Origin of the sequence: Methylobacterium sp. E-046 (genome assembly GCF_022829625.1) — a bacterium.
GTDB lineage: Bacteria > Pseudomonadota > Alphaproteobacteria > Rhizobiales > Beijerinckiaceae > Methylobacterium > Methylobacterium longum.
In genome coordinates this window covers 1-55960 of sequence record NZ_JAKSYP010000255.1, presented here as the reverse complement: position 1 = coordinate 55960, position 55960 = coordinate 1, and the positions used below count along the sequence as shown (strand labels likewise).

Sequence of the window (55960 nt, the reverse complement as noted above, 5' to 3'; positions counted from 1 at the left end):
CAGCAGCGCCTTGAGCTTGGAGAAGGCCATCTCGATCGGGTTGAAGTCCGGCGAGTAGGGCGGGAGGAACAGCAACTCCGCGCCGGTCGCTTCGATGGCCGCGCGCACGGCCGGTCCCTTGTGGCTACCGAGATTATCCATCACGACGATGTCGCCGGGGGTGAGTTCGGGCACGAGCACGCGCTCGACGTAGGTCTGGAAGACGTCGCGGTTGATCGGCCCGTCCAGCACGAACGGCGCGGCGATCCCGGACAGGCGCAGGCCCGCCACCAGGGTGGTGGTCTTCCAATGGCCGTGCGGCACGGGTGAGCGCAGCCGCTCGCCGCGCGGTGAGCGCCCGCGGGTGCGGGCCATGTTGGTGGCCGTCCAGGTCTCGTCGAGGAACACGAGGCGGCTGGGATCGAGATCGGGCTGGCCCTCAAACCACGCCTCACGGGCGACCTTCACGTCCGGGCGATCCTGCTCGGTCGCGTGGGCTGTCTTTTTTTGTACGTCAGGCCGCGCGCGTCGAGGAAACTCCACAGGGTTCCCAGCCCGACCGTGAGCGCGTGTTCCTCCCGCAGGCAGACCCGCATCTCCTCCAGGGTGATGTCGTCCCGCTCCGCGATCAGACCGCGCAGGAACGCCTCGTACGGATCGAGCTTGGAGCGGCGTGCCCGCCCTTGCGGTCGGGCCGCCACCGTCCCGGTCGTGGCCAGTGCCGTCATCCAGCGGACCGCCGTCGCAGCCCCCACCCCGAAGCGCTTGGCCGCTTGCCGACGCGACGTCACGCCTGCCGCGTCCACTACCCGCTCACGCAGATCCTGGCTGTAGGGTCGGCCCATGCCCTGCTCCTCATCTGGAGCGCGCACTGAATCAGCCCAACAGCCTCGCGTGAACCCCAACTGTCCGATTCAGCTCAAACCGAAAACGCTCTAGGGCTGCCGTAAGCATGATGGACAGGCCAAGTGGGTAAACCTCGGCCATAAATTCATGGCGGCTCCACGTTGCTCGCTCAAGGTTCTGTCCGATGATGCCGATCAGGAACTCGGCGCGATCACACCACTGGAAGCGATCGAGCAAGCCGGTAGTCCAGGCCTCAATCGGTACATCTCCCTCCAGGCCGGCGACGCGCGGGTAGGCTGGATCGCGCGGCTTCCGGAGCGGCATCTTGGGAATAGGATGGCCGCCGTAGTCCTCGAAGCGAGGCGCGTAGCCAAGGCGCGTGGCATCCTCCGCAAAGCGCTTGCGCTCGGCCTTGCTGTGGATGCCGGCAAAAATGGCCGTCCCATCCATGTCGAAAAGGAAGTGGTCCGGCTCACCGGCGGTGTCGCCGCCCGGGTGAAATGCAGGGATGGTGACGCCGTAGGGCGTGGGGAAGGTGCCGTAAGGGATAAGGGCGCTCATCTCAGCCCCCTCAAAATGCCGACGCAGAACGAAGCGGCTGGCGCTCACGGGTGGCCAACCAAGTGTCGATCTCGTTCTCCGGCCAGGCGATACGGCGCTCGCCGATCTTGATTGGGTCCGGAAATCGGCCCTTTCGGCGTAGGCGATGGAGAGTTGCGCTGGAGAGGCCGGTCTTCTGCTCAACCTCGCGCTGCGTGATGTATCGGGACGACAAGGCTACCTCCTGAGATGCAGGGCAGCCTTCTGAGTAGACACGCCCTGTCGGGACGTGACGGGGGTAAATCGTTTTTATTTTCGCGAGCGATTTACCCCTACCCGGCGAAGCCCATCGCCGCGGAAAGCATCCGGTATTCAGATATCTCGTCTCGGATGTCAGCGCTGTCGGAACTGCGGTACCAGTCTATGAACTGATCGACCATGTCAGAGGTAACGCGCTCGCCTGGACTAATGTACTCTGTCACAGCAGCGATCATCCGAACAAAATCGCCCTGTATACTACCGTCTTTATTCTTTGACGTTGCGGCCCTGCGCTCGGTCGCATCTTCGTAGATCAGTGCTAGCCGGCACCAAAAGCGCCGGCGAAAGTATACAGCTTCTTTTCCACTCTGGTCCGGCGCCTCCTCTAACGCCGCTTTCACCCTGTCGCGCAGAGCCCGAAGCGGCGAGGCTTCGCCCTGGATAATTGCCTCTATATCGACGCCATCCTGATCAATTATTTCTATATTGGCATCCAGCCAGTCTCGACTTTCCGCCACCTCATTCATGAGCTCATCACACAGTAATACGACCCGATTTATCTTCCTGGCGCGGGCTTTACTTTTGAAACCAACCCTCCGCTCGCGCCGGTATTTACTTATGGCTTGAACGATCTCGTCTCCATATTGATCAATCGCCGACTTGCCACCGAGAGCAAGACACAACGTCAGCCACAAAGAAGCTGCACGCTTAGTGCATGATGGCGGGACAGCCTCGACATTCATGGCTGCCTCCCTACGACTGAGGCGACATGCCGGTCCCAGGCTTCCAGGGCGGCGCGCTTCTCAGCGAGCCGCTCATAGAGGTCATAGTGCCGGCCGTGGACGTCGTCCTCAACGTGAGCGAGGACGGCTTTGCGGTCCTCTCTCACGACCTTCAGCCGCGCGAGCCCTGTGCCGACGGTCCGGCGGAAATCGTGCGGGGTAGGGGGTTTTTCTTGCAGGGATGCCACCGCATCGCCATCGCGCCCCTCGGGTTCAAGGTTGGCGATCAGACGGCGCATCGCCTGGCTGAGCGAGTGACGCGCCAAGGTATCCCGGGCGACGAAGCGGCTGGAGAACACACGCCGCCCGTCTCCATCCACCCGCCGCCGCTCTATGGCTTCACGGAGGATCTGGAGGGCACCAGGCGGCAGCGGCACCACATGGAGGCGCCGAGCCTTCATCCGTTCCGCGGGGATCTCCCAGCGCGCCTCATTGGGGTGTTCTAGGTCGCAGAGTTCCGACTGCAGGATACCGGCGACCTCACCCGGGCGCTGACCTGTCAGCAGCAGGAATCGAAGGGCATCGGCCACGTCGCGGGACATGCCTTCGCTTTGGGCAAGGGCGGTCCAGAGGACGCGGAGCTCTGGATCCGTCAGTACCCGGTCCTTCGCCGTCTCGACCGATCGCTTGCGGAGGCCAGCGATTGGATTGACCTCAAGGTGGCCTTCCTCGACGCTCCAATTGAAGAAGGTCACCAGAACGGTTTGCGTGCGGTTAGCACTGACCGGCGCAGCCTTCTTGATCCCGTCGAGGAAGGTGATCGCGTCCCGGCGGGTGACGCTGGCAGCCGCACGCTTGCCCCATGCGACGCAAGCTCTCCTCAGGTACCCCTCATCGTTCTTCCACGACGATTTCCGAGGCTTGGCGTATTCCTCGATGTATCGATCTGCCAACGCCTCGAAGATCAAGATGCTGTCGGCCGCTGACTTGCGCGCCTTCAGCTCCCTCTGCGGATCTCCACCGTCAGCGACCGTCACCCGGTGCCGGGCCGCTCGCTCGCGTGCATCGGCGAGGGTGAGATCGGCCAGCCGTCCCAGCGTCACCCGCTGGTACCCGCCGCCGACCTTCGGCCGGTACCGGAATGACCATGTTCCGGAGCCGTTCGTGCCGACCCGTAGACACAGGCCCGGGGTTTTTTGGTCCCAGACTTCCATGCGAGCCTCGGGCGGCTTCGCCGTGAGGCCGGTCACGTACGTGTGGGTCAAATTCACCACCGGCATCTCGTGCACTAGTCTCCGCAGAGCCCTGGGGTGCGGCTGGGGTTCAACGTTGCGAAACGTCGTGAACCCCAGCGCGAACGCCTGACGCGGAAAGATACGCTACGACAATGAGATGTGAAGCCCCATGAGACTTGTTGACTCCCCCTGAATGGCCGGTTTGTGAGGCTGGGGGACAGGGGGTCGTCGGTTCAAGTCCGGCCACTCCGACCATTTCACCACCGCGGCCCGGGCCGGAGCATCGGCGGGGCCGGTCCATGCGTGAGCCTGCTGCATATTATCGTGCCGGGTGATCGGTGTCGCCGGACGCTCCGTCTTCAGTGGCCAGCCGGCCGGGTGTCAGCGTTCGCCGGCACGGAGGCGTCTCGTCGTTCACGATCGCGCTGCCGAACGTGCCGGGGGCCGCCCCGATGCGCGCGGCCGCATGATACGCCCCACGCAGTTCCCATGCGCGAGACGGTGCCGGCATTCGCCGCCGTCTCCGCTCGAACCCTGCCGATACCGGCGCCCGCGCAGAGGCTCCGAAGGGTTGAGGTGGCGCGCGCCTGACGGGCGCCGTCAGGCATCTTGAAGTCAGCATCGCGCGGCGCACCGCGGTGACCGGAACCGGCATCGCGAACTCGGCGACAGGCGGGGTCACGACGCACCCGGACCGGACAGTAGCAAGCGGGCACGGCGGCTTCGGCGGGGCGGCGGCTGGCCAGCCGTGTCCCGGCGCGCCTCACGCAGCGGGCAGTTCCCGGCCCGAACGCGGAGCATCATGGAACCGGCATGATCGCCGCGCGGGACGATTACGGGCAGCGACAGCGCAACCATAGACTGCGCTCAGATGATCGAAGGAGCAGTTCAGGACATCATATTAAGTCCGCTTAAACTAAGAACCGAACCCGAATTATCGGAAGAGCACCGTTCGTCGAGTCTGGAATTCACTGCCTTTTAGCATTTCCCGTGCCTTGCTCACGCGCTGGAAACCGGAAACAAGACATGCCGAGCGAGACGTCGACCACCTGGGGACGCGGCGAACTGTACGAGACGCTGTGCCTGCTCGTCATCGGCGTCGGCATCTGGTTCGTGGGCGTCACCCTCGGGACATTCGACACCTTGCAGGGCTTCATCGTCAGCAACAGCCTCAACGATCTCCTGATGCTGGCCGCCTGCATGGGGTTGGCCCTGTGCGGCGCGAGCGTCCGCAAGTCGATCCTCCTCCGCCGGCTCATGCTGGAACGGAATGCCGCCGCCGCCCAGGCCGAGGCGATCGCCCGGCACGATGGCCTAACAGGACTGGCCAACCGGCGCCGCTTCATCGACGCGGTCGAGCGGTCGCTGATCGCGGTGAACACCGGCTCCTCGGCGGCGGTGCTGCTGATCGACCTCGACCGGTTCAAGCCGGTCAACGATCTCTACAGCCACGCGGCCGGCAACGCGGTTCTTTGTGCGGTCTCCGAGCGTCTCCAGCAGCTCCTTCCAGCCGGCGGCGTCGCGGCCCGGCTCGGCGGGGACGAGTTCGCCATGCTGGTTCCGATCGAGCACGGCAGCGAGGGCCTGATGCGCCTCGCGCAGGCTGTGATCGCCAGCATCTCCGAGCCGGTCTCGTGGAACCAGAACGATCTCAAGGTCGGCGCAACGGTCGGCGTGGCGGTCGTCTCGGCCGATCACGCGGACGCCGACGCGGTGCTGCACGCGGCGGACCTCGCCATGTATCAGGGCAAGAAGGACGGCCGCGGCAACTACCGGTTCTTCCGGAGCGCCATGGACGAAGAGCTGCGCGCCCGCGCGCGCTTGGAGACCGAACTGCGCGTCGCCATCGAGACCGGCGCCATCGAGCCCTATTATCAACCGGTGGTCGCGCTGCCCGGGCGGGAGATCATCGGCGTCGAGGTGCTGGCCCGCTGGCGCCATCCGACCCGCGGCCTCGTCAGTCCCTCGGACTTCATTCCGATCGCGGAAGAGACCGGCATGATCGCCGATCTCAGTTACAGCCTGATCCGCCGCGCCTGCCTCGACGCCCGGGCCTGGTCGCCCCACCTGATCCTGGCCGTGAACATCGCACCGCATCAGTTCCAGGATGCGTGGCTCGCCGAGCGCATCCTGGCGATCCTGACCGAAACCGGCTTCCCGCCGCAACGCCTCGAAGTGGAAATTACCGAGAGCGCGCTCATCCAGGATCTCGAGGCCACGCGCGCCACGCTCCTGTCGCTTCGGCAACTCGGCGTGCGGATCGCACTCGACGATTTCGGCACCGGCTATTCCAGCCTGTACCACCTGCGCGAGCTGAAGTTCGACAAGCTGAAGATAGATCGAAGCTACGTTGACGCGATCACCATGAGCGACGAGCGCGCCAAGCTGGTCGACGCCATCATCAAGCTCGGCACGAGCCTGGGCCTGTCGACCACGGCCGAGGGCATCGAGACGGATGCGAGCCTGGACTGGCTCTCCGACCAGGGCTGCCATTTCGGGCAGGGCTACCTGTTCGGTCGGGCCATGCCGAAGGCGGAGATCGATGACATCCTGGGCGTGGACGGCAGCGCCGGTCGCCGGCCGGCCCAGATCGAGGAGCTGGCCGAAGCGTCGTAGGGCCTGTCCGTCCGGACGTTCTTGTGACCGGTCGCGTGCCCAGCGTGACCTTCAGCGTGGCTCCTTGTAGGCAGAGCCGTCGGCGGCGTGCAGCGGCTTCTCCACGAAGCGTCCCTGCCGCGGAACCGCGACCCGGTCGAACTCCGCCGCGAGGGTGTTGAGCGCCCGGCGCATCGCCATCCCCTGCAGGGGCCGGCCGTGACCGGTGATCACCCGTTCCGGCTCGAGGGCGGACAGCGTCCGGACCGAGTTGCGCGCCGCGTCCCAATCGATCGTCAGGTACATCGGCGGTCCGTGCAGCTCCGGCTCCTGAACCGCCACCGCGTAGACCGATTCCTGCGCGGTCGTCACGAAGGCGTCGCCGACGATCAGCGTGCGGTCGGCCTCTCGCCAGAGCGAGACGTGGCCCGGTGCGTGGCCCGGGGTGTGGATCCAGCGCCAGCCCGCCATGGGCGGCACCGATCCATCCTCCGGCAATGTCCGCAGTCGGCCCGACACGTCGACCGGTTTCGTCGGGAAGAGCGGCGACAGGCGGCCGAGAAGCCCGCCCCCGACGCTCGGGTCGGCGGTCGGATAGGCGGCGCTGCCGTCGAGATAGGGACGCTCGAGGGCGTGCGCGTAGACGGGGACGTCCCACGCCTCGGCCAGATCCTCCAGCACGCCGACATGATCGAAGTGTCCGTGGGTCAGCACGATCGCGGCCGGGCGGGCATCCGCGCCGAAGCGAGCCTCCGCGGCAGTCCTGATCGCGCGCTTCGAGCCCATCACGCCCGCGTCGACGAGGACCCAGCCGCGGTCCCCCGCCCCGGGTGTTCCGACGAACACCACGTTGACGAGGACATGACGTTGATAGGCAACATCGTCGGTGATCGCGTGGGTCGCGTCGTCCCGCACGGCGTCGGCCCGCGGATCGTCCGCGCGGGCCCCGGGGTCGACGGGGATCTGCTGGGCCATCTGCGGCGTCTCCCGTGCCGGGTATCGAAGGGGTGAGGCGGCGCTCCCTACGGCGCGTCCCGCCCGTCGGCAGCCGCATCGGCTCGAGATGCCGGTCCGCCCGTCTTCGGCCAACCGGACTTGCCGGGGCGGGTTCCCCGGACGGCCCGGCATCGCACCGGCCGAGACGCACCCCATATTGCGGGCATCGACGCTCCGTCCCAGGTCACAGCAGCCTCGAATCACAGCATGGCACCGAGCCCGCTCGCCCTCATCGCCTCAGCCGCCCTGATCGCCGCGGTCGCCGCCGGCACAGGCGCGATCGTCGTGCAGCAGGGTTCGCAGTTCAGCCATCCGCGCCGAGTCGGCGGCCCCTTCACCATGTCGGATCTCGACGGCCGCCCGGTGAGCCGCGCCGATCTCCTCGGCAAGCCCACCGCCCTGTTCTTCGGGTTCACCCACTGCCCTGAGGTCTGTCCGACGACGCTGGCGACCCTGTCGGGGGCGCTCGGCCGGATGGGCCCCACCGGGGACCGCCTCAACGTGGTCTTCGTGACGCTCGATCCGGAGCGCGACACCCCCGAGACCCTGCGCGACTACCTGACCGCCTTCGATCCGCGCATCCGCGCCTTCGTGGGCACACCCGATCAGGTCGCCCGGATGGCGGATGCCTACCACGTCGCCTACAAGCGCGTGCCCACCCGGAACGGCGACTACACCCTGGAACACTCGGCCACCGTCGCGCTGTTCGACAAGACCGGCCGCATGGTGGGTGAGATCGGCTACGGTGAGGACGAGGCGCGGACCCAATCCAAGCTGATCACGCTGGCGCTGCCCGGCCAGTGCGCCCAAGGTGGCGGCGCCAACCTCTGGACGACCGACGGGAGTTCGGACGCCTGCGGCCCGCGGAGCTGAGACCCACGGGTGAGGGACGGCTGGGCCGGGACCCGACCGGCTGCGCCGCGGAGAGCAGTACTCAAAGCAGGCTTTACGGCGAAGCTCCGGTCACGGTTGGGGATTGGCCATACTCCCGACGCATTCCACCTGCTCACAACTCTGAATAGTCGAGCTTGTGCAACGTGCCGGCGACCGGCAGCGTCAGCTCGGCGCTCTGGTCGACAGGCGCGCGCCGGTGCGTCCGCCGGACGCCGCGGAACAGGGAAAGTCCGGGGACATGCGGATCGCAGGTTGCAACGCCGAAGCCGGCGCGAGGGACGGGGACGCGCGGGACGGACGGCCTTCGGCGCTCCTCAACCGCCGCTCATTCCTGGTCGGCTCGGCGTTCGGGGTCGGCGCCCTCGGGCTCGGGGGCTGCGGGACATCCGACAGCTTGATCCTCGCTGAAGCGGCGAAGATCTACGGTCCGATGCCGAATGAGAAATTTCCGATCCCCGCGGCTGATGTCAGCAAGGTCAACCCGAAATACTACCGCCGGACCGTAGCCTACGACACCAAGGAGGCGGCCGGCACGATCATCGTCGATCCCGCCAACTTCTATGTCTACCGGGTCGAGGGCGACGGATCCGCCACCCGCTACGGCGCCAATGTCGGCCGCCAGGGCTTCCTCTGGAACGGGGACGCCTATGTCGGCCGCAAGTCCGAATGGGCGACCTGGACGCCGCCGAAGGAGATGATCAAGCGCCAGCCCGAAGCGGCCAAATACGCCCGCGGTATGCCGGGCGGCCTCGAGAATCCGCTCGGCGCCCGGACCCTGCATCTCTACCAGAACGGCGCCTACACCCTCTACACGATCTACGCGAGCAGCGATGCCGAATCGATCGGGACCGGCATCACGAGCGGTTGCGTGGGGTTGCTCAGCCAGGACATGATCCACCTCTACGCCCGCACGCCGGTCAAGACGAAGGTGGTGGTGCTGCCCGCGTAGACGGCCCGTGCCGGGATCGCCGGCCGGTCCGGACGAACCGTTGGCTTGCCGCCGCAAGTCTGCTTAGAGGCCCCGCGGGTCACGGGACCCGTCCGTCACACCGGGGCTCCAGCTTGATCACGCGCCGTGTCCTGACCGCCCTCGGGCTCCTCGCCCTCGCGCCGCTCCCGGCGCCATCACGGGCGGCCTCGGGTGGGCCGCGCCTCGCGCCGCCCGAACCCATGGATCTCGAACGGCTCAAGGACCTCGCCCGAAGTCTGCGGGACCGGCCCCACGCGCCCCCCGCCGAGGCGCCGGCCGCGAAGGCCCTCGATGCCCTGACCTACGGGCCGCTGCAGGAAATCCGCTACCCGCCCGGCCACGCGCTGTTCGCCGACAGCCCGTATCCGGTGACGTTCTTCCATCTCGGCAATTTCTTCCGCCATCCCGTGAAGGTCTACGCCCTCGAAGGCGGGCAGGCCCGGGAGGTGCTGTACGCCCACGACCTGTTCACCTACCCGGCCGGCAACCCGGCCAAGGACGTTCCGGACGGCGCCGGCTTTGCGGGCTTCCGGTTCCAGAAGGTGCCGGCCGGCCAGCCCGGCGACGACGGCGACTGGCTGGCCTTCCTGGGCGCGTCCTATTTCCGCGCCGCGGGCGACGGCGAGCAGTACGGCGCTTCGGCCCGGGGCATCGCCATCGATACAGCACCGGGCCCGGGCAAAGCCGAGGAATTCCCGGTCTTCACGCGCTTCTACGTCAGCCCGGCGGAGAAGGGCGCCGTCACCGTCCTGGCCCTGCTGGAGGGGCCAAGCCTCACCGGTGCCTACCGGTTCGTCGCCCGCAAGGCACCGCACGTCGTCATCGACGTCGCCTGCACCCTTTACATGCGCAGAACCGTCGAGCGGTTCGGCGTCGCGCCGCTGACCTCGATGCTGTGGTACTCGGAGGGAACAAGCCGGTTCCTCGCCAGCGACTGGCGCACCGAGGTCCACGATTCCGACGGGCTGCTGATGCGGACCGGTGCGGGCGAGCTGATCTGGCGGCCCCTGAACAACCCGCCGCGCCTGAGCGTCAGCGCCTTCGCGGACCGTTCGCCCAAGGGCTTCGGCCTGCTCCAGCGCGACCGCACCTTCGATCACTACATCGACGAAGGTTTCGAGGAGAATCGACCCGACATCTGGGTCGAGCCGCAGGGAGACTGGGGCCAGGGCAGCGTTCAACTCGTGGAGATCCCGACCCATCAGGAGACCGACGACAACATCGTCGCCCTCTGGGCTCCGGCTGAGCCGCCGACAGCCGGGACCGATCGCAGCTACGCCTACCGCCTGCGCTGGACCGTCGCGGAGCCGGTCGCCACGGATCTCGCCCGCTGCGTGGCGACGCGCGCCACCAAGGGTTCCTGGCTCGCCGAAGCCGAGCGGCGGCCGGGGCGGGCCAATCTGGTGCGCCAGTTCGTGCTGGAATTCGAAGGCGCCGCCCTGTCGGGTCTCGACCCGGAGAAGGCTGAGGTCGCCCTGACGCTCTCGCGCGGGAGCGTCGAGGAGGTGGGCGCCACCTGGGCACCCTACGGCAGGCCAAGTCCCTGGCGGGTCTTCCTGAAGGTCTACGCCGAGGGTCCGGAGCCGGTGGAGATGCGCCTGCAGCTCAGGTCCGGCGGCCGTCTTCTCTCCGAGACCTGGGCCTACCGGTACGACCCGGAAGCCCCCGGAACGGTCCTGTGAGCGGCGGATTCGGCGCATTGCCGGGACTGTTCCGCGCCCGGTAGAAGCCTCGCCCCAGCCCCGTCGCGTCCGAGGCCGTCATGAACGGCGAACAACCATCCGGCCCGCAGCCTCCGAACCTGCCCGAAGTCCTGACGCGCCTGCTCACGGCGCCCAAGGGCGCGATCTGGCCGACGCCGGAGGATCGCCACCGCCCGCGGCCCGGCCCGCAGAGGCCGCGCCAGCCGAGCCGGGCGGTGCTGGGTGTGTGGCTGTGGGTGATTTTCTACAACCTCGTCGGTTTCGCGATACTGGCGACCCTATGGCAGACGATGCAGTAACCCGATGATTCGATTTCGCTTCCCACCCGCGCGTTCGGCCCGCGTGGCCTTCGCGGCGCTGCTCCTGTTGGGCGTCGCGGCCCCCGCGACCGGAGGGACGGCCGGCGACGCCCTCAACGCAGATGACGGGACGGGAGCCGTGAAGGTCTGCGCGCCGGTCGCGATGCCGCGCTGGCGATCGATGACCCCGGTGCCCAAGACCTGGACCTTCCTGGACTGCATGGGCTTCTCGGGCGAGATGGGCGCGAGCCATTTCCAGCTCGGCTGCTTGTTCACCAACGTCACGCCCCACGCGCAGAAATACGCCTGGGGGCCAGTGGTGCAGATCGAGAAGTCGGCCCTCGGCAAGTCCCAGGCGCCCATGCCGAATTGCGGCTGGTAGCCCGTGCCGGATCAGTCGCCCGCGACAGACCAGTCGAGATCGAGGGCGAGGCGGGCGCGGAAGACCACGCGCCCGGTCGCGTCCCGGACCTGCGCCTCCAGGCGCAGATCGGCAGGCGCGATGGCAGGCAGGTGCCGCGGTCGGACCCGGACAAGGTCGTGCGCGGCCTCCACCAGCGCTTCGGCGGCCGAGTGACACGCCTCCCGCTCGCCGACAAAGTCGAGCCCCTCGTCGTCGCGGGATAGACCCTGGCCGTCTATGAAATCGGTGAAGTAGCGCACGGCGCAGGACCTCACGGGCAGGTCAGGAGCGTGGGCCGCGGCCCGACGCCTGTCGCTAACCTGTGTAAAGGACTCGGCCGTGCAGTCAGGCCTGGGCGCAGCCCGTCCGACTCCGGGCAAGCTTGGCCTTGATGGGGCATGGCGGAACCGGCGCGTCTCCAGACTTTCGCTGAGAGATTGTCTAAAAGTGTACGATGCACAAGGGATGTTGTGAGCGGACACCCGGCACGCGCAGGGGCTGAGGCTAGGTTCGCCCACGACGCCGAAGGTTGCGACGGCGGTTCACTCGGTCGAAGCGTCGATGTTCACACGTCCCGCCGTCGGGCGTCGAAGGTGGCATCTCCGCCGCGTGCCGCCTGAAAGAACAGGCGTCCGCAGATCGTCTCGCCCGGGTCGAAGCAGTGGGGCGATGCCGGACCGGCGGTCGTCGACACGCCGACCTGATCGCGTCCCGCGGAGCGCGCAAGGGGCCGATCAGGCGCTCGTACTCGGCCTCTGCACGCCCGTAGTCTGACCGGCCGCCCACCCAGCTGCGCACGGCTGAGGAGCCGGATCCGCCCACACCGAGCCGGGACCAAGCGGGCCCCCTCCAGCGCGTGGATCGCCACCGTCGCCTGAGGCCTGCGCACGCCCACCCTGATCGACAGAAATTCATGGATGACGGAGATATCGTCCTCTTCCTTCCGATCGTGGTGCATCCGAAGCCAGCATGCGAGCCGTTCCTCGCCCGGTGCTCCCGCGCAGGCGACGGCCGTCTGCCCGATCTGCCTCAGGAAGGTCGGGGCGGCGCGCGGCAGGAGCATGTGCAACGATTCGCGGGTTTCGGCCGCCAGCAGGGCGGGCGCGGAAATCCGTCGGCCGTATCCGGTGACCCGCATGAAGATCTGATCGCGAACCGAGTCGGCGCCTCGCATCAGCGCGGGGACAGTCCTGCCGTTGCGGCCGAAGAGTTCGACCTCGATCCGACCGCCTGCCGCCAGAGCTCGAAACCAGCGAGCACAACGGGTTTGATGACGACGGCGTGCGGGTTGGTCTCGGCCGGTTTCACCGGCACCAGGCCAGGGGGAAGGTCGACTGGCTCGCAGTGCGGTTCGAGCCGTGCGCCGTCGGTCCGGAAAGGGCAGCACGAAGGCGGTTCTGATGGGCCATCGCGGTGCGGTGTGCGCAGCGGCGGACCCGCGCGTCGGCCCGGCCCCACGCTTCGAAGGCGTTCGCCGAGCCATGATCGGAACGTCAGGGGAATGCGAGCCTGTACTGCTCTCGCCTTCGGGAGCGTCTGGAATCAAACTGTTTCAGCCGCCTGAATGTGGCGGGCTCCCCAAGCAACACCGTCCACAAGTCGCGACCCTCGATCCAAAGCTTCGTTAAGTGCGTGCACCCATACCGTTCAACTGCAGCGTGGAGATGTGGCCCCGGCGCCACGTGAGCCCCCATTGCAGGGTTCGCTCTGTCCAGGGGCGCCGAGGTGCTTTGACGTGCGCCACCGATCGGTCTAGAGATCTGAATACACGACAAGCAAGAACCGTGCCGAGCGGGTGTGGTTTCTGCTGACAAACCGTGTCGGAAAGGCGATCGGGGCTTCGCATGAGTTTGGTGCAACGGCTGGAAGTGCGTCAGGGCCAAGCCCTGGTGATGACGCCGCAGCTCCTGCAAGCAATCAAGCTCCTGCAACTCTCACAGCTCGACCTTGCCGCTTATGTCGACGCCGAGCTGGAGCGGAATCCGCTGCTCGAGCGCGCCGAGGCCGAGCCCACGAACGCCTCCGAGGCTGCTGGAGATCACGGGGACGAGGCCGGCTCGGACGGCTTCGAGACGGCGGAGCCCGAAGCGTGGCTGTCCACCGACCTTAATCCCAGCCGGAGCGAGATCGAGAGCGATTTCGACACGCGGCTCGACAACGTCTTCCCCGACGAGTCGCCGGTTCAGGCGCGGGAGGCTGCCGGGGGCGACATGCTCTCGCTCACGCCGCCCCCGTACGGCAGCACCGGCGGGAGCTTCGACGCCGAGGCCCCGGATTTCGAGGCGACCCTCACGGCCGAGACCTCGCTGCGCGATCACCTGGCCGGCCAGCTCGACCTCGCGACGCGCGAGCCCATCGAACGGCTCGTCGGCGGCTTCCTGATCGACGCGGTCGACGAGGCCGGCTACCTGCGCGAGACCGTGGAGGGCGTGGCCGAGCGGCTCGGCGCCGATCCGGCACTCGTGGCCCGGATGCTCGGCGTCGTGCAGAGTTTCGACCCGCCCGGCGTCGCGGCCCGGGACCTTGCCGAATGCCTCGCGATCCAGTTGCGCGAGCGCGACCGGTTCGATCCGGCCATGCAGGCGCTGGTCTCGCGCCTCGATCTCGTGGCTAAGCGCGACTTCGCCGCGCTCCGGCGGCTCTGCGGCGTGGACGACGAGGATCTCGTCGACATGCTGGGCGAGATCCGCCGCCTCGATCCCAAGCCCGGCCGGGCCTTCGGGTCGAGCGCCGTCGAGGTGCTGATCCCCGACGTGTTCGTGCGGGCCGCGCCGGACGGATCCTGGCTGATCGAGCTGAACGGCGAGGCCCTGCCGCGGGTTCTGGTCAACCAGAGCTACTACGCCCGCGTCGTGCGCGGCGCCTCGGCCGAGGGCGACAAGGCCTTCCTGTCGGAGGCCCTGCAGAACGCCAACTGGCTCACCCGCTCCCTGGAGCAGCGAGCCCGCACGATCCTCAAGGTCGCCACCGAGATCGTGCGCCAGCAGGACGGCTTCTTCGTCCACGGCGTCACGCACCTGCGCCCGCTGAACCTCAAGACGGTGGCCGAGGCGATCGGAATGCACGAGTCGACCGTCTCGCGGGTCACCTCCAACAAGGCGATCGGTACGAGCCGCGGCACCCTGGAGATGAAGTACTTCTTCACCGCGGCGATCCCCGGGGCGGCGGGCGCGGCGGCCCATTCCTCCGAGGCGGTGCGCCACCGCATCAAGCAACTCGTCGATGGCGAGGCGCCCAACGACGTGCTCTCCGACGACGCGCTCGTGCAGAAGCTGCGCGGGGAGGGGGTCGACATCGCCCGCCGGACAGTGGCCAAGTACCGGGAGTCGCTGCGGATCCCGAGCTCGATCGAGCGCCGTCGCGAACACTTCGCCCACGTTCCCGCCCACCAGGCGGCCGTGGCTCTGCGCTGAGATCCCGGCCGGGCTTGCGCCGAAGGCCGGTCCGGCCCATCCGTGGCGCCGGATCACGACGCCTGGACCTGCGATGACACCGACCGGAACGCCCTCGCGCAGCCTCACCGCCATCGTGCTTGCGGCCGGGAAAGGCACGCGGATGCGCTCGGACCTGCCGAAGGTGCTGCACCGGATCGCCGGGCGCAGCATGCTCGGCCATGTCCTGGCCGCCGTGCAGGCGGCGGGCGCGGGCCGGATCGCCGTCGTGGCCGAGCCCGGCCGCGACGACGTCGCCGCCGAGATCGCGACGGCGGCTCCCGGCGCACGGGTCTTCCCGCAGGCCGAGCGGCTCGGCACCGCCCATGCCGTCCTGGCCGCGCGGGACGTGCTGGCCGATCCGGACGACGACGTGGTGATCGCCTTCGGCGACACGCCGCTGGTCACCGCCGAGACGTTCCTGCGCTTGCGCGCGCCCCTCGCCGACGGCGCGGCGGTCGCCGTGCTGGCCTTCGAGACCGCGACGCCAACGGGCTACGGCCGCGTGCTCACCGAGGGCGAGCGCGTCCTGGCAATCCGCGAGGAGAAGGACGCGAGCGCGGCCGAGCGCGCCGTGACCCTGTGCAACGCCGGCCTGATGGCCCTCGCCGGGCGGCACGCCCTGGCGCTGCTGACCCGCATCGGCAACGACAATGCCGCCGGCGAGTATTACCTTCCCGACGCGGTGGCGCTGGCGGCGGCCGACGGCCTAGCGGTCGCCGTGGTGCCGGTGGACGAGGCCGAGGCGCAGGGCGTCAATGACCGGGTGCAGCTCAGCGTCGCGGAAGCCGCGATCCAGGCGCAGCTGCGGCGCACCGCCATGCTGGGCGGGGCGACCCTGATCGCCCCCGAGACGGTGTTCCTCAGCCACGACACGCTGCTGGGGCGCGACGTGATCGTGGAGCCCAACGTCGTGTTCGGTCCCGGTGTGCGGGTGGCCGATGGCTGCACCGTGCGGTCCTTCGCGCATCTCACCGAGACCAGCCTGGAGGCGGGCGTCCGGATCGGACCGTTCGTGCGGCTGCGGGGCCACGCCGTGCTGGAGGCCGGCGTGGAACTCGGCAATTTCGTCGAGCTGAAGAACGCCCGGATGGGCGCGGGCGCGAAGGCCGCGCACCTGACCTATCTCGGCGACGCGGAGGTCGGCGCCAAGGCGAATATCGGCGCCGGCACGATCACCTGCAATTACGACGGCGTGCTCAAGCACCGGACCATGATCGGCGCGGGCGCCTTCATCGGCTCGAACACGGCGCTGGTCGCCCCGGTCACCGTGGGGGAGGGGGCCTACGTGGCCTCGGGCTCGGTGATCACCGACGACGTGCCGGCCGACGCCATGGCGGTCGCCCGCGGAAGGCAGGCGGTGAAGCCGGGCTGGGCCAGGGAGAAGCGCGCGGCTCTGCAGGCCGAGAAGGCGCGGCGCGCGAAGGGCTTGTGACGCCCGGCCGGCGGGCCTCGCACGGGGGCTGGCACTGCGCCACCCCGATCCGGTACAAGTCACGCTTGGGCCCGCGCTGAGCGGGACGGCCCGGACCTTGCGCAGCGCCCTCGCGCGGCCATCCGGGCGTCGAAGCGAGAGACAGTTTCATGTGCGGCATCGTCGGCATCGTCGGGCGCGACGCGGTGGCGGGGCAGGTGATCGAGGCCCTGCGCCGGCTCGAATATCGCGGCTACGATTCCGCCGGCATCGCCACCTTGGAGCATGGCCGATTGGCGCGTCGGCGCGCCTCCGGCAAGCTCGTCAACCTGGAGGCCAAGCTCGATCAGGAGCCGCTGACCGGCACGATCGGCATCGGCCACACCCGCTGGGCGACCCACGGCCGGCCCAACGAGACCAACGCCCACCCGCACGCGACCAAGCGGCTGGCCGTCGTCCATAACGGCATCATCGAGAATTTCCGCGAGCTGAAGCAGGAGCTCGAGGCCGACGGGGTCGTGTTCGAGACCGAGACCGACACCGAGGTCGTCGCCCAGCTCGTCAGCCGCAACATGGACCGGCAGATGGGGCCCGTGGAGGCGGTGGCCGCGGCCCTGCCGCGGCTGCGCGGTGCCTTCGCGCTGGGCTTCATCTTCGCGGGCGAGGAGAACCTGCTGATCGGCGCCCGCCACGGCGCGCCGCTGGCGATCGGCTTCGGCCAGGGCGAGACCTATCTCGGATCCGACGCCCTGGCCCTCGCCCCGTTCACCGACGCGATCACCTATCTCGACGAGGGCGACTGGGCGATCCTGTCGCGGAGCGGGTCCGAGATCCGGGACGCGTCGGGCGCCACGGTCGAGCGGCCGCGCCAGAAGATCGCCACGCAGGCCTACCGGATCGATAAGGGCGAGTACCGCCATTTCATGGCGAAGGAGATCCACGAGCAGCCCGAGGTGGTGGGCCGCACGCTCGCCCACTACGTCGATATGGCGCAGGGCCGGGTCATGCTGCCGGAGGCGCTGCCCTTCGACTTCGCCAAGCTCAGCCGCGTCTACATCACCGCCTGCGGCACGGCCTATTACGCGGGCCTCGTCGCCCGCTACTGGTTCGAGCAGGTGGCGCGCCTGCCCGTCGAGATCGACGTCGCCTCCGAGGCCCGGTACCGCGAGGCGCCCCTGGAGCGCGACGGGCTGACGCTGGTCATCTCGCAATCGGGCGAGACCGCCGACACCCTGGCCTCGCTGCGCTACGCCAAGAGCCAGGGCCAGCACACCCTGAGCGTGGTCAACGTGCCGACCTCGACCATCGCGCGGGAATCCTCCGTGGTGATGCCGACCCTGGCGGGGCCGGAGATCGGCGTGGCCTCGACCAAGGCGTTCTCGTGCCAGCTCACCGTGCTGCTGTGCCTCGCCATCGCGGCCGGCCGGGCGCGGGGCACGCTCGACGCGGCCGGCGAGCGGCGGCTGGTCGACGCGCTGATCAAGGCGCCGGGCCTGATGGCCGAGGCGCTGACCCACGAATCGGCGATCGAGGTGCTGGCCCGGGAGGTCGCGAAGGCGCGGGACGTCCTCTATCTCGGCCGCGGCACCAGCTATCCGATGGCGCTGGAGGGCGCGCTGAAGCTGAAGGAGATCAGCTACATCCACGCCGAGGGCTACGCGGCGGGCGAGCTGAAGCACGGGCCGATCGCGCTGATCGACGAGAGCGTGCCGGTGATCGTCATCGCGCCGCACGACGCGGTGTTCGAGAAGACGGTGTCGAACATGCAGGAGGTGGCCGCCCGCGGCGGGCGCATCGTACTGATCGGCGACGCGAAGGGCGCGGCCGAGCACGGGCTCGACACGCTCGCGACCTTCACCATGCCGGCGGTCAACGCCACCGTGGCGCCGATCGTGTACGCGGTGCCGATCCAGCTGCTCGCCTACCACACGGCGGTGTTCATGGGGAAAGACGTGGACCAGCCCAGGAACCTCGCCAAGTCGGTCACCGTGGAATAGGCCCACGGCGTCGTATGCCCGCGATCCGCTCCCTCACGGCGCCGTCCTCGCGAGTGGGATGCGCCCGACGTGCCCGCGACGAGGCCCCCCATGACCGCACGTGACGCCGACGTCCTCCACTGGCTCGACGGCCAGGAGGGGGCCATGCTGGCCCTCCTCGCGGAGCTGGTGAACATCGATTCCGGCTCCTACGACAAGCCGGGCGTCGACGCGGTCGGCGCCCGCATCGCGGCCTTCCTGGCCGAGCACGGCGTTCCGGTCACGACGGTCCCGGTCGAAGGCTACGGGGACGCGCTGAAGGCTCAGGTCGCCGGGTCCGGAGGCGGCAACCGGCCGGTCGTGCTGATGGGCCACCGCGATACGGTTTTTCCGAGGGGCGAGGTGGCGCATCGCCCGTTCCGCATCACGGAGGGCCGCGCCTACGGGCCGGGCGTCGCCGACATGAAGGCGGGCCTCGTGATGAACGCCTTCGTGCTGGCGGCCTTCCACCGGACCGGCGCGCCGGTGCCGCTCATCGGCCTGTTCACCAGCGACGAGGAGATCGGATCGCCGGCCTGCCGACCGATCATCGAGGAGACCGCGCGCGGCGCCCGGGCGGTGCTGAATTCCGAGCCGGGTCGGCCCACCGGCAACGTGGTGACCGGCCGCAAGGGCGGCGTGTTCATGCACCTCGAAATCGTGGGCAAGGCGGCCCATTCCGGCGGCAATTACGCGGACGGGCGCAGCGCGATCGGTGAGCTTGCCCACAAGACCATCGCGTTCCACGCGATCACCGATCTCGACCGCGGCACCACGGTGAATGTCGGGCTCGTCGCGGGCGGCCAGTCGGTGAACACCGTGGCGCCCCGGGCGACCTGCGAGATCGACCTGCGCTACGTCACGCCGCCCGATCGCGGGGCAGCCATGGGCCGGATCGCCGCGATCGTGGAGCGCTCCACGGTGCCCGGCACGACCGCGCGCCTGACCATCAAGGGCGAGTTCCTGCCGCTGGTGCAGGACGAGGCCTCGCGGACCCTGTTCGAGACCTACGCGCGCGTCAGCGCGCGGCACGGCACGCCGGTGGAGGGCGAGTTCGCCGGAGGCTGCGCGGATTCCGGCTTCACCGCCAGCGTCGGTTGCCCGACCCTCTGCGCCGTCGGACCCGTCGGCGGGAAGGCCCATTCGCCCGACGAGTACCTGGAGGTGGCAAGCCTCGTCCCCCGGGCCCGCGCGATGGCCGAGACGATCGCGGCTTTGGCGGCGGGCTGATGGCCCGGGACACGTGCAGGGGCTTCGGTCTCGCAGGGGCTTCAGTCTCGCAGGGGCTTCGGTCTCGCCCGCCCGTTTGAACCGCAGACCGCCGTAAATTTCGGATCCCGTCGGCCGATACAGGTCACCGATGACGGGGAGGGGTTCTTCCCCGGCTACTACCTGTACTCTCCGAGCCGGGCCGATGTGCCCTGTGTACCCGGGCCGTCACCGACCATGTCGGTGCCCCCCACCGCGGGCGGATCCGGCCGCGGTCGATCGGCGCCCTTAGTCCCGCAGGGCCGCCATCAACCGGAGCAAGAAGTCGTCGAGGGCGGCCTTGTCGATCCAGCGCAGGACCGCCACGAGGTCGCGCTCCGGATCGCACCAGATCACGTTGTTGCCCGCTCCGAGCGCGCTGAAGGCGGAGGCGGAAAGCTGCGGTTTGGCGGTCGCCCCGCGGTTCAGCCACCAGAGATAGCCGTAGCTGTCGAGGGTGGGGGAGGGGGTCAGCATGGCGCGGATCCAGCGCGCCGACAGGAGCTGCCGTCCGTCCCAGGCCCCGCCCCGGGCGATGAGCAGCCCGAACCGGGCGTGGTCGTCCGTCCCGATGAACAGGCCGCCGCCCCAATGGCCGCCACCCGGCACAGATTGCATCCGTACGCCGCCGGCCTCCACCCAGGCGGTGTCGTAGCCCTGCCAGGCCCAGTCCTGGGACGCGCCGATCGGGTCCATGATCCGGGCGCGCAGCACCTCCGGGAGCGCCCGGCCGAAGAGGCGCATCAGGCAGTAGGCCAGAAGGTTCACCCGCACGTCGTTGTACTCGTAGTAGGTGCCCGGCGGACGCAGGGCCCGCTTCTCCCCCTTGCGGCTGTTGTCGGCCCGGGGGCCGATCTGCCGGAAGTGGTCGACCTGATCGGATTTGCCGAACAACGTGCCCTGCCACTCGCTCGATTGCTGCAGCAGGTGGCGCCACGTGATCGCGCCGTTATGCGGCCCGTCGAGGAGCGGATCGGGCACGCTCGCCCGCACCGGCGCATCCACGTCGGGGATCAGCCCGTCGTCATGGGCGAGGCCGGCCAGCACCGCGAGGTAGCTCTTGGCGATCGAGAAGGTCATGTCCGGACGGCGCGTATCGCCCCAGGCGGCGACGCGGCGTCCGCCCTTCAGGATCACGCCGGCGGGTCCGCCCCGCGGGCGCACCGGACCGGCGATGTCGCTCCAGGGCCCGCGCTCGTTCCACTCGACGATTCCGACATAGCGCCCATCGGGATAGTAGAGGCTGCGCGGCCACGCGCTCTCGCTGGCCTCGGCGAAGGCGACCGCTCCGGCGAGCCGCTCGGCATCGAATCCCGCCGCATCCGGATCCTGCTCCGCCCAGACGTCCGTCGGCCAAGTCGCCTCGATTCCCTCGGTCACACGCGATCTCCTGACGGCCGTCCCCGTCGCCGCACATGCAGGGGCCGCGCCGTGGGGATCCGGGCAAGTAGGGCGAGGACCCCGGCCCGGCAGGGCCTCGGCGGCCGGCCGAACATCGTGATCGCCCATGCCGATCCCGAGGGGTTCGCCCGGCGACTCTACGGAGCCGGCGCCCGCCTCGTCCTCGACGGGCGCATCGGAGGGCTCTGCGGTCGCCCGTCGCAGAGCACGCATCTCACGTCAGGGCCCGGACCGGGTCTCGGTCGTCCCGCACCATGAACCATCTCGACGCGATCCGGCGCAACTTCGGGCGCTGCCTCATTCCGGCCCTGTGGGCTCATGTTCCTGCCGTTGCCGCCGCCGAAGCGCTCCTGGGCGGCGGGCTACCGCCCCTGGCACCGGTCGTCGCCGCGGCGATCCTCGCGGGAACCGTGACGCTCCTGTGGCTGAATGATCCGGTCGGGCCGGCCACCCAGATCGTCAGCGGGTTGGCCCTGATCGGCATGGCGGCAAGCCTTCTCACCGTCTTCACCGGTCATCGCTGGCAGATCGACTTGCACATGTCCTTCTTCGCCTGCCTGGCCGTGCTCGTCGGATGGTGCGACCGGCGCGTGATCCTCGCGGCGACCGCCGCCATCGCGATGCATCACCTGACCCTCGACGTGGCGATGCCCGTGCCGCGGTGGCCGTCGTGAACGGGATCGTGCGCACGGTCGCCGAGGCGGCGGCCGGCACCGTCGAGGCCACCGGGGCGACCGCCGGCAGCGTGCTGGCCTCGGCCTCGGCGCTGTCGAACCAGTTCGACCATCCGGGGGCCGAGGTCGAAAGTTTCCTGGCCTCCGTCCGCGCCGCCTGATCAGACCTTGCCGGTGAAGCGCGCGGCGCAGCCCGGATGGGCCGCGACGAGATCCGCGCCGCGCGCGCGCCCCAGGACCATGCAGGCGGTCGACAGCCCGTCGGCGAGCAGTCCCGTCGGCGCCGTCACCGTCACCGAGGCGAGGCCGGGCGGGGACCGGCCCGTCGCCGGGTCGAAGATGTGGTGGTCGGTGCGGTCGTCCGAGAAGCGCATGGCGTAGTCGCCCGAGGTCGCCGCAAAGCCGGCGAACGGGGCGATCACGGTGGCGACGACGGCGGGGTCGCGGGGATCGGCGAGTCCCAGGCGCCAGGGCGTGCCGTCCGGATGCGAGCCGGACGCGCCGAACTCACCGGTATCCACGAAGGCATCGCCGATGCCGCGCGCCCGGAGCGCCGCCATCACCTGGTCGGCGGCGTAGCCCTGGATCAGGGCGTTCAGGGTCAGCGCCGTTCCGGGCTCCAGCACGATGCGGTCCGTGCCGAGATGCACGCGCCGCCAGCCGACCTGCGCCAGGGCCGCGCGGAGGGCGCCAGCCCCCGGTTGCTCGCCCCGGGCGGCGGCGCCGGCCCAGACCGGCCAGAGCGGTTGCACGGTGGGGTCGAAGGCGCCACAGGTTTCGTCCGCGAGGGCCAGGGCGAAGCGCAGCAGGGCGACGAGGTGCGGATCGGGCGCCTCCAGGATGCCGTCCCGGTTGAGCCGCGCCAGGGCGCTGTCGGCCAGGAACAGGCTGGCGGCCGCCTCCACGGCGCGCATCGTCGCGAAGCCGTCGCTCAGCGCGTCCTCGACCGCGGAGCCGTCCGGCCCCGCGGCCGTGAGCGCCACGGTCGTGCCGAAGGCGAGGCCGGCGCGGGTTCGCAGCGTCAGCCCCCGCGACGCCGCGGAGGCGCAGAACGCCGCGATTCCGCCGAACCCGGCGAGTCCGGCAGCCCCGATGAGGACGTGGCGGCGCGCGGGGGTGAAACGAGCCGGCGCACTCATCCGACGGTCACCGGCCGGGGCGCGGCGCGGTGCGCCCGCTTGCGCGCCACCACCTGCGGCACGCATTGCTCGGGATCGTGGATGATCGTCACGCACTCCATGCACTGGAAGCACTCGGCGTAGTCGATCCGGCCGGAGGGCGCGATGGCACCGTAGCGGCAGCGGACCTTGCAGAGCTGGCACGGTGAGCCGCACTCCGCCCGGCGCGGGATCCAGTCGAGGATCCGGGCTCGACCCAGGAGGGCGAGGCCGGCGCCCAGAGGACACAGGTAGCGGCAAAACCCTTTGTAGACGAAGAGGTTGAGAACGAGCAGGCCGGCCGCGTAGGCGACGAACGGCCAGGATCGCACGAAGGAGAGGGTGATGGCCGTCTTGAACGGCTCGACCTCCGAAACGGTGTCCGCGAGGGGCGATCCGGCGGCGGCGGCACCGAGAATGCCGACGAGCACGACGTACTTCACCGGACGCAATGCCCGGTCGAGGCGCGCCGGCACCGCGAGCTGCCGGATGCGCAGCGGTCGCGCGAGCAGCGCCACGAATTCCTGCAGCGCGCCGAAGGGGCAGAGCCAGCCGCAGAAGGTGCCGCGTCCCCAGGCTACCAGCGCGGCCAGCGCGAAGACCCAGAGCACTAGCGAGGGCGGGTCATAGAGCAGGAAGGCGAGGTCGTGGCTGACGGTAGCGGCGCGGACGAGACCGACGAGGGTTACGATCGAGAGCTGCGCCTGCGCGTACCAGCCCACGAAGCCGAGCGTCAGCGCCAGGAAGCCCAGGCGGAAGAGGGCGAAGCGGCGACCATCGGCCACCAGCCCGCGCTGGCGGCTCAGGACCGGCACCAGCACCGCGAGCATCAGCCCGATCAGCCCGAGTTCGGGGCCCCGGGCCCGCCACGGGTCGGTCCAGTTCGGCCCGTCCTCCGGGCGGACGCGGGTGAACAGGTCGGCGGGGAGCTTCGTCTCGACCGGGAAGGCCCGGGCGATCTTCTCCGACAGGATCTGCCCGCGCTCGCGGACGATGGTCTCGGCCAGGACCCAGGCAGCGGACGGATCGAAGCCGGCGGCCTGATCGATCCGCAGGATGGTCCAGGGACCGGGCGGGAGACCCTCGGCGCGGCCGGCGTCGCGGCGCTCCACTGCCATGTCGCGGGCGTTTACGATCAGGCCGCCCTGGCCGACGGCCAGCCGTTCGGGCACCGCGCCCAGCACGAACCGGTCGCCGATCGGGTTCTCGGGCGCGTCCTCCGGCCCGGCGCTGATCACCATCACCGCGTGGTTGCCGGGGCCGAGCTCGCGCATCAGCGCGTCGTACCGGACCTCACCCAGCAGGTTGCGGCCGATCGTCGGCACGTTGAGATAAGCAACGATGAGGTCGGTCAGCACCGCGTCGGGGCGCCCTTCGGCCCGATCCTCCACGCCGGTTCCCTTGAAGGCCGACGCGGCGTGAGCGTTCGTCACCGTCAGCCGCCCGACCCAGCCCCGGGCCACGAGATCGGCCAGGGTGAGAGGCTCGTAGAGGTCAGCCCTGGCCTCGACCTTGAGGCCGACATTGGCGGCGCCGAAGCCGAGCTTCGCGCGCGCCACAGCGAGGGCGGAGGCCAGGATCGACTGGTTGATCACCCGGGTCGAGGCGGTGGCCATGGAGATGCCGTCGACGGTGGTCTGCGGCGCGGCACCGGCGGCCCGGGCGTTCGGTCGGCCGACCCGGATCGCCTGCCGGGCCGAGAGGCCGGCATATTGCTCCACGAAGGCGAAGAGCGGCTCGGAGCCGAGGCCCTCGAGGAAGACCGGCTCGTGATGCGCGATCACCTTCACGTCGCGGAAGGTGCCGTCGGGCGCCAGAGCGATCAGCAGGTCGGGGGGCGTGCCGCCGAAGCCGGGGATCGGCGCGAGATCGACCGATTCGAAGGCGTAGGCGAACACCTCGTAGGCGCCGGCCTGCTGCTTCAGGATCGGCCAGACCGGGAGCCGGTCGTCCTTCTCGCCGACCACCAGCGGGGGCGGGAAATACTTTTCGAGGGCCGCGCGATCGAGTTGGCCGGCCCGGGCCGAGAGGGTCGGCAGGAGCAGGACGAGCAGAAGCAGCGCGGCGCGCAGGAGCATAACCGGACCCCGGCCGCCGCCCACCGCGGTCCGGAGCGCGGGTGGGCTCGGAGGCGTTCCCCTCCGCATCGGCCGGACATCCTCCCGGCTTCCGCCGCCGGCTGGGGGGGGGCACACATCCCCGTCGAACACGGACGCTGACGGCGGAACGCGACGGGTCCCCTCTCCCGCATCGAAACGGGGCCCCGCGCTCCGTCCCGCCGCCTCGGCGCCAATGCCGATGGATGGATCGGATCGCCTCTGCGGAGGCGGGAGATGCCACCGTGCGGGACTGCGGAAGCCTCACGGCGCCGCACCGGCGGCGCGCCCGTCCGGTGCCTGCGCCGCCGTCATCGGCCGCGCCGCCGCGCCCCAGGGAAAGCGGCCGACCTTCACGGTCTTGATCGGCTTGAACGTCTCGGCGTCGATCACCGTCACGTCGCCCGAGACGCCGTTGGTGGTGAAGAGCCGCGTACCGGCGGCGTTGAGCGCGAGCTGCCAGACCCGGCGGCCGACCAGGATGTAGCTCTCGACCTGGAAGGTCGCGGTATCCACGACCGCGACTCGATCGGACGGACCGAGAGCCACGAAGGCGTGGCGACCGTCCTTCGACATCTGGATACCCACCGGCTGGATCCGGTCGGGCGCGATTCCCTTCACGGCGAACGCGATCGTCTCGGCGACCTTGCGGGTGGCGACATCGATCACCGAGACGGTTCCGCCGATCTCCGAGGAGGCCCAGAGGCGCGTCCCGTCCGCCGAGAACGCCGCGAAGCGCGGCCGCTGCCCGACCGGCGTGGCGTCCACCGCCTCCAGGCTCCTCGTGTCGATCCAGTGGACCATGTTGGTGGTTTCGGAGGTGGTCACGGCGGTGCGGCCGTCCGGGCTCACCGCCACACCCTCGGGCTCGATGCCGACGTCAATCTGCGCCAGGACCTTGCGGGTCTGCGCGTCCACCACGGTGGTGGTGGCGTTCTCCTCGTTGGCGATGAACAGCGTGCGCCCGTCCGGCGCCAGCGCGAACTGCTCCGGATCCTCGCCTGAGGGGAGGTTGTGCCGGACCTCGCCGGTATCCGGGTCGATCACCTGCACGGCGTCGGAATCGCTGGCGCAGACGTAGAGCGCCCGCCCGTCCTTCGAGAAGGTCAGCCCCCGGGGCCGCCGGCCGACCGGGAAGTTGCGCATCACCGCGAAGCTGTCGCCGTCGATCACCGAGACGGTGTTGTCGCGCTCGTTCGTGACGAAGATCTCCTCGGCCTGCGCCGGGGCCGATAGGCAGAGCAGGAGGGCGATGGGGGCGAGCCAGCTCATCCTGATGTCCCCGAGAACGCGCGGCAGGCACTCTCCGGCTCGTCAAGGCCGAGGGTGTCGAGTTCCGTGCGGTGGTGGAGGTAGCCCTCGATCGGCGCCGTCGCCGTGACGGCCCCGGGCCAGAGCAGGAAGACCGGCTGGCGCAGCTGCCCGTCCCAGGCGCGGAAGCTCAGCGGCCGGCCCTTGAAGCCGCCGACCTCGAAGCCGGGCGCCGCCAGGGCGGCGCGGACCGTGGCGGGATCGGTGCTGCGCGCCTTCACGGCGGCCTCGCCGATCGCGTGCACCGCCATCCATCCGGCCCAGTCGACCGGCCGCATCGGCCGCCCGGCGATCTTCCGGAACCGGCCCTGGAGCTGCACGGCCGCCCAGGCCTCCACGGGCCGCCCCCAGGCGGCAGGCGAGAGCCCCTGCGTGCCAACGACCGGCCGGGGCGCGGCGGTGTTGTAGTTCAGGCTCGCTCCGAAGGCGCCGGCCTCGTCGGCCACCGCCACCACATCGTGCTCGGGCCCGCGGGTCGGCAGGGCGAATTCGCGAAGCGCCGTGTCGCGGACATCGCCGCCCTGCGGGTCGTAGCGGGACTCGACGACGATGCGGGCCCCGAATTTCCGGGCGCTGCGCTTCAGCGCCTCGGCGTAGAGCGCGTCCCCGGGCGCCGGCCCGGTCACCAGCAGGATCCGCGACCAGCGCTTGAACGCGAGCAACTGCACCAGCGCGTCGGTCAGCATGGCGCGGGACGGCAGGACGTGGAGCAGGTTCCGCCGGCAGTCGGCGTCGCGCAGCCGCGTGTCCGGGGCGGCGATGTTGAGGAGCACGCTGCCCCGCGCCTCCGGCAGGTCGGCGAGGGCGAGGACGTCGGCGGCCGGCGCGTTCAGCACCACGAAGCGGCGGTCGGCGAGGTCGCGGAATGCCTGGCGGATGTCGTCACCCGGCTCGATTACGCTCGCGTCGAGCCCGAAGCTCAGGCCGAGGAACCGGCCCGTGGCGTTCGAATCCCTCAGGCCGAGTTCCGCGCCCTTCGCACCCTCGTCATCGGGGATCGGATCCTCGTTGTTGAGGGGTACCGGCCGCTCGACCCGCCGCTCGAGGTAGTGGATCGTGAGGGGTGGCCCGGCAACCGGGGTCACGGCCTCGGCCGCGGGGGCCTGCGCCAGGCTCGCGAAGGCGAACGGCAGAAGCAGTGCGGCCAGGGACCGTCCGCACGTCCAGACCCGCCGCGCACCGGGGGACACCATCCTCGCCCGTCTCCTCACATCCCCGCGGTTCTGTTCGTTGCCGCGGATCCTACGGGCTTGATGTTGCGTGCCGATATTGGACCAAGGTGCACCCATCAGTTTTGATGCAGTGCAACACAAATTGTGGATGGACATAACCCAGTCGAACCGTACCAAAGCATAATGGGTCGGGCGCCCGGACCTTGCTAACCGTCGTTCAAAGACGACGGGAGGCGGCGGATGCGCAGGATGAAGACGGCGACGGGGGGCGTGCTCGTGGCGCTCGGACTGGCTGTCGGAGCCGGCAGCGCCCTCGGGCACGGCGACGTTCAGCCCCAGCCGGTCAAGACCGACGGGCTGAAGCCGCTGGGCACCGAGTGGGTCACCGAGAACCCCTACAAGGGCGACGCGCACGCCATCTCGATCGGCGCCTCCGGCTTCAACCAGAACTGCGCCCGGTGCCACGGCCTGGAGATGATCTCCGGCGGCCTCGCTCCGGACCTGCGATACCTGCCGCAGGGCAAGGAAGGCGACGAATACTTCGTCGAGCGCATGAAGCACGGCGCGGTGATCAACGGCGTGACCAAGATGCCGGCCTTCGAGGGGATCATCTCGCAGGAAGGCCTCTGGGCGATCCGCAGCTACATCGAGTCGAAGCATGAGGAATAGGGCGCAGCTCCTCACGGCCTGCGGGCTCGTGCTGGCGCTCCGGTTCCAGCCGGAGGCCGCCGCCCGTCCGCTCGATCAGGTCGTCGCCGACGGAACGCTGCGGGTGGCGGTCTACGGCGACAACGCCCCGTTCTCCGACGAGGTGAAGGGCAAGCCTCAGGGCATCGACGGCGACCTCGCCCGGGCCATCGCCGAGACGCTCAAGGTGAAGCTCGACCTGCGCGTGGTCGATGCCGGCGAGAACGTCGACGGCGACCTACGCCTGAATCTGTGGCGCGGGGATCTGGCGGGAACGCCGCTCGCCGACCTGATGCTGCACGTGCCCACCGATCGGCAGCTCGCCCTGCGCAACGACCAAGTGTTCTTCACGGCCCCGTATCTCGAGCAGGAGATCGCCTTCGCGTACCGGAAGGACGCACTGGAGGGTTTCGACCGGCTGGATGACATCGGCGACCGGAGCGTCGCCCTGGAGGGCACGAGCGCGGCCGACTTGATGCTGCTCACCGCGCAGGGCGGCCGGTTCCGCCCGAACCTGAAGCACTACAAGAGCTTCGAGGAGGCCGCGAAGGCATATCTCACCGGCGAGGCCCCGATCCTGGCCGGCACCCGGGCGGCGATCGAGGCGGCCCTGTCCGCCGCCAGGGCGCCGAAGGACGACAATCCGATCGCGACCGTTCCCTCGACAGGTCTCGTCAAGACCCGTTGGGAGATCGGCGGCGCGGTGCGCACCGATTCCCGGGATCTCGCCTACGCGGTCGGAGACGCGATAACGGCGTTGAAGGCGAACGGCCGCCTCAAGGCGATCTGCGAGACCTATGGCGTCAGCTATACGCCGCCGAAGGGGTATTGAGTCGCGCTTCGGTGGCGACTGACGACGACACGGAAAGGGCGCCGATCGATCCGAAACTCCGACCCATCCCCTCCCTGCCGAGATGCGGCGCAAGCCGCCTCGAAGGAGCCCCCCGGAAGGCGTCGCGATCCCTGGAGCCCTCCTTCGAGGCCGCGCTCCGCTTCGGCACCTCACGACAAGGGCGCGGTTCGGGGCGCTGCTGATGCCGCAGGCGTTACACGATCCCGCAAGGCCACACGCCGCCGCTCCGGGCTAAAGCCGGGATCGACGGCGATGTCCATTCTGTTAAATACAGTCTAATCGCCGGACCAATCGCCGACTCATTGGACCAATGGCCAATAAGACTTCTCTGAGAACATCGATAGCCTCTGTTTTCAAGGGGGCGCCCCGCGACTCGTGCGGATCACGCCGAAACCCGAATGCTCCGGCCGCACGGACCGGAGTCGAAGACGGAGGATACGTCATGAGAATGCGGACCCGGTTTCTCGCCGCGGTGGGCGTCGCTGCCCTCGTGGCGGCCGGCGCCCTCCCGGCCATGGCCGAAGGCGTCACCGAGCAGGACATCATCAACGACGCCAAGACGCCCGGCGACGTCGTTACCTACGGCCTCGGGCCGCAGGCGCAGCGGTTCAGCCCGCTGAAGACCCTCAATCGCGACAACATCAAGAGCCTCGTCCCGGCGTGGTCGTTCTCCTTCGGCGGCGAGAAGCAGCGCGGCCAGGAGAGCCAGGCGCTGGTGAAGGACGGCATCATCTACGTGACGGGCTCGTATTCGCGCATGTACGCGATCGATTCCCGCACCGGCGATAAGAAGTGGGAATACGACGCCCGCCTGCCGGAGGGCATCCTGCCCTGCTGCGACGTGGTGAACCGCGGCGCCGCGCTCTACAAGGATAACGTCTACTTCGGCACGCTCGACGCCAAGCTCGTCGCCCTCAACACCAAGACCGGCAAGGTGGTCTGGCGCAAGGACATCGACGACTTCAAGGCCGGCTACAGCTACACGGCCGCCCCGATCATCGTGAAGGGCAAGATCATCACCGGCGTGTCCGGCGGCGAGTTCGGCGTGATCGGGCGCATCGAGGCCCGCGACGCCGAGACCGGCGAGGTGGTGTGGAAGCGCCCCGTGATCGAGGGCCACATGGGCGAGCTCAACGGCAAGCCCTCGACCATGACGGGCAAGGTCAACGAGTCCTGGCCCGGCGACATGTGGAAGTTCGGCGGCGGCGCCACGTGGCTCGGCGGCACCTACGACCCCGAGACCAACCTGATCTACTTCGGCACCGGCAACCCGGGCCCGTGGAACTCCTGGCTGCGGCCGGGCGACAACAAGTGGACGTCCTCGCGCCTCGCCCTCAACCCCGACAACGGCGAGATCGTCTGGGGCTTCCAGACCACCCCGCACGACGGCTGGGACTTCGACGGCGTCAACGAGTTCGTGCCGTTCGACCTGAACAAGGGCGGGAAGACCATCAAGGCCGGCGCCACCGCCGACCGCAACGGCTTCTTCTACGTCCTGGACCGGACCAACGGGAAGTTCATCTCGGCGACGCCGTTCGTCGAGAAGATCAACTGGGCCAAGGGCATCGATGAGAACGGCCGCCCGATCTACAACGAGGAGAACCGGCCCGGCGACCCGAGCAAGGCGACCGGCGACGACAAGAAGGGCAAGTCGGTCTTCGCGGTGCCGAGCTTCCTCGGCGGCAAGAACTGGATGCCGATCGGCTACAGCCCCGACACCAAGCTCTTCTACGTGCCCTCCAACGAGTGGGGCATGGATATCTGGAACGAGCCGGTGAACTACAAGAAGGGCGCGGCCTATCTCGGCGCCGGCTTCACCATCAAGCCGGTCTTCGACGACCATATCGGCTCGCTCAAGGCGATCGACCCGGCCTCCGGCAAGGTCGTGTGGGAGTACAAGAACAAGGCCCCGCTCTGGGCCGGCGTGCTCACCACCGCGGGCAACCTCGTCTTCACCGGCACGCCCGAGGGCTTCCTGAAGGCCTTCGACGCCAAGACCGGCGAGGAGGTGTGGAAGTTCCAGGTCGGCACCGGCGTGGTCTCCTCGCCGATCACCTGGGAGCAGGACGGCGAGCAGTGGGTCGGCGTCGCGGCCGGCTGGGGCGGCGCGGTTCCGCTGTGGGGCGGCGAGGTGGCCAAGTCGACCGCCGGCATCAACCAGGGCGGCAGCTTCTGGGCGTTCAAGCTGCCGAAGACGGTGGCGTCGCGCTGAGGCGCACCGAAGAAAGCGTGCCGGTTCCGGATCGGGCCGGCACGCTCAGGCCTCGGGGCGCAACGGCGGCCGTCTCAACACCCGCTTGCGCCCCGGGGCTGCTTCCATCACCTTTCGGACCTCCCGCCCGCGTTTTCGGCGGATCCTGTGAGGATCTCGAGCGAAGGACCGAGGTGTCCGTGCATCTCCTGATCGTCGACGATCATCCCCTGTTCCGTGACGCCCTGGCGGCCACGATCCGCCTCGCGCATCCGGATGCGGTTCTGCACGAGGCCGACGGGATCGAGGCGGCGTGCGCAGTCCTCTCAGCGAACCGTAACATCGACCTGACGCTCCTCGACCTGTCGATGCGCGGCGTCACCGGGTTCGACGGTCTGATCACCATCCGGGCGAGCTTCCCGCGCATCCCGATCCTGATCGTGTCCGGCCACGAGGATCCGCGCATCGTGCGCGAGGCCCTGCAGCACGGCGCGGCCGGGTTCGTCCCGAAGGCGATGGACAAGGCGACGCTCACCCGGGCGATCACCGAGGTGATGAGCGGCGCGCTGTTCCTGCCGCCGGGCTTCACCGAGGCCAGTGCACCGGCGCCGCGGAGCAAGAAGGCGCCCTTGCCCGAACGCCTCGCCCGGCTGACGCCTCAGCAGCTGCGAGTGCTGATGATGATCCGGCAGGGCAAGCTCAACAAGCAGATTGCCCACGAGCTTCAGGTCGGCGACTCGACCGTGAAGGCGCATGTGTCCGAGATCCTGCGCAAGCTCGAAGTGATCAGCCGGACGCAGATCGTGATCGACACGGCATCCCTGGATTTCAAACAGATCCACAACACGCATCCCGCCTGACGCCTCCGCCGTCCTGACCACGCGGCGCGATACGATCCGTGCCGTCGTGAGGAACGAGTCAGCGTGATCCAGGCCGAGCGACATCGATCAGCGTGGCGCCGGCTGGAGCGCCCCCGTGGGGTCGCGACGGCGGCGGCTGACACCACGCCGAGGCACATGCCTTCGATGCTGCACGCCCGTCTTTTGAGGCGAAGCCATTCGTTGACCGCAACTCTGCTCCCGCGCGGTGCCGCCTCGTCATAATCGATATGATGCTATCTATCAGCATGCAATCCGATTGACCTGCGTCTCGATTGGGCCCTCGCGGTGGTGGACCGGACCGTGACCGACATCGACGATCCGAATACGCACGAGAAGCTCCAGCAGGCCGTGACGCACGCCCTGCTGACGACCGGCCGGCACTGGCGGCGCGCCGCCAACACCGTCGCCGAGGCGCATGGCCTGTCCGACGCGACCGCGCACCCGCTGATCATCATCGGCCGGATGGCCGAGGCGCCGCGTCAGAACGTCCTGGCGGACGCAGTCGGCATTGAAGGCCCCTCTCTGGTCCGCCTGATCGATCAGCTCGCCGCCGCCGGGCTGGTGGTGCGCCGCGAGGATCCATCCGACCGTCGCGCCAAGGTGCTGGGCCTGACCGCCCGCGGCCGCCAAGTGTTCGAGCGGATCGAGGCTGAGCTCTCCACCCTGCGGGCGCAGGTTTTCGCCGGGGTCAGCCGCGCCGATCTCGAAGCGAGCCTCCGGGTCTTCGCAGCACTCCAGCGCCACGGCCGCGCGGTCGCCGGGCTCGCGCTGGAGCCCGCGTCGTGACCCTGCCCGGATGGCGCGACTGGGCCTTCGCGCTGAAGACCTACGCGGCGGCGATGCTCGCCCTATACCTGGCGCTGTGGATCGACCTGCCCCGGCCCTACTGGGCACTCGGGACCGTCTACATCACCAGCCAAGTGCTCTCCGGAGCGACGCGCTCGAAAGCCGTCTACCGGGTCTGCGGCACGGTGCTCGGCGCGGCGGTGAGCGTCGTGCTGGTGCCGAACCTCGTCAACGCGCCGATCCTGCTGAGCCTGGCGGTGGCGCTCTGGGTCGCGGCCTGCCTCTACGTCTCGCTCCTCGACCGCACGCCCGCGAGCTACCTGCCGATGCTCGCCGGCTACACGGCCGCGCTGATCGGCTTTCCGGCGGTGGACGATCCCAACGCGATCTTCGACACCGCCGTCGCGCGCGCCGAGGAGATCTCGCTGGGGATCCTGTGCGCCAGCCTCGTCGCCACGCTCGTGATGCCGCAATCGGCCGCCCCGGCGATCATCGACCGGCTGAACCTGTGGCTGGCCGAGGCGCGAGCCTGGATCCAGGGTGCCCTGGCGCCGACTGGGGCGCCGGAAACGCGCGACGCCGAGCAGGCCAAGCGCTTGCGCCTCGCGTCGGACGCGATCGGCCTCGACGCCCTCGGCCTCGCCCTGCGCAACGAGGCCACCGGCTCGGAGGGGGCCGCGAAGGCCTGCGCGCTGCTCCGCCAGCACATGTTGATGGTCCTGCCGATCGCCGCCGCCGTGGCGGACCGCGTGGCGATCCTGGAGCAGGCGGGCGCGCTCCCGGCCCGCGCCCGGGCCTTCCTGTCGGACCTCGCCGTGTGGCTCGCCGACGACCGCGACGACCCGGAGGGCGCCGCGGAGCTGCGCGGTCGGATCGACGGGTTCGAGCCGGTCCTCGGACCTGCGCCGGACTGGACCGCATTGCTACTGGGGAGCCTGGCGGTCCGTCTGCGGGACGTGATCGACTTGCGGCAGGACCTGCGCGCGCTCCGCGGCCACGTGGCCGCCGGCACCGCACCCACGGCGCCGCTCGCCTTCGCGTACACGGCCCGGGTGCGGACCATCCGCCATCGCGATCACGGTCGCGCGGCGTTCTCGGCCCTGGGCGTGTTCGTCGGGCTGCTGGCCTGCTGCGCCGTCTGGATCGCCACCGGCTGGCCCGACGGGTCTGCGGCGCCGATGATGGGGGCGGTCGCCTGCTGCCTGTTCGCCGCGCAGGACGACCCGGCGCCGCAAATCCTCGGATTCACCAACTCGCCGATCGTCGGCGCCCTCGGCGCGGGATTCTGCCTGTTCGCGGTCCTGCCGCTCGCCACCAGTTTCGAGATGCTGGCCCTGGCGCTGGCGCCCGCCCTGATCCTGTGCGGCCTGATGATGACGCAGCCGCGCTTCGCCCCGATGGGCATGGGCGCGGCCCTCAACGGTGCCACCCTGCTGGCCCTTCAGAACGGTTACAGCGGCGACTTCGCGCCCTTCGCCAACGGGGTCGTCGCGTCGGTGACGGGAATGTGGATCGCCGCCGTGGTGACCCGGCTGATCCGCTCGGTCGGCGCCGGGTGGAGCGCGCGGCGGCTGGTGGGGATCAACCGGCGCAGCCTCACGGCGGCCGCGGACGGGCGCGGCGCTGGGCACGGCCTCGAACTCGCGGCCCTGATGCTCGACCGCGTCGGCCTGATCGCCCCGCGTCTGACAGCACTCCCGGCTGAGACCGCGGCGGCGATGGGCGACCTGCTGGCCGACGTGCGGGTGGGCATCAACCTCGTTGAGGTGCGGCGGGTGCGCCGACAGCTGCCGGGGGCGGCTCACGCCGCCGTCGACCACCTCCTGGCGATGGCGGCCCGCCAGTTGCGCGATCGGACGGACCACGGCGACGCCGATCTCCACGCCCATCTCCTCGCCGCCCTCGACGGAGCCCTCGATGCCGTCGCGGGCGCCACGGCGTCGCCGGAGCGCCGAGCCGCCCTGATCGGGCTGACCGGCCTGCGCCGCGGCCTGTTCCCCGACGCGCCCGCCTATAGGGCCGCGACCGTGCCGGACGACCGGGAGATGGCGGCATGATGGGCGAGATCGACCTGTACGGAGTGTTCGTGCCCGGCCTCGCCCTCTGGATGGCCATCGCGTTCGCACTGAGCCTGCCGCTGCGCCGCCTGCTTGCGGCGGCCGGCTTTTACCGCCTCGTCTGGCACCGGCCGCTCTTCGACCTCGCCCTCTACGTCGTCCTGCTCGGCGGCGTCGTGACCCTCGCCCACCGGACCCTGCAATGACCGCCGTTCTCTCCGTCCTCGGCCGCCTCCTGGTCACCCTCGGCATGGTCGCCGCGGCGCTGATCGTCGGCCTCGGCCTGTGGGACTACTACATGGAGGCACCCTGGACTCGGGACGGTCGGGTGCGCGCCGACGTTGTGGCGGTGGCGCCCGACGTGTCCGGCCTCGTCACCGAGGTGCTGGTGGAGGACAATCAGGTCGTGCGGACGGGCGACATCCTGTTCCGGATCGATCCGGACCGGTTCCGCCTCGGGCTGCGGCAGGCGGAGGCGATGGTGGAGGGCCGCAAGGCCACCGCCGAGCAGAATGCGGCCGACTACGCCCGCTACAGCAAGCTCTCCGACGCGGCGGTCTCGCAGCAGAAGGTCGAGGCCGCCAGGGCGGCCGACCTGTCCGCCCAGGCGGCCTACGAGCAGGCCCGGGCCGACCGCGACCTCGCCAAGCTCAATCTGGAGCGCTCGGCGGTGCGGGCCTCGGTCAACGGCCGGATCGCCAACATGGAGCTGCGGCCGGGCGCCTACGTCACCACCGGGCGGGGCGTGATGGCGCTGATCGACCGCGACACGGTGCGGATCGAGGGCTACTTCGAGGAGACCAAGCTGCCGCGCATCCGGGTCGGCGCGCCGGCGACCGTCCAGCTGATGGGCGAGGACGGCGTGCTCCGGGGCCGCGTGGCGAGCATCGCGGGCGGCATCGGCGAGACCGGCCGCAGCGACGCCACCAACCTCCTGGCCAACGTCAACCCGACCTTCTCGTGGGTGCGCCTCGCCCAGCGCATCCCGGTGCGGATCACCCTCGACGGCGGCACGGCGGATCCGCGGCTGGTGAGTGGCCGGACCGCGACGGTGTCGATAGCGCCCGCGGCGGGCGCGGAGACCCTGCGCTGGCCTTGGATGGCGTGGCGCGAGGCGCTCGCCCGCTGAGACGGCGGCCGAACCATCCCCCGGCACCCGGGTTGGCCTGACACGACGAATCAGGAGGTCCCCATGACGAAGACGATCCTCGCGCTGGCCACGTCCCTCGTGCTCGCTACATCGGGCGCGGCGCTGGCCCAGGCTCTGCACACCGGCGGGAGCGACCGGGGCAACGTCAACAAGTCGGGCGCGGTGGGCGGCACCGGCACAGGCAGTGCGGAGCGCACCGGCTCCACCGGCTTGGCGCCCGGTACGAGTGGCGGCCCGCGCGTCAGCACCCCGGGTGCCGCCGGTGGCAGCAGCATGGGCAACGGCACCACAGGCAGCGGCGCGGCACCGAGCGGTCGGTAGGCCTCGCGGTCGCTTCGGAGCAGCCCGCAGGTGGCAGCTTGCGTGGCGAGCCCGGAGAGCCGTCGCAAGCACCTCTTCATCCCGGGCCACGCAACGGCGCCCGGAATTCGGATCCGTCGACGCGATTTCTATTGCACCGTCGGCGGATCTGGCATTCGGACGCCCCGGAAGGACGCTGACACTCAGCGCAAGGGCGCCGGGGCGAGCGTCAGGCGCCGAGCCCGCCCACGCACAGGTACTTCGTGTTCAGGTAATCCTCGATGCCCTGATACGAGCCCTCGCGGCCGAGGCCGGATTCCTTCACGCCGCCGAAGGGCGCCACCTCGGTGGTGATGATCCCCTCGTTGATCCCGACCATGCCGTATTCCAGCGCCTCCGCCACCCGGAAGGTGCGGCCGAGGTCGCGGGTGTAGAAGTAGCAGGCGAGGCCGTACTCGGTGTCGTTGGCCATGCGGATCGCCTCGGCCTCGTCGCGGAACCGGAACAGCGGCGCCAGGGGGCCGAAGGTCTCCTCGCGGGCCACCGCCATGGCAGGGGTGGCGCCGGTGATCACCGTCGGCTCGAAGAACTGCCCGCCGAGCGCGTGGCGGTGGCCGCCCGCGACCACCCGGCCGCCCTTCTCGACGGCGTCGCGGATATGCGCCTCGGTCTTCTCAACGGCCGCCATGTCGATCAGCGGCCCTTGCGCGACGCCGTCCTCGAAGCCGTTGCCGACCTTCAGGCGGTTGGCGGCCTCGGCCATCTTCTCCGCGAAGGCGTCGTAGATCCCGTCCTGCACCAGGAAGCGGTTGGTGCAGATGCAGGTCTGGCCGGAATTGCGGTACTTGGCGAGCATCGCGCCGGCGACGGCCTTGTCGAGGTCGGCGTCGTCGAACACGATGAAGGGCGCGTTGCCGCCGAGCTCCATCGAGACCTTCTTCACCGTGTGGGCGGCCTGCTCCAGCAGCACCTTGCCGACCTCGGTGGAGCCCGTGAACGTGATCTTCTTCACGAGCGGGTTGCCGGTCATCTCGGCGCCGATCGCCCGGGCCGAGCCGGTGAGGATCGAGACCGTGCCGGCCGGGAAGCCGGCGCGCTCGCACAGCACGCCCCAGGCGAGGCCCGAGAGCGGGGTCTGCGAGGCCGGCTTGATCACGATCGGGCAGCCGGCGGCCAGCGCCGGGGCGATCTTGCGGGCGATCATGGAGGACGGGAAGTTCCACGGCGTGATCGCCGCCACCACGCCGACCGGCTCCTTGGTGACGAGGATCTTGCGGTCGCCCCAGGGGGAGAGGATCACGTCGCCGTAGACGCGGCGCGCTTCTTCCGCGAACCAGAGGACGTAGGCCGCCGACATGGCGACCTCGCCGCGGGCTTCGGTCAGCGACTTGCCCTGCTCGGCGGTGAGGATCTGCGCGAGGTCCTCCTGGTGCTCGGTGACGAGCGCCGCGAGCTTGCGCAGCAGCACGGCGCGCTCGTTGGCGGTCTTGGCGCGCCAAGCCGGGTAGGCCGCGTGGGCGGCCTTGATCGCTTGGGCCGTCTCCTCGGCGCCGGCACTCGGCACCCGGGCGATCAGCGCGCCGGTCGCCGGGTTGGTGACGTCGATGCTGCCGGAGCCGGCCTTCGACCATGTGCCGCCGATCAGGCAGGACTCGACCAGCAGGGCGCGGTCCTTCAGGGAGAGGGTCTCGAACTCAGGCATCCAACGGTTCCTTCGGCGGCTGCGGCATGTCGGTTTCCGACATTACCGTCCGCGGCTTGAGGGGCACGCTCTGGGCCGTATTCCTCGCCTGCGCCTCGGCTTTTGTCTCGAAGACATGGGGAGCCAGATCGCGGCTCGCCAACGAGGCGCCAAGTTTCAATCGCAAGAACGCGCTCGTCGTATACCGGGATGCGGTCTCGTAATAGCGGTTTTCGAGGTAGGCGATCGCTGAGAAGTAGGCGTCGCTCACCGTCGGGTCGATCTCGAACCCGTCGTAGTTCGCGATCAGGTGGACCTTGCGGCCGATCTCCTGGCAGGCGCGCTCGTATTCGCGGCGCACCAGCTCGACATCGTCGATGGTCCGGACCTGGAAACCTTCGAGGTTCGAGAACAGGATGTTGCGCTCCGGATCGTAGCTGATCCGCTCCGCGAGCGAGAGCCCGAGGAGCCAGGGCTCCAGCGCCATCACGGCCTCGCGGAACAGGCGCGGATCCATCGGCTTCGGGTCCTGCACGATCGGCGTGAAGCCCATCTGGCCGAGGATGTCCCGCGCGATGTCGATGCCCGGCGCGACCTCGATCAGCTCCATGCCGGCCCGCGTCCGGCGGAACACGCAGCGCTCGGTCACGTAGAGCACCGGCTGACCACGCTCGGCCGCGTAGGACCCCGAGAAGGTTACCTGCTCCACCGCGCCGACGAACTTGCGCGAACGTCCCTCGGCGAGGATCCGGATGCCGCCATCCTCCACCGCCACCTTGAGGCCGTCGGCCGTGAAAGTCCCGGCGAAGACGAGGCTCTTGGCGTTCTGCGAGATGTTGATGAACCCGCCCGCGCCCGCGAGCCGCTTGCCGAAGCGGCTGACGTTGACGTTGCCCTCCGCGTCGCACTGGGCGAGGCCGAGGCAGGCGAGGTCGAGGCCGCCGCCGTCGTAGAAGTCGAATTGCTGGTTCTGGTGCAACACCGCGGCCGGGTTCAGGGCGGCGCCGAAATCGAGACCGCCCTGCGGCAGGCCGCCGATCACGCCCGGCTCGGCGGTGAGCGTCAGGTACTTGAGCACCCGCTCCTCGGCGGCGACCGCCGCGACGCCCTCGGGCATGCCGATGCCGAGATTGACCACGCCGCCGGGTGGTAGCTCGAAGGCGCAGCGCCGGGCGATGACCTTGCGGGTGTCGAGCGCCATTGGGGCGATCCGGTCGAGCGGCACGCGCTGGCGGCCGGTGAAGGCGTGGTTGTAGGGCGTGCCGTAGGTCTGGCGGTGGTTCTCGGGCTGGCTGAGCACGACGCAATCGACCAGCACGCCCGGCACCTGCACCTCGCGTGGGTTGAGCGAGCCAGCCTCGGCCAGCCGCTCCACCTGGGCGATGACGAAGCCGCCCGAGTTCTTGGCGGCCATGGCGGCGGCGAGGTTGTCGAGGGTGAGCGCCTCGCGCTCCATGGTGATGTTGCCGGCGGGGTCGGCGGTGGTGCCGCGGATCAGCGCGACGTTGACCGGGAAAGCCTTGTAGTGGAGCCAGGATTCACCGCCGAGCTCGACCACGCTGACGAGGTCCTCGCGGGTCACGGCGTTGAGCTTGCCGCCCTCGAGCCGCGGGTCGACGAAGGTGCGCAGGCCGACCTTGGTGATGTGGCCGGGGGTGTGGGCGGCGATCTCCCGGTAGAGGTGCGAGACCACGCCGAGCGGCAGGTTGTAGGCCTCGATCAGGCCCTCGACAGCCATCGCCCCGAGCTTCGGCACGAGCGCCCAGTGGCCGCCGACGACCCGCTTCACGAGGCCCGGAATGGCCAGCTGGTTGAGGCCGCGCTCCTTGCCGTCGCCGGGGGCGGCGGCGAACATCAGCCCGAGCCCGTGCGGGCCGGTGCCGGATGTGAAGCGCCGCGCCAGCGCCAGGATCAACTCGTCCGGGGTGCCGATCCCGACGAAGCCCGACACCGCGACCATGTCGCCGTCCTGGAGGATGGCGATCGCCTCGTCGGCGCTGACGATCTTGTTCTTCAGGCTGCCCATGGATTGGTCCTCGGCGCCCGGAATGCGCGCCTCTCCCGCGCCCCCGTGCGGGGGAGGGCGGTCTCCGGAGCGGGTCGGGAGAGGGACGCGACGGTGAGGACTGGAACCCCGAATGTCAGGTCGGCCGCGCCCCTTCCTGTACCCGGGTCCCCCAGTCCCGCCCCCTGCCGATGCAGGGGCGACCCTCCCCCGCAAACGGGGGAGGGGAGGGACGTCGCGCCCGTCTCGGACCGATGAGCGACCATCCTACCCCCGCTTGCCGAGCCAGTCGGCGATGCCCGAGCCCAGCAGCTTCTGGGCCTTGCCGCCGACGAAGACGCCGACATGGCCACCAGGCAGACCCATCTCTGTGTAATCGCTCGTGCCGATCCGGCCCTTCAGCGCCTGCGAGGTGGCGGGCGGGATGATGTGGTCGTCCTGCGCGAAGACGTTCAACACCGGGCAGGTGATCCGCTTCAGGTCCACCGTCCGGCCGCCGAGCTCGAAGGCGCTCCGCACCAGCTTGTTGTCCTGGTAGAGATCCTTCAGCCACTGCTTGGCCGCCTCGCCGGGATGGTCCGGACGGTCGGCGATCCACTTCTCCATGCGGAGGAAGTTCAGGAACTTCTTCTTGTCGTCCAGGGCGTCGAGCAAGTCGAGGTTGTACTTCGTCATGGTGCGCATCGGCGTCATCATCGAGAACACCGAGCCCATGAAGGCGCCGGGTAGGGTGCCCTGCGCGTCGATCAGCCGGTCGACATCCTCGGGCGTCAGCGAGCGCGTCCAGACGTTGATGAAGCCGTGGCCGGCGCGGGCGTCCCGGGCATCGGCGTGGAAGTCGATCGGCGTGATCGTCAGCACCATCGCGTTGACGGTCTCGGGATAGAGCGCCGCGTAGCAGGTGGTGAAGACGCCGCCCTCGCAGATCCCGAGCAGGCTGATCGTCTCCCGCCCGGCCGCCTCCTGGATGAAGGCGACGCACTCGGCGAGGTAGCCGTCGACGTAATCGTCGATGGTGACGTAGCGGTCGGCCCGGCCCGGATTGCCCCAGTCGACCACGTAGAGGTCGAGGCCGAGATTCAGGAGGTTGCGCACCAGCGAGCGGTCCTCCTGCAGGTCCGCCATCGTGTAGCGGCCGATCAGGCCGTAGACGATCAGGACCGGCGGCAGCCCCCGACTCTCGGCGAGGGGCCGGTAGCGGTAGAGACTCACCTTGTCCTGGCTCCAGACCAGATCCTTCGGCGTGGTGGCGATCGCGACATCCGCGTCGCGGACCTCCGCGAACAGCTTGGCGCCGGCACTGATGCGCTGGCCGAGGGTGCCGACCTCGGCGAGCATCTCGGCCGGGGTCAGGGCGAGCGGCGCGGCCGGCGCCTTCGGGGGCTCCGGGTTGGAGCTCTCCGGGGTGCGGCTCTCCTGGTCAGCCATGGGATTCCTCCGCGGCGCGCGCGCCGTCCGCCTTGGCTCTGGCCGCGCGGCGCTCGCGGCGGAGCGCCCGCACCTCGCGGCGCAGCTCGGTCAGGCTCTTGTGCACATCGTCGAGCTCGGCGCGGGTCGGCTGGCCGTAGAACTCGGACAGGAAGGCCGCGACATCCTGCTGGGCGAGCCGGAGGTCGGTGGAGGCCCGCAGCACCGTCCGCTGCGAGGTTAGGAACTTCTCCGAGCGCTGGACCTCCAGCAGGACCGCGTTGGCGGTCTCGATCCAGCGGGTCATCATGTCTCGGGCGGAGGCGAAGCTCTCGCCGCGCTCGGCGCGGGCATTGGCTTCCTGGGCGAAGGTGCCGGCGGCGCGCGTCCAGGCGTCCAGCATCACGGCCTGGTGCTCGCTCTGCGCCCGCCGCAGGCTCGCCCAAGCGGTGAACAGGGCCGCGTAGCGCCGCTCCGTCTGCCACAGATCGGCGAGCTGAGGTCCTTCGGCCATGCGGGTGAGCGCGGCGTCGAACTCGCCCGAGCCGCCGAGCCAGGCCTGGGGATCGAAGATCCGGGCCAGCACGGCGCCCGCGGTCGGGTCCGGCGCGCCGGGGCCGCCCTGCAGCGACGCCGTCAGGGTCTGGGACAACGCGGTCGCAGAGGTCCAGGCCTCGGTCAGCTTGGCCTGCGCGGTCGCGAGGCCGGAGAGATCGGCCGCCGGAAAGGTCGGCCAGCCGAAAGTGGGGGCTGACTGCCCGGCGCCGGGGGTAAGGAAGCCCGCGCCGGCCCGGGTCCAGAACTCGCCCATCGCGCGGAACGCGTCGAACTGGTCCATGCTGGCGTTCCTCCCGGCCGTTCCGGCCCCGCGATGCCGCAGAACGTGTCGTCAGCGCACGGGCTCGATCGCCCGTCGCGCAAACCCTTGATCGCTCCCGCCCTGAACCCTCATCCTGAGGTGCCGGAGCGCAACGGAGGCCTCGAAGGAGGGCTCCAGGGACGGCAGCGGCTTCTGGAGGGCTCCTTCGAGGCGGCTTCGCCGCACCTCAGGATGAGGTCGAGAATGGCGAGACGCGCCCTCACGCCGCCGGGCGCGTCTCACCGAGGGCCTCGGCGTAGATCGCAAAGGCGTCGTCGTAGGTGACCTCGCGCGGGTTGTTCACGAGGAGCCGCGTCTGCTTCATCGCGTCGGTGGCCATGCGCTCCAGGTCCTGCCGGGCGACGCCGACCTCGGCGAGGGAGGCTGGCACCTTGCAGTCGCGGCAGATCGCGTCGAGGCTCTCGACGAAGCGCTTGGCGGCCTCAGGCTGCGGCAGATCCGCGGCGGCCGGGTCGAGGATCGGCGCCAGCTCGGCGTAGAGTCCCTCCGCGTGGGAGAGGTTGAAGCGCATCACCCCCATCAACACGAGGGCGTTCGAGAGCCCGTGCGGCACGTGGAAGAGTGCGCCGACCGGGTAGGCGAGGGCGTGCACCGCCGCGACCGGCGCGTTGGCGAAGGCCATGCCGGCCAGCATCGAACCGAGCAGCATGCCGGAGCGCGCCTCGAGGTTCTTGCCGTCCGTGCAGGCGGTGCGGATGTTGGCCGAGAGCAGCGCCAACGCCTGCTTGGCGAGCTGGTCGGAGATCGGGTTCTTCTTGTTCTTGCTGGTGAAGGCCTCGATGGCGTGGACCATGGCGTCGATGCCGGTGGCGGCCGTCACGTGGGACGGAAGGCCCAGCGTCAGCTCCGGGTCGAGCACCGCCCAGTCGGGCAGGAGCTTCGGGGCGACGACGCCCTTCTTCTCGGTGGTCGGCGTCGTGACGATCGAGATCGGCGTCACCTCGGAGCCGGTGCCGGCCGTTGTGGGTACGAGGATCAGCGGCAGGCGGTCGCCCTTGGCGAGGCCGACGCCGTAGATCGCGTCGAGCGGCTCGTCCGACTTGGCGAGGTAGGCCACGAGCTTGGCGGTATCGAGCGCCGAGCCGCCGCCGATCGACAGGACGAGATCGGTCCCGAGCTCCCGGGCGCGCCTGGCTGCCGCCTCGATCACCGTGGAGGGCGGGTCGGCAACTACGTCCTCGTAGACGTCCAGGATGACGCCCGCGGAGGTCAGAGCCGTCTCGGCGGCCCGGGTCAGCCCGGCGCCGCGCACGCCCTTGTCGGTGACCAGCAGGACGCGCTTGGCCCCGAAACTGCCGACGATCTCCGGCAGCTTCCGGGAGGCGCCGGCCTCGAACAGCACGTTCGGCGTGGTCTGGAAGGTGAACGGATTCATCGCGCTTCCCTGTCTTGCATGCCGAGTCTCTGCGAGGCCAAGGTCACTCGGCGGGCTCGAAATCCTTCACCTTCGCGCGCAGCTCGTCGACCAGCACGCGGGTGTTCTCGGAATAGTCGATCGGCACCGCCACGAGGTGGACGCCGCCCGCCGCGAAGGCCCGGTCCAGGGTCGGCACGAGGTCGTTGACCGATTCGACCCGGTGGCCGGTGGCCCCGTACGACTTGGCGTAGAGAACGAAGTCCGGATTGTTGAAGGTCATGCCGTAATCGGCGAACTTGTCGACGGCCTGCTTCCAGCGGATCATCCCGTAGGCCGAGTCGTCGAGCACCAGCACCACCAGATTGAGCTTGAGCCGCACCGCGGTCTCCATCTCCTGGCTGTTCATCATGAAGCCGCCATCGCCGCAGACCGCCATGACGCGGCGGTTCGGGTAGAGCATCGCCGCCATCATGGCCGAGGGCAGGCCCGCGCCCATCGTGGCCAGCGCGTTGTCGAGGAGCAGCGTGTTGGCGACGTAGGTCCGGTAGTTCCGGGCGAACCAGATCTTGTACATGCCGTTGTCGAGGCAGACGATGCCATCCTCGGGGATCACCCGGCGCACGTCGCGCACGAGGCGCTGCGGGGTCACCGGGAAGCGATCCTCGCCGGCCCGGTCACCGATATGGGTGAGGATGTGCTCGCGCAGGTGCAGCAGCGCGCCGGCGTTGGGGAGCTTGCCGTCGAGCTTCTCGGCGAGCAGCTTCAGGGTCGGTCCGAGATCGCCCACCACCTCGGCGTCGGGGTAGTACACCTGCTCGACGTTGGCCGGCATGTAGCTGATGTGCAGGACCTTCTGGTCGGCCTGGCCCATGAAGAAGGGCGGCTTCTCGATCGTGTCGTGGCCGATGGCGATGATCAGGTCGGCCCGGTCGATCGCCTCGTGGACGTAGTCGCGCTCGGAGAGCGCCGCGGTGCCCATGTAGAGGTCGGTCCCGCCCGCGACGGTGCCCTTGCCCATCTGGGTGGTGAAGAACGGGATGCCAGTGCGCTGCACGAAGCCGCCGAGCTCGCCGGTGGCGCGGGGGCGGCTCGCGGCGGCGCCCAGCATGATCAGCGGGCGCTTGGCCTTCAGGATCATGGCGGCGGCGCGCTCGATGGCGGCCGGGTGGGCGACCGGGATATCGATCGGGTGCGAGGGCACCAGATGAGCCTCGGCCTGTTCCGAGGCGATGTCCTCGGGCAGCTCCAGCAGCACCGGTCCGGGCCGCTCCTCGGTGGCGACCCGGAAGGCGTCGCGCACGATGCTGGGGATCGAGGAGGCCGAGACGATCTGCCGGGCCATCTTGGTGATCGGCTTCATCGAGCTGATCACGTCGACGATCTGGAATTTCGCCTGGCGCGAGGACAGGATGCCCTTCTGTCCGGTGATGATGATCATCGGCATGGCGCCGAGATGGGCGTAGGCCGCGCCGGTGGAGAAATTGAGCGCGCCCGGGCCCAGCGTCGAGAGGCAGACGCCGGGACGGCCGGTGAGGCGGCCGTGGGTGGCGGCCATGAAGCTCGCCGCCTGCTCGTGGCGGGTCAGGACCAGCTCGATCTTGGAATTGCGCAGGGATTCGACGACGTCGAGATTCTCTTCGCCGGGGATCCCGAAGATGCGGTCGACGCCCTCGTTCTCGAGGGCCGCCACGAGTAGATCTGAACCCTTGGGCATGCGAAGTCTCGCTGATGCAACGGCGCGCCCGCGATCCCGGTCCGCTCCTGGCCCGCGCGTCGAGCGGCCTCCAACGGAACGGCACGGGACGAAGAAACGCTTCCCGAATAGCGGTTCGTTAGAGGGCCGGCCCGTAGAGCGGTCAAGGGCCGCGCAGGGTCGGAAAGTCACAGAGCCGGGCGGATGCTACCGTATGGAAGTCTGCCCGGTGCCGGGATGACGTCCGTAAGGTCGAGGCGGTCCGGCGCGCACGGATTGGTTATCGATGGACCGCCTGGAAAGCGACAAGACAGCGCCGGATGACGGGGACGCGCATGCCTCGGCCGCGGCATCGGTGCTCGCACCGATCGCCGATTTCCCCCGCATCGACCTGCGCGCGGGGGTCGAATCCTGGGACAAGCGCCGCCACGCCGGCAAGCGGCTGCGCGCCGAGGTGCCCCACGCGGCCCAGGCCGTGCTCAAAGCCGATTCGGACCGGCCGGACCCGGTCGACCTGATCGAGGCGGCGCACGAGGGCCGCCAGCCGCACCTGCTCCCGCTGCGGGTCGCCCGGATGGCGAGTTCGCCCTTCGCGTTCCTGCGCGGAGCCGCGCCCGTGATGGCCTGGGACCTGTCGCGTGGCCCCCGCAGCGGTATCGACGTCGTGATGAACGGCGACGCCCACATCGACAATTTCGGCCTGTTCGGCACGCCCCAGCGCGACATCGTCCTCGATCTCAACGACTTCGACGAGGTGACGATCGGCCCCTGGGAATGGGATCTCAAGCGCCTTGCGGCCGGCCTCGCGGTGGCCACAGCGGATGCCGGCGCGACGGCGGGGGAGCGGCGCAACGCCGTCATGGAGGTGGTCGCCGGCTATCAGCAGACGATGCGGCGCCTTGCGCCGCAGGGATCGCTGGACGTCTGGTACCAGACCACGCGCGCCGATACCCCGCACATCGCCGGTCTGCGGATGGACATGGAGGCCCGGGCCGTGGTGCGGCACGCGGTGGACAAGGCCCGGCGCCGGAACAACCGCAGCCTGCTCGGGCAGGTCGCGGAGCGGCGCACCGACGGCAGCTGGCGTCTGCAGGCTGATCCGCCGATCCTGACTCCGGTCGACGAGGCGACGCGCGAGGGCGTCGTCACCGGCCTGGAACGCTACGCCGAGACCCTGCCCCGCGAGCGCCGCTTCATGCTCGACCGCTATCATGTGGTCGACGTCGCCCATCGCGTCGTCGGGATCGGGAGCGTCGGAACCCGTGCCTACCTCGCGCTGCTGTTCGGCAATTCTGACGCCGACGCGCTGTTCCTGCAGGTCAAGGAGGCGGTCCGCCCCGCCCACGCCCCGTACCTGCCGGGCATGCCCGCACCCTATGCGGGGCACGAGGGCGAGCGCGTGATCTACGGTCAGCGGCTGCTCCAGGCGGTGGGCGATCCGCTCCTCGGCTGGACCAGCATCGCGGGGCGGCCGTTCTACGTGCGGCAGATGAAGAACCTGAAGGGCGCGCTCCCCCTGGCGCGGATGTCCGGCGCGCCGCTGCTGACCTTCTCGTACGCCTACGGGGCGCTGCTCGCCCGCGCCCACGCCCGGACCGGGGACGCGGCGGCGATCGCCGGCTACTGCGGAAGCGGCAAGCATCACGACCTCGGCGGCGCGATCGCCGACTGGGCGGCGGCCTATGCCGAGCGGAACGCGGCGGATCACGCGCTCTTCCGCAAGGCGATCGATCACGGGCGCCTTGCGGCGGCGGACGATCCGTGCCTGTGACGCGACCCCTCAGATCACCCCCTGGACCGGCGCTTCGCCGGCCAGCCGCACCAGGAGGTCGCGCAGCCAGCGATGGGCCGGGTCGCGGTCGTAGGAGGCGTGCCAGAGCATCGACACGGCCACGTCGTCCAGGGGCACCGGCACGGGGCTGACGCTGAGCGCCAGGGCACTGGCGAAGGCGGTGGCGAGCCGCGCATGCATCGTGGCGATCACCGGCGCGGCGCGGACCATGAAGGGCACGACGAGGAACCGCGGCGTCGTCACCGCCAGGGTACGCGAGCGGCCGATACGGGCGAGCGCGTCGTCAACAACCCCGTGAGCGGTCTCGCGCAGGGATGTCAGGACATGGGGGAATCGCAGGTAGTCGTCGAGCCCGATCGGCGGATGGAGGCCGATCAGCGCGGCGTTGAACAGCACGACGTAGCTGTCCCGGTAGAGAAGCCGCTGTTTGTGGTGCAGCTGACCCTCGGAGAACAGCCCGATGGCGAGATCCACCCGGTCGGCATCGAGCTCGTCCAGGATCCGGGTCCGGTCGATCGAGCGCAGCAGCAACCTGATCCCGGGAGCCTCCTGGCGGAGCTGCGCGATCAGTCGCGGCCCGAGGAGCGCCTCGACGCTGTCGGGCAGGCTCACCGTGAACGTCCGCGCCACGGTCGCCGGATCGAAGCGATCCTCCCGATGCACCAGCGCCTCAACCTGCCGGAGCGTGGCGCGCAACGGCTCGGCGATCTTGAGGGCCCGGGGCGTCGGCCGCATCCCGTCCGGCGCCCGGGTCAGGAGCTCGTCGTCGAACAGGCGGCGCAGGCGGGCGAGGCTCGAACTCATCGCCGACTGGCCGATCCCGACCCGGGCGGCCGCCCGGGTGACGCTGCGTTCGTCGAGCAGCGCGTCCAGGGCGACCAGCAGGTTCAGGTCGATCCGGCTGAGATCGATATGGTCAATGGCCACGGGCGTCACTGTCGCTTGAGCTCGCCGAGCTATAGCAACATCCACGGCCAGCGGCGTGCGTTAGCGGGCCTATCCAACCACGACCTCGGGATGCGGTCGCGGGTGGGAGGTTCCGGACCGGACAGACCTCAAGCCGGCAGCGGCTCTCGCGGCTCCGTATGGTCGAAGAGGCGCGGCGGCGGGATCTCGTCCCGGGCCCCCATCCGCGCGACGAGGTGATCGGCGACACGCAGCGCGTTGGCGATGATCGTCAGGGTCGGGTTCACGGCGCCGATCGACGGGAAGAAGCTGGCGTCGGTGACGTAGAGGTTGTCGAGTTCGTGCGCCTTGCAATTCCGGTCGAGGACAGAGGTGGCCGGATCGTCGCCGAACCGCAGGGTCCCCGCCTGGTGCGCCGTCCCGCCGATCGGGACGTTCTTGCCGAGGTAGAGCGATCGGTCGAACAGGTGCGGATGGATGTCGGTGAAGCTGCAGATGGCGCGCAGCTTCTGCCGGAGCCGCTTGTGCGCTTCGACGTTCGTCTCCGTGAGGTCGAGATGGACCTTTCCGTCCTTATAGTAGACCCGGTTCTGGGCCAGCGGCACGTCCTCCGAGGTCAGCCAGAAATCCACGGAGTGCTTGGCGATCCAATCGAAGGGTTTGTCGGGGAACCATTGCAGGAAGCCCGGCAGGCCCTCGCCGTGGATCTGGACGCCGTCCGACTTGCCGACCATCTGGATGTGACCGAGGGGGAAATCCCAATCGTCCGTCGGATCCGGATCGCCGAAGTAGAAGTCGTTCAGACCGAGGGTCTTCTGGAAGCGCGTCGGATTCGGCGTCTTGGAGATTGCCAGCACCGTCGAGTTGTTGTGGCGCATGTAGTTGCGCCCAACCTGATCCGAACCGTTGGCGAGACCGTTCGGATGCCGGTCGCTGGCCGAACGCAGGAGCAGCAGTGCCGAGGAGAGGGCGCCGCAGGCCACCACTACGATGTCGGCCGAGGCCTCGAAGGGCGCGCCGTCCCGGCTGCCGGCGACGCCGGTGACGGTGCGGCCTGACGGATCCGTCACGAGCCGCTCGATGTAGGTCCGGGTCAGGAGCGTCAGGTTCGGGCAGTCGCGCAGGGCGGGATCCACCACCATAGTCTGGGCGTCGGACTTGCCGTTGGTGGGGCAGGGGAAGCCGTCGAACGATTCGCACTTGATGCAGGGCGAGGTGGAGATGGCCCGTCCGTCTTTCTCCACGAGCCGCACGCCCACCGGCAGGTGGAACGGGTGATGTCCGGCCGCCTTCAGGTTGTCGAACAGCTCCTGGATCCGCGGCTCGTGGGAGACGGGCGGATGCGCGTAGGGCTTCGTCGACCAGGGCTCGGTGGGGTCCTCACCGCGCAGGCCGTGGACGTGGAACAGCTCCTCCGCGGCCTGATAGTACGGCTCGAACGTGTCGTAGCCCACCGGCCAAGCCGGCGCGATACCGTCCTGGTGGCGGATCTCGGTGAAATCCTTCTCGCGCAGGCGGAAGAGGATTGAACCGTAGAATTTGGAATTTCCACCGACATAGTAATGCAGCCCAGGGTGAAAGCTCTTGCCGTCCGAGGAGTACCAAGTCTCCGTGGCCTGGTAGTAGCCATCGACGATCACCGCCTGGCTGTCCCAATTGCGCGGCTCGCGCAGGAGGTAATCCCCGCGCTCGATCAGCAGGATCCGCTTGCCCGTCTGCGCGAGACGCCACGCCATCGTCCCACCCCCGGGGCCGGAACCGACGATGATGACGTCGTAGTGCTCACCGGACATGTGCCGTCTCCGTTCGGGTCTCGGTCCAGGCAGGCAACTCGCGAGTCGCGGTTCGGATCATGCCCCCGCTCCGTTTCGTGCACACCCGTTGTCAGGCTCCGACGCCGCGCTGACCGCAACCACCAGTTAAGCGCCTTTCCCAACGCGACCTTCAGCTTCAGCTGCGATCCTGTTTGGACCGGCCCCCGCCGGGGAGGCAGGCATGATCGAGGATATCGCGCTGGTCCTGGCGCTCCTGGTAGCGGCGATCCTGGCGCTCGGCCGCTGGCGTTCGCGCGGCGCGCTGTACGACGAGAACGAGGCCGAGCGGCTGCAGGACCGCATCTGGCGCATCAGCGAGAGCGAGGACCGCTACCGCGCGCTGGTGGCCGCCACCACCGAGATCATCGTCCAGCGCGATGCCCGCGGGCGCATCACCTACGCCAACGACGATTTTGCCCGCCTCCTCGGCCGCGAGCCCCTCGACCTGCTTGGCTCCCAGACGGATCTCGAGATCCTCGACCGCAACACCGTCGAGATCGGGCAGGACGGGGTGCGCCGCATGGAGGCGCAGGTCCGTGCCGCGGACGGTCGCGTGCGCTGGTTCGCCTTCGTGGAGATGCCGGTGGCGCACGGCGACGCGATGCATTGGCTGCGTGCCGGCCGCGACGTGACCGCCCGGGTCGAGGCGATCCGCAGCCGCAACGCCGCCCTGGAGCGTGCCGAGTCGGCGAGCGTGGCGAAATCCCGCTTCCTAGCGACGGTGAGCCACGAGATGCGCACGCCGCTGAACGGGATCCTCGGCATGGCCGATCTCGTGCTTGGGACCGACCTCAACCCGGAGCAGCGCACCTACGTGGAGGCGGTCCGTACCAGCGGCCAGGCGCTGCTCGGCCTGATCGACGGGGTGCTCGACTTCTCGCGGATCGAGGCCGGACGCCTCGACCTCGCGGCCGAGCCGTTCGACCTGCCGGTCCTCGCCGAAGGCGTGGTCGAACTCCTGGCGCCGCGGGCGCAGGACAAGGGGATCGAGATCGCCCTCGACGTCGCCGAGGATTTCCCTGCCGCGGTGGTGGGCGACGCCGACCGGGTGCGACAGATCCTGATCAACTTGGCCGGAAACGCCATCAAGTTCACCGACCGCGGTGGCGTGGGCGTCACCCTGGGCTTCACCCGTACCGCGGACGGTGGCGAGGTCGTGCTCGCGGTGGCTGATACCGGACCGGGAATCCCGGAGGAGCGGCTCCCCATCCTGTTCGAGGAGTTCGAGCAGGGCGACGGCAGTTCGAGCCGCAGCCACGAGGGCACGGGCCTCGGGCTCGCCATCACCCGGCGTCTCGTCACCCGCATGGGCGGCCGGATCGAGGCGGATTCGCGCGTCGGGCGCGGCTCGACCTTTCGGGTCGTGCTCCCCCTCGCGGAGAGGGACGGCGCAGCGCACGACAGGCGCGTTCCGCTGCCGCCGCTCTCCGCCCGGCGCTGTCTGATCGTGGCCGATTCGCCCTTCCAGGCTCCCTACCTCGCCCGCCTCCTGTCCCGGGCCGGGGCGGCGACGGTGATTGTGGACAGCCTCGACTCGGGCCTCGACGCCCTCTCCGGCGCCACGTTCGACGTGGTGCTGGCCGACCGGGCACTCGGCGACGGGGTGGTGCGGCAGATCGCGGACGCCGCGCATGCCTGCGGGGTACGCACCAGCCTCGTACTCCTCTCGCCCTTCGATCGGCGCGGCTTCGGCTCCCCGGGTGCCGCAGGCTTCGACGGCTACCTGATCAAGCCGGTCCGCCCCCGCTCACTGTTCGAGCGCCTGCTCGCGCCGGCCGCGACGCCGGAGAGTGCGACCGCACCACCCGCGGCACCGCCGCGGACCGGCTGCGGGATGCGGGTGCTTCTCGCCGAGGACAACCCGATCAACGCGTTGCTGGCGACCCGGGCCTTGGAGCGCCTGGGCGCCACGGTGGTCCACGCGGTGGACGGCGTCGAGGCGCTGGAGCGGCTGCAGGTCGAGGGGCCGTTCGATCTGGCGCTGATCGACGTCCGCATGCCCCGCCTCGACGGCCACGAGACGGCCCGTCGCATCCGGGCGGCCGAGTCCACCGGTACCGGACGGCTCCGCCTCGTCGCGCTCACGGCGAATGCCGGCCGCGAGGACGAGATCGCGGCGCGGGAGGCGGGATTCGACGGGTTTCTGGCCAAGCCGCTCAACCTGAAGCTCCTCCCCCCCTTGCTCGAGCGGCAATCCGCACAGGCGGCCTGATCTTGCTCGGTCGCGCCGGCAACCCGTCAAGGCGGCGGCGACGGGTTCGCCACAGCGGGTTGGGAAGGCATGCGTGACCAGCACCAGATCCCGCCGGGCGCTTCGTGCCCTCCACGCGCGAAGCCTCGGGGCCACCACAGGGATCTCGGGTGACGCGAGGCCGGTCGGCGCGGCGCTCCCGTGCATTCGCCGAAGCGCCCGATCCGACCCGCGTTGACAGCGGGGCGCATCCCGCGCCAACAGAGCGTCCATGTCGACAGCCCACTCCCCGTCGCCCGCACCGCGCTCCTCGAGCGGCGCGCTCGCCGCATGGGGCACGGCAGCCCTCGTGATCGCCACAGTCCTCATCGGAGCACTGGCGCCGACGCGTCATAGCGCGCCGGTTCGCGCGGTCGCCGAGGATCCGGCCTGCCTGGAATGGACCGACGGCTGCACGGTCTGCCAACGCCTTGCGGCGGGCCCGGCCTGTTCGCTGCCCGGCATCGCCTGCCAGCCCGCGGCGCCGCACTGCCTCCGCCGCCGCGACGGGTGAGCTTGGGCCACCCGGTACTGACGCGCCTCGCGGCGACACCACGGCGCCGGCGAGGACTACGCGGGATCGCTTGGCGCCGTTCGCACCATTCGCGCAGACGATGGCGAAGGCGATGCGTCCGGGGGCGCGCAGCATGAGTCCCTTCATGCCGCGCCTACGCTTCGCGCCGAGCCCGAACGGGCGGCTCCATCTCGGCCACGCCTACTCGGCGCTGCTCAATGCAGACCTCGCTCGCCGCATGGGCGGCATCTGTCGCCTCCGGATCGAGGATATCGACCCTGCACGCTCGAAACCTGACTTCATCGATGGGATTCGAACCGATCTCGCGTGGCTCGGGCTGACCTACCCGGAGCCGGTGCGGCATCAATCCCGGCACATGGCAGCCTACCGGACCGCCCTCGAGAACCTGATCGCCCGGAGGCTCGCGTATCCCTGCTTCTGCTCACGCGGGCAGATCCGAACCCGGGTCGCGTCCGGTGCCGTGGGTGGCGAGCGTTCCTGCGATCCCGACGGCGCACCGCTCTATCCCGGCACCTGCCGCAACGGCGATCCCGGGGCGGTGGCCGATCGCATTGCCCACGGGGATCCGCATACCTGGCGCCTCGACGTCGCGGCCGCCCTGCGCTGCGCCGGCGCCGCGCACGGCTACGTCGCCTTCGACGACTCCGGCGAGCGCCGGGTCGGTGCCGATCCGGCGCGCTGGGGGGATGCCGTGATTGCCCGGAGGGACGTGCCGACGAGCTACCACCTCGCGGTCGTCCACGACGACGCCGTGGAGGAGATCACGCACGTGGTCCGCGGCCGGGACTTAGAGGCGGCGACCGATCTCCACGTGCTCTTGCAGGCCCTGCTTGAATTGCCCCAGCCGCGCTACCGGCATCATTCGCTGATGCGCGACGCCGGGGGCGAGAAGCTCGCCAAGTCGCGCGGCTCGCAGACCCTCGCCGACCTTCGGCAGGCCGGTGTCACGCCGGAGGCCATCCGTGCCCGCCTCGGCTTCGCCTGAGACGGACGCCGGCGCGTCAGCGCACGACCGCGTCGCGCTGAGCGATCGCCGTGGCGCTCTTCGATTTCTGCATGGTGGCGTCGATCTGTTCGCGCTGGCGCTTGAACTCGGCGAGCATTCGCCCGTCGAGCTCGCGGCCGCGCGGGACACGGATCTTCATCGGATCGACGAAATGGCCGTTGATGATGACCTCGTAGTGCAGGTGCGCGCCGGTCGACAAACCGGTGGACCCGACATAACCGACGACCTGGCCCTGCCGGACCTTGACGCCCTCGCGGATGCCCCGACCGATCCGGGACATGTGGTTGTAGGTCGTGACGTAACCGTTGACGTGCTGCAGCTCGACCCGGTTGCCATAGCCGGAGGTCATTTCGGCGCGGATCACCACGCCGTTGCCGGCGGCCATGATCGGCGTACCCACCGGATTCGACCAGTCGACCCCGGTGTGCAGCTTGGCGTAGCCCAGCACCGGATGGCGTCGGTAGCCGAAGCCCGAGCGCATGATGCCGTCCGCGATGGGCTTGCGCAGCAGGAACTTCTTGAGCGAGCGCCCCTGCTCATCGAGGTAATCGATCGTGCCGTCGTCCGGGGATTGAAAGCGGTAGACCTTGCGGGTCTCGCCGCCCAGCGTCAGCGCGGCATAGAGCAGGTCGGGCCGGTCGGCACTGGCCTCGTCCTCGTAGGTGTAGAACACGTCCAGACCGTCGCCGCTGGCGATACGGCGCTGGAAGTCGAGATCGTAGCTGAAGACCCGGACGATGTCCTCGACGGTCGCGCGTGGCAGGTCGTGCCGCGCGGCGGTCTCGTACAGGCTCTGGTAGAGCCGCGGGCCGGATCCGGCATCCTCGTCCTCGTCCTCGCCGGCCTCGGCCTGGGGCTGCGCCTTGGATGACGGGGTGTCCTCGGCGGGGGGCGCCACCGAGACGAAGGCGCCGCGATCGTTGAGGGCCGCGATTCCCTCGATGCCGGACTCGCCGTAGAGCACCACGCGCGTCACCAAGCGCGGATCGCCAGGCCGGGGCCCGGGGGCGATCTGCACGCGCATCGGCTGGCCCTCGTTCAGGGCGGCGATGCGCGCCTTGCCGCCGAGCGCCGCGACGATGCCGCGGATCGCCTCATCGTTCGCCAGCCCCGTGGCCCTGAGCGTACCCTCCAAGGTGTCGCCGCGCTTGAGCGCGAGGTCGCGCTCTTCCACGAGCGGCGCCTCGTTGGGCTTCAGCTCGACCTTGGAGACCTTGGTGACGTTCTCGGGTACGACCAGCACCTCGATGGATTTGAACGGGTTTGCCTCCTTGGCAACCGCACCGTCGCCGGCGGCGCCCTGCTGCAGCGTGCGCGACAACAGGATCTGCGGGGCGATCGGGATGGCGGCACGGCGCCCGGCTTCGGCGGCGATGCGGCGCTCCTCCTCGACCTGAGCGGTAACGTCGTCGTCGCTGAGCGCCGGGGCGTTGGCGTCGACCGGCGCTTCGAGGAGATCGCGCTTGACGACGCTGACCTCCGCGCTCGGCGTGTCGGTCGCTTCGGGCGCACGCTCGAGGGGCTCGTCCGAGACGAACTTCATGGGATCAAAGCGCGGCGGTTCGCTGGCGTAGACGCCCGTGGTCATGGACAGCGGGGCGCTGAGGCGGACGAAGGCCTTCGCCTTGATGATCTCGCGGTCGCCGAGCCGGACCGTCACCGGCGCGCGGAAACTCTGCTTGGCAGAGGCGATCATCAGGTTGCGCACCAGCCGGTCGCCCTTCCGGGCGATATTGGCACCGCTCTCGCTGGGTTGAGGCCGGGCCACCACGACCGCCTTCTCGGGGATCGCCGCGAACGACACGTCACCCTGCAGGGAAACATGGAGCGCCGCAGCGATGAGAGCCGCGCCGGTCAAGCCGGTCAGTGTGCTGGCACAGAGCCAGCGCAGGTTCACGGCGCGCCGATCGATCTGGCTCGTGGAGGCGCCGAGATGGTCCAGCGGCGCCTGCACCCCGTGGGCCGGGGCAAGAGCCGCCACGTCGCCGATCTTGAGTCGCTCGCGCTTCACTCGAAGGCCCTGAAAAGACGCTGGTGACCGGATCCGCCGACCGGATCTACCATGCCGGGCGCGATCCCGCGCCCGCTCGAACCATCTCACGAGGCAGGGTGTCGAGATTGAGGCGTCGCGACGGGCTCATGGCTCCCAGCCGCCCGCGCGCACCACGCCGAGCGACCCGACTCGGCAGACCGCGGAAACGCAGGAAAACTTTTTGCAGACGGCTGTTGACGGGTCGGAGCGGTGGATCTATACCCCGGTTCATCGGCGCCGGCCGCGGAAGTGGACCGGGCGCTGAGCCATCTTCTGACAAGCGGCGGGACTGGCCGGCGAAGTAGCCGGTTGGTCCTCTGTTTGCCTGTGATGAGCCCCGGGGTTCCGGGGTGTTCTT

Annotated in this window: 45 protein-coding genes and 1 pseudogene; 25 read left to right on the top strand and 21 right to left on the bottom strand. The window is 69.8% G+C overall.

Going from position 1 to position 55960, the window contains the following annotated elements; all coding sequences use genetic code 11:
- The 5 genes and pseudogenes from MKK82_RS28490 to MKK82_RS28475 form a co-directional block, all read right to left on the bottom strand.
- Positions 1 to 824: pseudogene (locus MKK82_RS28490) on the bottom strand (IS630 family transposase); the annotation flags it as partial.
- A gap of 31 nt (positions 825 to 855) precedes the next feature.
- Positions 856 to 1386: a hypothetical protein gene (locus MKK82_RS28485; RefSeq protein ID WP_243987574.1), complete on the bottom strand. Its 531-nt coding sequence runs from the start codon at positions 1384 to 1386 to the stop codon at positions 856 to 858.
- A gap of 10 nt (positions 1387 to 1396) precedes the next feature.
- Complete coding sequence (locus MKK82_RS34305; RefSeq protein WP_313902127.1) at positions 1397 to 1600, bottom strand: AlpA family phage regulatory protein; 204 nt, start codon at positions 1598 to 1600, stop codon at positions 1397 to 1399.
- A gap of 97 nt (positions 1601 to 1697) precedes the next feature.
- A complete protein-coding gene (locus MKK82_RS28480; protein ID WP_243987573.1) occupies positions 1698 to 2366 on the bottom strand; it encodes a hypothetical protein in 669 nt (222 codons plus the stop codon).
- Positions 2363 to 3625, bottom strand: a complete 1263-nt coding sequence (locus MKK82_RS28475) for a tyrosine-type recombinase/integrase (RefSeq protein ID WP_243987575.1) — start codon at positions 3623 to 3625, stop codon at positions 2363 to 2365. The genes MKK82_RS28480 and MKK82_RS28475 overlap by 4 nt, the downstream gene beginning before the upstream one ends.
- A 981-nt stretch (positions 3626 to 4606) precedes the next feature.
- On the opposite strand from MKK82_RS28475, the gene MKK82_RS28470 reads away from it, so the two are divergent.
- Positions 4607 to 6196 carry a putative bifunctional diguanylate cyclase/phosphodiesterase gene (locus tag MKK82_RS28470; RefSeq protein WP_243987572.1) on the top strand — a complete coding sequence of 530 codons (1590 nt, stop codon included), beginning with the start codon at positions 4607 to 4609 and terminating at the stop codon, positions 6194 to 6196.
- 51 nt (positions 6197 to 6247) lie between these two features.
- Here the strand turns inward: MKK82_RS28470 and MKK82_RS28465 are convergent, their stop codons facing one another.
- Positions 6248 to 7150 carry an MBL fold metallo-hydrolase gene (locus MKK82_RS28465; protein WP_238290745.1) on the bottom strand — a complete coding sequence of 301 codons (903 nt, stop codon included), beginning with the start codon at positions 7148 to 7150 and terminating at the stop codon, positions 6248 to 6250.
- A 228-nt stretch (positions 7151 to 7378) separates the two neighbouring features.
- Here MKK82_RS28465 and MKK82_RS28460 point away from each other — a divergent pair, with 228 nt between their 5' ends.
- The 5 genes from MKK82_RS28460 (at position 7379) to MKK82_RS28440 (ending at position 11419) form a co-directional block, all read left to right on the top strand.
- The gene (locus tag MKK82_RS28460) at positions 7379 to 8044 is read left to right on the top strand and encodes an SCO family protein (RefSeq protein ID WP_238290744.1); all 666 of its coding nucleotides are present in this window, start codon (positions 7379 to 7381) and stop codon (positions 8042 to 8044) included.
- Between the two features lie 259 nt (positions 8045 to 8303).
- Positions 8304 to 9014, top strand: coding sequence for a L,D-transpeptidase (locus MKK82_RS28455; protein WP_238290743.1), 711 nt, complete (start codon positions 8304 to 8306; stop codon positions 9012 to 9014).
- A 113-nt stretch (positions 9015 to 9127) separates the two neighbouring features.
- Positions 9128 to 10717, top strand: a complete 1590-nt coding sequence (locus tag MKK82_RS28450; RefSeq protein ID WP_243987571.1) for a glucan biosynthesis protein — start codon at positions 9128 to 9130, stop codon at positions 10715 to 10717.
- An 80-nt stretch (positions 10718 to 10797) separates the two neighbouring features.
- Positions 10798 to 11037 carry a hypothetical protein gene (locus MKK82_RS28445; protein ID WP_238290740.1) on the top strand — a complete coding sequence of 80 codons (240 nt, stop codon included), beginning with the start codon at positions 10798 to 10800 and terminating at the stop codon, positions 11035 to 11037.
- 4 nt (positions 11038 to 11041) lie between these two features.
- Positions 11042 to 11419, top strand: a complete 378-nt coding sequence (locus MKK82_RS28440; RefSeq protein ID WP_238290739.1) for a hypothetical protein — start codon at positions 11042 to 11044, stop codon at positions 11417 to 11419.
- Between the two features lie 11 nt (positions 11420 to 11430).
- On the opposite strand, the gene MKK82_RS28435 is transcribed toward MKK82_RS28440, so the two are convergent.
- A complete protein-coding gene (locus tag MKK82_RS28435; RefSeq protein WP_243987570.1) occupies positions 11431 to 11715 on the bottom strand; it encodes a DUF6894 family protein in 285 nt (94 codons plus the stop codon).
- Between the two features lie 1569 nt (positions 11716 to 13284).
- Here MKK82_RS28435 and rpoN point away from each other — a divergent pair.
- The 4 genes from rpoN (at position 13285) to MKK82_RS28415 (ending at position 19530) form a co-directional block, all read left to right on the top strand.
- A complete protein-coding gene (rpoN, locus tag MKK82_RS28430; RefSeq protein WP_238290737.1) occupies positions 13285 to 14853 on the top strand; it encodes an RNA polymerase factor sigma-54 in 1569 nt (522 codons plus the stop codon).
- Positions 14854 to 14926: 73 nt separating this feature from the next.
- On the top strand, positions 14927 to 16306 hold the full coding sequence (gene glmU, locus MKK82_RS28425; RefSeq protein ID WP_238290736.1) for a bifunctional UDP-N-acetylglucosamine diphosphorylase/glucosamine-1-phosphate N-acetyltransferase GlmU: 1380 nt from the start codon (positions 14927 to 14929) through the stop codon (positions 16304 to 16306).
- Positions 16307 to 16455: 149 nt separating this feature from the next.
- On the top strand, positions 16456 to 18282 hold the full coding sequence (gene glmS / locus MKK82_RS28420; protein ID WP_238290735.1) for a glutamine--fructose-6-phosphate transaminase (isomerizing): 1827 nt from the start codon (positions 16456 to 16458) through the stop codon (positions 18280 to 18282).
- A 90-nt stretch (positions 18283 to 18372) separates the two neighbouring features.
- Positions 18373 to 19530: a M20 family metallopeptidase gene (locus MKK82_RS28415; protein ID WP_238290734.1), complete on the top strand. Its 1158-nt coding sequence runs from the start codon at positions 18373 to 18375 to the stop codon at positions 19528 to 19530.
- A gap of 267 nt (positions 19531 to 19797) precedes the next feature.
- Here MKK82_RS28415 and MKK82_RS28410 read toward each other — a convergent pair whose 3' ends face one another.
- Positions 19798 to 20928: a serine hydrolase domain-containing protein gene (locus MKK82_RS28410; protein WP_243987568.1), complete on the bottom strand. Its 1131-nt coding sequence runs from the start codon at positions 20926 to 20928 to the stop codon at positions 19798 to 19800.
- 275 nt (positions 20929 to 21203) lie between these two features.
- On the opposite strand from MKK82_RS28410, the gene MKK82_RS28405 reads away from it, so the two are divergent.
- Both MKK82_RS28405 and MKK82_RS28400 read left to right on the top strand, forming a co-directional pair.
- A complete protein-coding gene (locus MKK82_RS28405) occupies positions 21204 to 21623 on the top strand; it encodes a hypothetical protein (protein ID WP_238290732.1) in 420 nt (139 codons plus the stop codon).
- Positions 21611 to 21784 (top strand): hypothetical protein, encoded by a 174-nt coding sequence (locus MKK82_RS28400; RefSeq protein ID WP_238290765.1) that lies wholly within the window; start codon positions 21611 to 21613, stop codon positions 21782 to 21784. The genes MKK82_RS28405 and MKK82_RS28400 overlap by 13 nt, the downstream gene beginning before the upstream one ends.
- On the opposite strand, the gene MKK82_RS28395 is transcribed toward MKK82_RS28400, so the two are convergent.
- The 4 genes from MKK82_RS28395 to MKK82_RS28380 form a co-directional block, all read right to left on the bottom strand.
- Entirely contained in the window at positions 21785 to 22762 is a 978-nt protein-coding gene (locus MKK82_RS28395) for an FAD:protein FMN transferase (protein WP_243987566.1), read from the bottom strand.
- Positions 22759 to 24858 carry a 4Fe-4S binding protein gene (locus tag MKK82_RS28390; protein WP_238290763.1) on the bottom strand — a complete coding sequence of 700 codons (2100 nt, stop codon included), beginning with the start codon at positions 24856 to 24858 and terminating at the stop codon, positions 22759 to 22761. Before MKK82_RS28390 ends, MKK82_RS28395 begins: the two co-directional genes overlap by 4 nt.
- Positions 24859 to 25140: 282 nt before the next feature.
- Positions 25141 to 26148: a YVTN family beta-propeller repeat protein gene (locus MKK82_RS28385; RefSeq protein WP_238290728.1), complete on the bottom strand. Its 1008-nt coding sequence runs from the start codon at positions 26146 to 26148 to the stop codon at positions 25141 to 25143.
- Positions 26145 to 27380: an ABC transporter substrate-binding protein gene (locus MKK82_RS28380; RefSeq protein WP_243987564.1), complete on the bottom strand. Its 1236-nt coding sequence runs from the start codon at positions 27378 to 27380 to the stop codon at positions 26145 to 26147. Before MKK82_RS28380 ends, MKK82_RS28385 begins: the two co-directional genes overlap by 4 nt.
- A 219-nt stretch (positions 27381 to 27599) precedes the next feature.
- Here MKK82_RS28380 and pedF point away from each other — a divergent pair, with 219 nt between their 5' ends.
- The 9 genes from pedF to MKK82_RS28335 all read left to right on the top strand — a co-directional run bounded on the left by pedF (position 27600) and on the right by MKK82_RS28335 (position 36285).
- Positions 27600 to 28028: a cytochrome c-550 PedF gene (gene pedF, locus MKK82_RS28375; RefSeq protein ID WP_373323366.1), complete on the top strand. Its 429-nt coding sequence runs from the start codon at positions 27600 to 27602 to the stop codon at positions 28026 to 28028.
- Complete coding sequence (locus tag MKK82_RS28370) at positions 28018 to 28878, top strand: substrate-binding periplasmic protein (RefSeq protein ID WP_238290721.1); 861 nt, start codon at positions 28018 to 28020, stop codon at positions 28876 to 28878. Before pedF ends, MKK82_RS28370 begins: the two co-directional genes overlap by 11 nt.
- A 463-nt stretch (positions 28879 to 29341) precedes the next feature.
- Positions 29342 to 31111 carry a PQQ-dependent methanol/ethanol family dehydrogenase gene (locus tag MKK82_RS28365; protein ID WP_238290719.1) on the top strand — a complete coding sequence of 590 codons (1770 nt, stop codon included), beginning with the start codon at positions 29342 to 29344 and terminating at the stop codon, positions 31109 to 31111.
- A gap of 179 nt (positions 31112 to 31290) precedes the next feature.
- On the top strand, positions 31291 to 31950 hold the full coding sequence (locus MKK82_RS28360; protein ID WP_238290717.1) for a response regulator: 660 nt from the start codon (positions 31291 to 31293) through the stop codon (positions 31948 to 31950).
- A gap of 321 nt (positions 31951 to 32271) precedes the next feature.
- The gene (locus MKK82_RS28355) at positions 32272 to 32757 is read left to right on the top strand and encodes a MarR family winged helix-turn-helix transcriptional regulator (protein WP_238290716.1); all 486 of its coding nucleotides are present in this window, start codon (positions 32272 to 32274) and stop codon (positions 32755 to 32757) included.
- Positions 32754 to 34814, top strand: a complete 2061-nt coding sequence (locus MKK82_RS28350) for an FUSC family protein (protein ID WP_243987562.1) — start codon at positions 32754 to 32756, stop codon at positions 34812 to 34814. Before MKK82_RS28355 ends, MKK82_RS28350 begins: the two co-directional genes overlap by 4 nt.
- The gene (locus tag MKK82_RS28345; protein WP_238290714.1) at positions 34811 to 35020 is read left to right on the top strand and encodes a DUF1656 domain-containing protein; all 210 of its coding nucleotides are present in this window, start codon (positions 34811 to 34813) and stop codon (positions 35018 to 35020) included. Before MKK82_RS28350 ends, MKK82_RS28345 begins: the two co-directional genes overlap by 4 nt.
- Positions 35017 to 35943, top strand: a complete 927-nt coding sequence (locus MKK82_RS28340; RefSeq protein WP_238290713.1) for an HlyD family secretion protein — start codon at positions 35017 to 35019, stop codon at positions 35941 to 35943. The genes MKK82_RS28345 and MKK82_RS28340 overlap by 4 nt, the downstream gene beginning before the upstream one ends.
- 63 nt (positions 35944 to 36006) lie before the next feature.
- Positions 36007 to 36285, top strand: coding sequence for a hypothetical protein (locus MKK82_RS28335; protein WP_238290712.1), 279 nt, complete (start codon positions 36007 to 36009; stop codon positions 36283 to 36285).
- Between the two features lie 208 nt (positions 36286 to 36493).
- On the opposite strand, the gene MKK82_RS28330 is transcribed toward MKK82_RS28335, so the two are convergent.
- The 6 genes from MKK82_RS28330 to MKK82_RS28305 all read right to left on the bottom strand — a co-directional run bounded on the left by MKK82_RS28330 (position 36494) and on the right by MKK82_RS28305 (position 45308).
- Complete coding sequence (locus MKK82_RS28330; protein WP_243987561.1) at positions 36494 to 37966, bottom strand: NAD-dependent succinate-semialdehyde dehydrogenase; 1473 nt, start codon at positions 37964 to 37966, stop codon at positions 36494 to 36496.
- A complete protein-coding gene (locus MKK82_RS28325) occupies positions 37959 to 39971 on the bottom strand; it encodes an acyl CoA:acetate/3-ketoacid CoA transferase (RefSeq protein ID WP_238290710.1) in 2013 nt (670 codons plus the stop codon). Before MKK82_RS28325 ends, MKK82_RS28330 begins: the two co-directional genes overlap by 8 nt.
- Before the next feature lie 246 nt (positions 39972 to 40217).
- A complete protein-coding gene (gene phaC / locus MKK82_RS28320) occupies positions 40218 to 41288 on the bottom strand; it encodes a class III poly(R)-hydroxyalkanoic acid synthase subunit PhaC (RefSeq protein WP_238290762.1) in 1071 nt (356 codons plus the stop codon).
- Between the two features lie 82 nt (positions 41289 to 41370).
- Positions 41371 to 42195, bottom strand: coding sequence for a poly(R)-hydroxyalkanoic acid synthase subunit PhaE (locus MKK82_RS28315; RefSeq protein WP_238290708.1), 825 nt, complete (start codon positions 42193 to 42195; stop codon positions 41371 to 41373).
- 241 nt (positions 42196 to 42436) lie between these two features.
- Positions 42437 to 43612, bottom strand: coding sequence for an iron-containing alcohol dehydrogenase (locus tag MKK82_RS28310; RefSeq protein ID WP_243987560.1), 1176 nt, complete (start codon positions 43610 to 43612; stop codon positions 42437 to 42439).
- A 43-nt stretch (positions 43613 to 43655) separates the two neighbouring features.
- Positions 43656 to 45308, bottom strand: coding sequence for an acetolactate synthase large subunit (locus MKK82_RS28305; RefSeq protein ID WP_238290706.1), 1653 nt, complete (start codon positions 45306 to 45308; stop codon positions 43656 to 43658).
- 265 nt (positions 45309 to 45573) lie between these two features.
- On the opposite strand from MKK82_RS28305, the gene MKK82_RS28300 reads away from it, so the two are divergent.
- Positions 45574 to 47058 carry a DUF2252 domain-containing protein gene (locus tag MKK82_RS28300; RefSeq protein ID WP_238290705.1) on the top strand — a complete coding sequence of 495 codons (1485 nt, stop codon included), beginning with the start codon at positions 45574 to 45576 and terminating at the stop codon, positions 47056 to 47058.
- 9 nt (positions 47059 to 47067) lie between these two features.
- Here the strand turns inward: MKK82_RS28300 and MKK82_RS28295 are convergent, their stop codons facing one another.
- A complete protein-coding gene (locus tag MKK82_RS28295; RefSeq protein WP_238290704.1) occupies positions 47068 to 48006 on the bottom strand; it encodes a LysR family transcriptional regulator in 939 nt (312 codons plus the stop codon).
- Between the two features lie 128 nt (positions 48007 to 48134).
- Positions 48135 to 49778 carry a GMC oxidoreductase gene (locus MKK82_RS28290; RefSeq protein ID WP_238290703.1) on the bottom strand — a complete coding sequence of 548 codons (1644 nt, stop codon included), beginning with the start codon at positions 49776 to 49778 and terminating at the stop codon, positions 48135 to 48137.
- Positions 49779 to 49980: 202 nt separating this feature from the next.
- Between MKK82_RS28290 and MKK82_RS28285 the strand changes: the two genes are divergently transcribed.
- The 3 genes from MKK82_RS28285 (at position 49981) to gluQRS (ending at position 53549) form a co-directional block, all read left to right on the top strand.
- Positions 49981 to 52011 carry an ATP-binding protein gene (locus MKK82_RS28285; protein WP_238290702.1) on the top strand — a complete coding sequence of 677 codons (2031 nt, stop codon included), beginning with the start codon at positions 49981 to 49983 and terminating at the stop codon, positions 52009 to 52011.
- 250 nt (positions 52012 to 52261) lie between these two features.
- The gene (locus tag MKK82_RS28280) at positions 52262 to 52543 is read left to right on the top strand and encodes a hypothetical protein (protein WP_238290701.1); all 282 of its coding nucleotides are present in this window, start codon (positions 52262 to 52264) and stop codon (positions 52541 to 52543) included.
- 145 nt (positions 52544 to 52688) lie between these two features.
- Positions 52689 to 53549 (top strand): tRNA glutamyl-Q(34) synthetase GluQRS, encoded by an 861-nt coding sequence (gluQRS, locus tag MKK82_RS28275; RefSeq protein WP_238290700.1) that lies wholly within the window; start codon positions 52689 to 52691, stop codon positions 53547 to 53549.
- A 16-nt stretch (positions 53550 to 53565) separates the two neighbouring features.
- Here gluQRS and MKK82_RS28270 read toward each other — a convergent pair whose 3' ends face one another.
- Entirely contained in the window at positions 53566 to 55581 is a 2016-nt protein-coding gene (locus MKK82_RS28270; RefSeq protein ID WP_238290699.1) for a M23 family metallopeptidase, read from the bottom strand.
- Between the last annotated feature and the right edge of the window lie 379 nt (positions 55582 to 55960).

What these genes read in the sequence shown, in the direction of transcription:
- MKK82_RS28485 (WP_243987574.1), bottom strand. Translation starts at nt 1,386, where the DNA reads ATGAGCGCCCTTATCCCTTACGGCACCTTCCCCACGCCCTACGGCGTC.
- MKK82_RS28480 (WP_243987573.1), bottom strand. Translation starts at nt 2,366, where the DNA reads ATGAATGTCGAGGCTGTCCCGCCATCATGCACTAAGCGTGCAGCTTCT.
- MKK82_RS28475 (WP_243987575.1), bottom strand. Translation starts at nt 3,625, where the DNA reads ATGCCGGTGGTGAATTTGACCCACACGTACGTGACCGGCCTCACGGCG.
- MKK82_RS28470 (WP_243987572.1), top strand. Translation starts at nt 4,607, where the DNA reads ATGCCGAGCGAGACGTCGACCACCTGGGGACGCGGCGAACTGTACGAG.
- MKK82_RS28465 (WP_238290745.1), bottom strand. Translation starts at nt 7,150, where the DNA reads ATGGCCCAGCAGATCCCCGTCGACCCCGGGGCCCGCGCGGACGATCCG.
- MKK82_RS28460 (WP_238290744.1), top strand. Translation starts at nt 7,379, where the DNA reads ATGGCACCGAGCCCGCTCGCCCTCATCGCCTCAGCCGCCCTGATCGCC.
- MKK82_RS28455 (WP_238290743.1), top strand. Translation starts at nt 8,304, where the DNA reads ATGCGGATCGCAGGTTGCAACGCCGAAGCCGGCGCGAGGGACGGGGAC.
- MKK82_RS28445 (WP_238290740.1), top strand. Translation starts at nt 10,798, where the DNA reads ATGAACGGCGAACAACCATCCGGCCCGCAGCCTCCGAACCTGCCCGAA.
- MKK82_RS28440 (WP_238290739.1), top strand. Translation starts at nt 11,042, where the DNA reads ATGATTCGATTTCGCTTCCCACCCGCGCGTTCGGCCCGCGTGGCCTTC.
- rpoN (WP_238290737.1), top strand. Translation starts at nt 13,285, where the DNA reads ATGAGTTTGGTGCAACGGCTGGAAGTGCGTCAGGGCCAAGCCCTGGTG.
- glmU (WP_238290736.1), top strand. Translation starts at nt 14,927, where the DNA reads ATGACACCGACCGGAACGCCCTCGCGCAGCCTCACCGCCATCGTGCTT.
- glmS (WP_238290735.1), top strand. Translation starts at nt 16,456, where the DNA reads ATGTGCGGCATCGTCGGCATCGTCGGGCGCGACGCGGTGGCGGGGCAG.
- MKK82_RS28415 (WP_238290734.1), top strand. Translation starts at nt 18,373, where the DNA reads ATGACCGCACGTGACGCCGACGTCCTCCACTGGCTCGACGGCCAGGAG.
- MKK82_RS28405 (WP_238290732.1), top strand. Translation starts at nt 21,204, where the DNA reads ATGAACCATCTCGACGCGATCCGGCGCAACTTCGGGCGCTGCCTCATT.
- MKK82_RS28395 (WP_243987566.1), bottom strand. Translation starts at nt 22,762, where the DNA reads ATGAGTGCGCCGGCTCGTTTCACCCCCGCGCGCCGCCACGTCCTCATC.
- MKK82_RS28390 (WP_238290763.1), bottom strand. Translation starts at nt 24,858, where the DNA reads ATGCTCCTGCGCGCCGCGCTGCTTCTGCTCGTCCTGCTCCTGCCGACC.
- MKK82_RS28385 (WP_238290728.1), bottom strand. Translation starts at nt 26,148, where the DNA reads ATGAGCTGGCTCGCCCCCATCGCCCTCCTGCTCTGCCTATCGGCCCCG.
- MKK82_RS28380 (WP_243987564.1), bottom strand. Translation starts at nt 27,380, where the DNA reads ATGGTGTCCCCCGGTGCGCGGCGGGTCTGGACGTGCGGACGGTCCCTG.
- pedF (WP_373323366.1), top strand. Translation starts at nt 27,600, where the DNA reads ATGCGCAGGATGAAGACGGCGACGGGGGGCGTGCTCGTGGCGCTCGGA.
- MKK82_RS28370 (WP_238290721.1), top strand. Translation starts at nt 28,018, where the DNA reads ATGAGGAATAGGGCGCAGCTCCTCACGGCCTGCGGGCTCGTGCTGGCG.
- MKK82_RS28365 (WP_238290719.1), top strand. Translation starts at nt 29,342, where the DNA reads ATGAGAATGCGGACCCGGTTTCTCGCCGCGGTGGGCGTCGCTGCCCTC.
- MKK82_RS28345 (WP_238290714.1), top strand. Translation starts at nt 34,811, where the DNA reads ATGATGGGCGAGATCGACCTGTACGGAGTGTTCGTGCCCGGCCTCGCC.
- MKK82_RS28340 (WP_238290713.1), top strand. Translation starts at nt 35,017, where the DNA reads ATGACCGCCGTTCTCTCCGTCCTCGGCCGCCTCCTGGTCACCCTCGGC.
- MKK82_RS28335 (WP_238290712.1), top strand. Translation starts at nt 36,007, where the DNA reads ATGACGAAGACGATCCTCGCGCTGGCCACGTCCCTCGTGCTCGCTACA.
- MKK82_RS28330 (WP_243987561.1), bottom strand. Translation starts at nt 37,966, where the DNA reads ATGCCTGAGTTCGAGACCCTCTCCCTGAAGGACCGCGCCCTGCTGGTC.
- MKK82_RS28325 (WP_238290710.1), bottom strand. Translation starts at nt 39,971, where the DNA reads ATGGGCAGCCTGAAGAACAAGATCGTCAGCGCCGACGAGGCGATCGCC.
- phaC (WP_238290762.1), bottom strand. Translation starts at nt 41,288, where the DNA reads ATGCTCGCCGAGGTCGGCACCCTCGGCCAGCGCATCAGTGCCGGCGCC.
- MKK82_RS28315 (WP_238290708.1), bottom strand. Translation starts at nt 42,195, where the DNA reads ATGGACCAGTTCGACGCGTTCCGCGCGATGGGCGAGTTCTGGACCCGG.
- MKK82_RS28310 (WP_243987560.1), bottom strand. Translation starts at nt 43,612, where the DNA reads ATGAATCCGTTCACCTTCCAGACCACGCCGAACGTGCTGTTCGAGGCC.
- MKK82_RS28305 (WP_238290706.1), bottom strand. Translation starts at nt 45,308, where the DNA reads ATGCCCAAGGGTTCAGATCTACTCGTGGCGGCCCTCGAGAACGAGGGC.
- MKK82_RS28300 (WP_238290705.1), top strand. Translation starts at nt 45,574, where the DNA reads ATGGACCGCCTGGAAAGCGACAAGACAGCGCCGGATGACGGGGACGCG.
- MKK82_RS28290 (WP_238290703.1), bottom strand. Translation starts at nt 49,778, where the DNA reads ATGTCCGGTGAGCACTACGACGTCATCATCGTCGGTTCCGGCCCCGGG.
- MKK82_RS28285 (WP_238290702.1), top strand. Translation starts at nt 49,981, where the DNA reads ATGATCGAGGATATCGCGCTGGTCCTGGCGCTCCTGGTAGCGGCGATC.
- MKK82_RS28280 (WP_238290701.1), top strand. Translation starts at nt 52,262, where the DNA reads ATGTCGACAGCCCACTCCCCGTCGCCCGCACCGCGCTCCTCGAGCGGC.
- gluQRS (WP_238290700.1), top strand. Translation starts at nt 52,689, where the DNA reads ATGCCGCGCCTACGCTTCGCGCCGAGCCCGAACGGGCGGCTCCATCTC.